General features: G+C 67.2%; 55 protein-coding genes, 1 tRNA gene and 1 riboswitch (2 of these 57 cut by a window edge). Of the genes, 32 read left to right on the top strand and 24 right to left on the bottom strand.

All coding sequences use genetic code 11. From position 1 onward, the window contains the following. The 5 genes from ACRDNQ_RS10910 to ACRDNQ_RS10930 form a co-directional block, all read left to right on the top strand. A protein-coding gene (locus tag ACRDNQ_RS10910) for an FAD-dependent oxidoreductase (protein WP_431828673.1) crosses the window boundary here: on the top strand, positions 1-126 show its final stretch. 1,344 nt of this gene lie to the left of the window's left edge; only the last 126 of its 1,470 coding nucleotides appear in the window; the start codon falls outside the window, past its left edge; the stop codon is at positions 124-126. 70 nt (positions 127-196) lie between these two features. Next, the gene (hflK, locus tag ACRDNQ_RS10915; protein WP_431828674.1) at positions 197-1,336 is read left to right on the top strand and encodes an FtsH protease activity modulator HflK; all 1,140 of its coding nucleotides are present in this window, start codon (positions 197-199) and stop codon (positions 1,334-1,336) included. Between the two features lies 1 nt (position 1,337). Further along, positions 1,338-2,369 carry a protease modulator HflC gene (gene hflC / locus ACRDNQ_RS10920; RefSeq protein ID WP_431828675.1) on the top strand — a complete coding sequence of 344 codons (1,032 nt, stop codon included), beginning with the start codon at positions 1,338-1,340 and terminating at the stop codon, positions 2,367-2,369. Further along, complete coding sequence (locus tag ACRDNQ_RS10925; RefSeq protein WP_431829114.1) at positions 2,369-2,563, top strand: DUF2065 domain-containing protein; 195 nt, start codon at positions 2,369-2,371, stop codon at positions 2,561-2,563. The genes hflC and ACRDNQ_RS10925 overlap by 1 nt, the downstream gene beginning before the upstream one ends. Before the next feature lie 227 nt (positions 2,564-2,790). Next, a complete protein-coding gene (locus tag ACRDNQ_RS10930; RefSeq protein ID WP_431829115.1) occupies positions 2,791-4,173 on the top strand; it encodes a Do family serine endopeptidase in 1,383 nt (460 codons plus the stop codon). Positions 4,174-4,331: 158 nt separating this feature from the next. On the opposite strand, the gene ACRDNQ_RS10935 is transcribed toward ACRDNQ_RS10930, so the two are convergent. Next, positions 4,332-4,718 carry an OB-fold nucleic acid binding domain-containing protein gene (locus ACRDNQ_RS10935; RefSeq protein ID WP_431828676.1) on the bottom strand — a complete coding sequence of 129 codons (387 nt, stop codon included), beginning with the start codon at positions 4,716-4,718 and terminating at the stop codon, positions 4,332-4,334. A gap of 120 nt (positions 4,719-4,838) precedes the next feature. Here ACRDNQ_RS10935 and ACRDNQ_RS10940 point away from each other — a divergent pair, with 120 nt between their 5' ends. After that, positions 4,839-5,162, top strand: coding sequence for a 2Fe-2S iron-sulfur cluster-binding protein (locus ACRDNQ_RS10940; protein ID WP_431828677.1), 324 nt, complete (start codon positions 4,839-4,841; stop codon positions 5,160-5,162). Beyond that, a complete protein-coding gene (locus ACRDNQ_RS10945) occupies positions 5,162-5,890 on the top strand; it encodes an FG-GAP repeat domain-containing protein (protein ID WP_431828678.1) in 729 nt (242 codons plus the stop codon). The genes ACRDNQ_RS10940 and ACRDNQ_RS10945 overlap by 1 nt, the downstream gene beginning before the upstream one ends. A 64-nt stretch (positions 5,891-5,954) precedes the next feature. Here the strand turns inward: ACRDNQ_RS10945 and purD are convergent, their stop codons facing one another. Beyond that, a complete protein-coding gene (gene purD / locus ACRDNQ_RS10950; protein ID WP_431828679.1) occupies positions 5,955-7,226 on the bottom strand; it encodes a phosphoribosylamine--glycine ligase in 1,272 nt (423 codons plus the stop codon). Between the two features lie 89 nt (positions 7,227-7,315). Here purD and xseA point away from each other — a divergent pair, with 89 nt between their 5' ends. Further along, entirely contained in the window at positions 7,316-8,863 is a 1,548-nt protein-coding gene (gene xseA / locus ACRDNQ_RS10955; protein WP_431828680.1) for an exodeoxyribonuclease VII large subunit, read from the top strand. A gap of 6 nt (positions 8,864-8,869) precedes the next feature. Here the strand turns inward: xseA and ACRDNQ_RS10960 are convergent, their stop codons facing one another. Continuing rightward, on the bottom strand, positions 8,870-9,241 hold the full coding sequence (locus ACRDNQ_RS10960; protein WP_431828681.1) for a hypothetical protein: 372 nt from the start codon (positions 9,239-9,241) through the stop codon (positions 8,870-8,872). A 156-nt stretch (positions 9,242-9,397) separates the two neighbouring features. Here ACRDNQ_RS10960 and ftsY point away from each other — a divergent pair, with 156 nt between their 5' ends. The 5 genes from ftsY (at position 9,398) to ACRDNQ_RS10985 (ending at position 14,481) form a co-directional block, all read left to right on the top strand. Next, positions 9,398-10,741 carry a signal recognition particle-docking protein FtsY gene (gene ftsY / locus ACRDNQ_RS10965; RefSeq protein ID WP_431828682.1) on the top strand — a complete coding sequence of 448 codons (1,344 nt, stop codon included), beginning with the start codon at positions 9,398-9,400 and terminating at the stop codon, positions 10,739-10,741. Between the two features lie 112 nt (positions 10,742-10,853). Then, positions 10,854-11,762 carry a DMT family transporter gene (locus ACRDNQ_RS10970; RefSeq protein ID WP_431828683.1) on the top strand — a complete coding sequence of 303 codons (909 nt, stop codon included), beginning with the start codon at positions 10,854-10,856 and terminating at the stop codon, positions 11,760-11,762. Positions 11,763-11,773: 11 nt separating this feature from the next. After that, positions 11,774-12,382 carry an inner membrane-spanning protein YciB gene (locus tag ACRDNQ_RS10975; RefSeq protein ID WP_431828684.1) on the top strand — a complete coding sequence of 203 codons (609 nt, stop codon included), beginning with the start codon at positions 11,774-11,776 and terminating at the stop codon, positions 12,380-12,382. A 42-nt stretch (positions 12,383-12,424) separates the two neighbouring features. After that, positions 12,425-12,503, top strand: a riboswitch (SAM riboswitch). A gap of 54 nt (positions 12,504-12,557) precedes the next feature. Beyond that, positions 12,558-13,739, top strand: a complete 1,182-nt coding sequence (gene metZ / locus ACRDNQ_RS10980; RefSeq protein WP_431828685.1) for an O-succinylhomoserine sulfhydrylase — start codon at positions 12,558-12,560, stop codon at positions 13,737-13,739. A gap of 4 nt (positions 13,740-13,743) precedes the next feature. After that, entirely contained in the window at positions 13,744-14,481 is a 738-nt protein-coding gene (locus ACRDNQ_RS10985; protein WP_431828686.1) for a glutamine amidotransferase, read from the top strand. A gap of 6 nt (positions 14,482-14,487) precedes the next feature. On the opposite strand, the gene ACRDNQ_RS10990 is transcribed toward ACRDNQ_RS10985, so the two are convergent. After that, positions 14,488-14,664, bottom strand: coding sequence for a hypothetical protein (locus ACRDNQ_RS10990; protein ID WP_431828687.1), 177 nt, complete (start codon positions 14,662-14,664; stop codon positions 14,488-14,490). A 630-nt stretch (positions 14,665-15,294) separates the two neighbouring features. Between ACRDNQ_RS10990 and folE2 the strand changes: the two genes are divergently transcribed. Both folE2 and ACRDNQ_RS11000 read left to right on the top strand, forming a co-directional pair. After that, complete coding sequence (gene folE2 / locus ACRDNQ_RS10995) at positions 15,295-16,395, top strand: GTP cyclohydrolase FolE2 (RefSeq protein ID WP_431828688.1); 1,101 nt, start codon at positions 15,295-15,297, stop codon at positions 16,393-16,395. A gap of 123 nt (positions 16,396-16,518) precedes the next feature. Further along, on the top strand, positions 16,519-17,964 hold the full coding sequence (locus tag ACRDNQ_RS11000; RefSeq protein WP_431828689.1) for a TrkH family potassium uptake protein: 1,446 nt from the start codon (positions 16,519-16,521) through the stop codon (positions 17,962-17,964). 12 nt (positions 17,965-17,976) lie between these two features. On the opposite strand, the gene ACRDNQ_RS11005 is transcribed toward ACRDNQ_RS11000, so the two are convergent. Next, positions 17,977-19,749, bottom strand: coding sequence for a serine protease (locus ACRDNQ_RS11005; protein WP_431828690.1), 1,773 nt, complete (start codon positions 19,747-19,749; stop codon positions 17,977-17,979). A gap of 157 nt (positions 19,750-19,906) precedes the next feature. Here ACRDNQ_RS11005 and ACRDNQ_RS11010 point away from each other — a divergent pair, with 157 nt between their 5' ends. The 6 genes from ACRDNQ_RS11010 (at position 19,907) to glmM (ending at position 28,670) form a co-directional block, all read left to right on the top strand. After that, a complete protein-coding gene (locus ACRDNQ_RS11010) occupies positions 19,907-20,830 on the top strand; it encodes a glycine--tRNA ligase subunit alpha (RefSeq protein ID WP_431828691.1) in 924 nt (307 codons plus the stop codon). A gap of 36 nt (positions 20,831-20,866) precedes the next feature. After that, positions 20,867-21,394, top strand: coding sequence for a DUF6446 family protein (locus ACRDNQ_RS11015; RefSeq protein ID WP_431828692.1), 528 nt, complete (start codon positions 20,867-20,869; stop codon positions 21,392-21,394). Continuing rightward, positions 21,394-23,649 carry a glycine--tRNA ligase subunit beta gene (gene glyS / locus ACRDNQ_RS11020; RefSeq protein WP_431828693.1) on the top strand — a complete coding sequence of 752 codons (2,256 nt, stop codon included), beginning with the start codon at positions 21,394-21,396 and terminating at the stop codon, positions 23,647-23,649. The genes ACRDNQ_RS11015 and glyS overlap by 1 nt, the downstream gene beginning before the upstream one ends. Before the next feature lie 49 nt (positions 23,650-23,698). Continuing rightward, the gene (locus ACRDNQ_RS11025; protein WP_431829116.1) at positions 23,699-26,293 is read left to right on the top strand and encodes a putative PEP-binding protein; all 2,595 of its coding nucleotides are present in this window, start codon (positions 23,699-23,701) and stop codon (positions 26,291-26,293) included. Positions 26,294-26,474: 181 nt separating this feature from the next. After that, complete coding sequence (locus ACRDNQ_RS11030) at positions 26,475-27,167, top strand: cell wall hydrolase (protein WP_431828694.1); 693 nt, start codon at positions 26,475-26,477, stop codon at positions 27,165-27,167. A gap of 156 nt (positions 27,168-27,323) precedes the next feature. Continuing rightward, positions 27,324-28,670, top strand: coding sequence for a phosphoglucosamine mutase (gene glmM, locus ACRDNQ_RS11035; RefSeq protein ID WP_431828695.1), 1,347 nt, complete (start codon positions 27,324-27,326; stop codon positions 28,668-28,670). A gap of 131 nt (positions 28,671-28,801) precedes the next feature. Here the strand turns inward: glmM and ilvC are convergent, their stop codons facing one another. Continuing rightward, entirely contained in the window at positions 28,802-29,824 is a 1,023-nt protein-coding gene (ilvC, locus tag ACRDNQ_RS11040; RefSeq protein WP_431828696.1) for a ketol-acid reductoisomerase, read from the bottom strand. A 127-nt stretch (positions 29,825-29,951) separates the two neighbouring features. Here ilvC and ACRDNQ_RS11045 point away from each other — a divergent pair, with 127 nt between their 5' ends. From ACRDNQ_RS11045 to ACRDNQ_RS11055, 3 genes are all read left to right on the top strand, one after another. Further along, on the top strand, positions 29,952-30,410 hold the full coding sequence (locus ACRDNQ_RS11045) for an Lrp/AsnC family transcriptional regulator (protein WP_431828697.1): 459 nt from the start codon (positions 29,952-29,954) through the stop codon (positions 30,408-30,410). Beyond that, on the top strand, positions 30,407-30,865 hold the full coding sequence (locus ACRDNQ_RS11050) for an Lrp/AsnC family transcriptional regulator (RefSeq protein WP_431828698.1): 459 nt from the start codon (positions 30,407-30,409) through the stop codon (positions 30,863-30,865). Before ACRDNQ_RS11045 ends, ACRDNQ_RS11050 begins: the two co-directional genes overlap by 4 nt. A gap of 651 nt (positions 30,866-31,516) precedes the next feature. Beyond that, the gene (locus ACRDNQ_RS11055) at positions 31,517-32,758 is read left to right on the top strand and encodes a glycosyltransferase family 39 protein (protein WP_431828699.1); all 1,242 of its coding nucleotides are present in this window, start codon (positions 31,517-31,519) and stop codon (positions 32,756-32,758) included. Here ACRDNQ_RS11055 and ACRDNQ_RS11060 read toward each other — a convergent pair. The 3 genes from ACRDNQ_RS11060 to ACRDNQ_RS11070 form a co-directional block, all read right to left on the bottom strand. Further along, positions 32,729-33,097: a DMT family transporter gene (locus tag ACRDNQ_RS11060; RefSeq protein ID WP_431828700.1), complete on the bottom strand. Its 369-nt coding sequence runs from the start codon at positions 33,095-33,097 to the stop codon at positions 32,729-32,731. The genes ACRDNQ_RS11055 and ACRDNQ_RS11060 overlap by 30 nt on opposite strands. Further along, complete coding sequence (locus ACRDNQ_RS11065) at positions 33,094-33,717, bottom strand: class I SAM-dependent methyltransferase (protein ID WP_431828701.1); 624 nt, start codon at positions 33,715-33,717, stop codon at positions 33,094-33,096. The genes ACRDNQ_RS11060 and ACRDNQ_RS11065 overlap by 4 nt, the downstream gene beginning before the upstream one ends. Before the next feature lie 93 nt (positions 33,718-33,810). After that, on the bottom strand, positions 33,811-35,244 hold the full coding sequence (locus ACRDNQ_RS11070) for a UbiA family prenyltransferase (RefSeq protein ID WP_431828702.1): 1,434 nt from the start codon (positions 35,242-35,244) through the stop codon (positions 33,811-33,813). Between the two features lie 294 nt (positions 35,245-35,538). Here ACRDNQ_RS11070 and ACRDNQ_RS11075 point away from each other — a divergent pair, with 294 nt between their 5' ends. After that, on the top strand, positions 35,539-36,666 hold the full coding sequence (locus tag ACRDNQ_RS11075; RefSeq protein WP_431828703.1) for an aminotransferase class V-fold PLP-dependent enzyme: 1,128 nt from the start codon (positions 35,539-35,541) through the stop codon (positions 36,664-36,666). Here ACRDNQ_RS11075 and ACRDNQ_RS11080 read toward each other — a convergent pair. From ACRDNQ_RS11080 to ACRDNQ_RS11090, 3 genes are all read right to left on the bottom strand, one after another. Continuing rightward, positions 36,654-37,874 (bottom strand): FAD-dependent monooxygenase, encoded by a 1,221-nt coding sequence (locus tag ACRDNQ_RS11080; protein WP_431828704.1) that lies wholly within the window; start codon positions 37,872-37,874, stop codon positions 36,654-36,656. The genes ACRDNQ_RS11075 and ACRDNQ_RS11080 overlap by 13 nt on opposite strands. Before the next feature lie 48 nt (positions 37,875-37,922). After that, complete coding sequence (locus ACRDNQ_RS11085; RefSeq protein WP_431828705.1) at positions 37,923-38,174, bottom strand: hypothetical protein; 252 nt, start codon at positions 38,172-38,174, stop codon at positions 37,923-37,925. 72 nt (positions 38,175-38,246) lie between these two features. Beyond that, entirely contained in the window at positions 38,247-38,894 is a 648-nt protein-coding gene (locus ACRDNQ_RS11090; protein ID WP_431828706.1) for a pyrimidine 5'-nucleotidase, read from the bottom strand. 99 nt (positions 38,895-38,993) lie between these two features. On the opposite strand from ACRDNQ_RS11090, the gene ACRDNQ_RS11095 reads away from it, so the two are divergent. Then, positions 38,994-39,647: a GntR family transcriptional regulator gene (locus ACRDNQ_RS11095; protein ID WP_431828707.1), complete on the top strand. Its 654-nt coding sequence runs from the start codon at positions 38,994-38,996 to the stop codon at positions 39,645-39,647. Here the strand turns inward: ACRDNQ_RS11095 and ACRDNQ_RS11100 are convergent. The 3 genes from ACRDNQ_RS11100 to ACRDNQ_RS11110 form a co-directional block, all read right to left on the bottom strand. After that, positions 39,644-41,503: a glycosyltransferase family 2 protein gene (locus ACRDNQ_RS11100; protein WP_431828708.1), complete on the bottom strand. Its 1,860-nt coding sequence runs from the start codon at positions 41,501-41,503 to the stop codon at positions 39,644-39,646. The two genes, ACRDNQ_RS11095 and ACRDNQ_RS11100, sit on opposite strands and share 4 nt — an antisense overlap. A gap of 103 nt (positions 41,504-41,606) precedes the next feature. Beyond that, the gene (gene carA / locus ACRDNQ_RS11105; RefSeq protein WP_431828709.1) at positions 41,607-42,761 is read right to left on the bottom strand and encodes a glutamine-hydrolyzing carbamoyl-phosphate synthase small subunit; all 1,155 of its coding nucleotides are present in this window, start codon (positions 42,759-42,761) and stop codon (positions 41,607-41,609) included. A 148-nt stretch (positions 42,762-42,909) separates the two neighbouring features. Next, positions 42,910-43,488 carry a hypothetical protein gene (locus tag ACRDNQ_RS11110; protein ID WP_431828710.1) on the bottom strand — a complete coding sequence of 193 codons (579 nt, stop codon included), beginning with the start codon at positions 43,486-43,488 and terminating at the stop codon, positions 42,910-42,912. A 15-nt stretch (positions 43,489-43,503) separates the two neighbouring features. Here ACRDNQ_RS11110 and ACRDNQ_RS11115 point away from each other — a divergent pair, with 15 nt between their 5' ends. After that, positions 43,504-43,965, top strand: a complete 462-nt coding sequence (locus ACRDNQ_RS11115) for a GatB/YqeY domain-containing protein (RefSeq protein WP_431828711.1) — start codon at positions 43,504-43,506, stop codon at positions 43,963-43,965. Between the two features lie 9 nt (positions 43,966-43,974). On the opposite strand, the gene ACRDNQ_RS11120 is transcribed toward ACRDNQ_RS11115, so the two are convergent. Both ACRDNQ_RS11120 and ctaD read right to left on the bottom strand, forming a co-directional pair. Continuing rightward, complete coding sequence (locus tag ACRDNQ_RS11120) at positions 43,975-44,514, bottom strand: DUF2244 domain-containing protein (RefSeq protein ID WP_431828712.1); 540 nt, start codon at positions 44,512-44,514, stop codon at positions 43,975-43,977. A 6-nt stretch (positions 44,515-44,520) separates the two neighbouring features. Further along, on the bottom strand, positions 44,521-46,191 hold the full coding sequence (gene ctaD / locus ACRDNQ_RS11125; RefSeq protein WP_431828713.1) for a cytochrome c oxidase subunit I: 1,671 nt from the start codon (positions 46,189-46,191) through the stop codon (positions 44,521-44,523). A 248-nt stretch (positions 46,192-46,439) separates the two neighbouring features. Here ctaD and ACRDNQ_RS11130 point away from each other — a divergent pair, with 248 nt between their 5' ends. After that, a complete protein-coding gene (locus ACRDNQ_RS11130; RefSeq protein ID WP_431828714.1) occupies positions 46,440-47,420 on the top strand; it encodes a zinc transporter ZntB in 981 nt (326 codons plus the stop codon). On the opposite strand, the gene lipB is transcribed toward ACRDNQ_RS11130, so the two are convergent. Next, on the bottom strand, positions 47,417-48,118 hold the full coding sequence (gene lipB, locus ACRDNQ_RS11135; RefSeq protein WP_431828715.1) for a lipoyl(octanoyl) transferase LipB: 702 nt from the start codon (positions 48,116-48,118) through the stop codon (positions 47,417-47,419). The genes ACRDNQ_RS11130 and lipB overlap by 4 nt on opposite strands. A 97-nt stretch (positions 48,119-48,215) precedes the next feature. On the opposite strand from lipB, the gene ACRDNQ_RS11140 reads away from it, so the two are divergent. Next, a tRNA-Leu gene (locus ACRDNQ_RS11140) sits at positions 48,216-48,302 on the top strand. A 482-nt stretch (positions 48,303-48,784) separates the two neighbouring features. On the opposite strand, the gene ACRDNQ_RS11145 is transcribed toward ACRDNQ_RS11140, so the two are convergent. The 5 genes from ACRDNQ_RS11145 to ACRDNQ_RS11165 form a co-directional block, all read right to left on the bottom strand. Next, positions 48,785-49,213 (bottom strand): hypothetical protein, encoded by a 429-nt coding sequence (locus ACRDNQ_RS11145; RefSeq protein ID WP_431828716.1) that lies wholly within the window; start codon positions 49,211-49,213, stop codon positions 48,785-48,787. Positions 49,214-49,540: 327 nt separating this feature from the next. Beyond that, positions 49,541-50,278 (bottom strand): type 1 glutamine amidotransferase domain-containing protein, encoded by a 738-nt coding sequence (locus tag ACRDNQ_RS11150; RefSeq protein ID WP_431828717.1) that lies wholly within the window; start codon positions 50,276-50,278, stop codon positions 49,541-49,543. A gap of 26 nt (positions 50,279-50,304) precedes the next feature. Then, positions 50,305-50,868, bottom strand: a complete 564-nt coding sequence (locus tag ACRDNQ_RS11155) for an antibiotic biosynthesis monooxygenase (RefSeq protein ID WP_431828718.1) — start codon at positions 50,866-50,868, stop codon at positions 50,305-50,307. Further along, positions 50,865-51,242, bottom strand: coding sequence for a GFA family protein (locus ACRDNQ_RS11160; protein ID WP_431828719.1), 378 nt, complete (start codon positions 51,240-51,242; stop codon positions 50,865-50,867). The genes ACRDNQ_RS11155 and ACRDNQ_RS11160 overlap by 4 nt, the downstream gene beginning before the upstream one ends. Positions 51,243-51,254: 12 nt before the next feature. Beyond that, positions 51,255-51,911: an NADPH-dependent F420 reductase gene (locus ACRDNQ_RS11165; RefSeq protein ID WP_431829117.1), complete on the bottom strand. Its 657-nt coding sequence runs from the start codon at positions 51,909-51,911 to the stop codon at positions 51,255-51,257. 45 nt (positions 51,912-51,956) lie between these two features. Between ACRDNQ_RS11165 and ACRDNQ_RS11170 the strand changes: the two genes are divergently transcribed. The 3 genes from ACRDNQ_RS11170 to ACRDNQ_RS11180 all read left to right on the top strand — a co-directional run bounded on the left by ACRDNQ_RS11170 (position 51,957) and on the right by ACRDNQ_RS11180 (position 54,362). After that, complete coding sequence (locus ACRDNQ_RS11170; protein WP_431828720.1) at positions 51,957-52,877, top strand: LysR family transcriptional regulator; 921 nt, start codon at positions 51,957-51,959, stop codon at positions 52,875-52,877. A gap of 133 nt (positions 52,878-53,010) precedes the next feature. Beyond that, positions 53,011-53,862, top strand: coding sequence for a zinc metalloprotease HtpX (gene htpX / locus ACRDNQ_RS11175; protein WP_431828721.1), 852 nt, complete (start codon positions 53,011-53,013; stop codon positions 53,860-53,862). Next, on the top strand, positions 53,859-54,362 hold the full coding sequence (locus ACRDNQ_RS11180; protein ID WP_431828722.1) for a hypothetical protein: 504 nt from the start codon (positions 53,859-53,861) through the stop codon (positions 54,360-54,362). Before htpX ends, ACRDNQ_RS11180 begins: the two co-directional genes overlap by 4 nt. A gap of 25 nt (positions 54,363-54,387) precedes the next feature. On the opposite strand, the gene ACRDNQ_RS11185 is transcribed toward ACRDNQ_RS11180, so the two are convergent. Next, positions 54,388-54,492, bottom strand: partial view of an iron chelate uptake ABC transporter family permease subunit gene (locus ACRDNQ_RS11185; RefSeq protein WP_431828723.1) — the 3' end only. It continues 699 nt past the right edge of the window; 105 of the gene's 804 nt are visible here — the last part of the coding sequence; its start codon lies off the right edge, out of view; it ends in the stop codon at positions 54,388-54,390.

A 54,492-nucleotide genomic window follows, 5' to 3' on the forward strand; every position in this document is an offset into this window, starting at 1 on the left:
ATCCAGATGATCGGCGTCGCGGTCAAGATGGGCGCGACGAAAGAGGACCTCGACCGGACGGTGGCGGTGCACCCGACCATTTCCGAGGAGCTCGTGACGATGCGAACCCCGGTTCGCACGGCTTGAAATACGCGTCCGAAACCACAGTTAGCTAAACAACATGGCACGGACCCAAGAAAAAGGGAAAGACACCTAGATGGCCAGCAACAACGGCGGACCCTGGGGAGGCGGCTCGCGCGGCGGCGGACCGCGCGGCGGCGGCGACGACGATCGCGGCGGCGACAGGAGACCGGGCGGCGAGGGGCCGCAGATCCCCGAAATCGAAGAGATCATGAAGAAGGGCCAGGAACAGCTGCGCGTCCTGATGGGCGGGCGTGGTTCCGGCGGGTCCGGAGCCGGCGGCGACGGCGGCCCGCGCATCACGCGGGGGATGGTGGGCCTTGGGGCACTGGGCCTTGCGGCGCTCTGGCTCTGGTCGTCGCTCTACACGGTGCGGCCGGAAGAACAGTCGGTCGAGCTGTTCCTGGGCGAGTTCTCGGCGCTGGGGAACCCGGGCCTGAACTTCGCGCCCTGGCCCTTCATGACCTACGAGGTCGTGAACGTCACGTCCGAGCGGACCGAAAACATCGGGACCGGCCGTGACGGTGTCGACGGCCTTATGCTGACCACCGACGCAAACGTCGTCGACATCGAATTCCAGGTCGTGTGGAACATCAACGACCCCTCGAAGCTTCTGTTCAACATCCGCGATCCGCAACTGACCGTGCAGGCCGTCTCTGAATCCGTCATGCGCGAGATCATCGCGGCCACGAACCTGGCTCCGATCCTGAACCGCGACCGTGGCATCATCGCCGACACGGCGCTTCAGAATATCCAGGCCACGCTGGACGAGTACGACTCGGGCATCAACGTCGTGCGGGTGAACCTTGACCGCGCAGACCCGCCCGCGGAAGTGATCGACGCCTTCCGGGAGGTGCAGGCCGCCGAGCAGGAGCGCGACCGCCTGCAGCGCCAGGCGGACGCCTATGCAAACCGCGTTCTGGCCGAAGCGCGCGGGGAAGCCGCGCAGATCCTCGAGCAGGCCGAAGGCTATCGCGCCCAGGTCGTGAACGAGGCGATCGGTGAGGCCAGCCGCTTCGTCGCCGTTGCGCAGGAGTTCAACAACGCCCCCGAGGTGACGCAGCGGCGGCTCTATCTCGAGACGATCGAACGGACCCTTGGCAGCCTTGACAAGGTCATCATCGACGAGGGCGGAAACGCCAGTGGGCAGGGGGTCGTACCCTATCTCCCTCTGAACGAACTGCGCCGCAACCAACCAGAGGCAGAGGGCAACTGAGATGCGAAAGTCTGCCTATATCATTCCTGCGGTCGTGGTGCTTGGCGCCGTCGGCCTGAGTTCGATGTTCATCGTGGACGAGCGCGAAAAGGCGCTGGTCCTGCAGTTCGGCCAGATCCGGCAAGTCGTCGAGGAACCCGGACTGGGGTTCAAGATCCCGTTCATCCAGGAGGTCGTCAAATATGACGGCCGCATCCTGTCGCTTGACACCGAGACGATCGAGGTCACGCCGTCGGACGACCGCCGGCTTGTTGTCGACGCCTTCGCGCGCTACCGGATCGCCGATGTCGTGCAGTTCCGCCAGGCCGTGGGCGTGGGTGGCATCCGCGTGGCCGAGGACCGGCTTTCGGCAATTCTCAACGCGCAGATCCGCGAGGTTCTCGGCGCCGATCAGGTAACATCCGACACCATCCTGTCGGATCAGCGTCGCGACCTTGCCCTGCGCATTCTCGCGCAGGCCCGGACCAGCGCGAACAGCCTTGGGATCGAGATCATCGACGTCCGGCTGAAGCAGACGAACCTGCCACAGCAGAACCTTGATGCGACTTTCGCCCGGATGCGAGCCGAACGCGAGCGCGAGGCCGCCGACGAGATCGCGCGCGGCAACGAGGCGGCGCAGCGTGTGCGCGCCGCGGCCGACCGGACCGTGGTCGAGACCCGATCGACCGCCAACCGCGAAGCCGAGATCACCCGAGGCGAAGCCGATGCCGAACGCAACCGCGTCTATGCCGAAGCCTTCGGCGACAACCCCGAGTTCTTCTCGTTCTACCGGTCGCTGTCATCGTTCGAGCGCACGCTGCAACAGTCCAATTCGACCATCGTGATCTCGCCCGACAGTGACTTCGTGTCCCCGCTTTTCGAGGCGATCCGGGCCGAGGGGCTGGGCGAGGTCAGCATCGAAGGGCTTGACCTCGAGGGGCTGCGGCGTCTTGTGCCGGAAACCGAGATCTCGCCCGATCTTCCCGCCGAAGCGCGCGAGCAGCTTGAAGGGACGGATGCGGCCGACGATCCCGCGGAAGTCGGAACTAATTGATCGGAACGCTCTTTCTGGGCATCGGTCTTGTGCTGATCATCGAGGGGCTGGTGTTCGCACTGGCCCCTTCGCGTCTGGAAGAGGTGCTCGAGATGCTGCGCCAGCTTCCGGTCGAGGCGCGGCGCCTTATCGGGCTGGGCGCGGTCACGCTGGGCCTCATCTTCCTGTGGGTCGCCGCGAACGCGGGCCTCTGACAGGGGCGGCACCCCTCGCGGCGCTGTCACGAGGTAGTGACGGCGCGCGAGCAGACTTTGCGTTGCGGCCCGCGGCCCTTATCTTGATCAGTAGTGACGCACCCGGGCAGTCGCATCCGGGAAAGACTCTGTTCTTCTGAAAGGAGGTCGGCGTGCAACCGACAGCATCGCTCGCCACACCGAGCACCCCATCGGCCCCGAGGGCCCTCTGGCTTCTGATCCTCGGCATGGCCTTCGCCATCGCCCAGGTGATCGCGACGCCCGTCCGCGCCGCGCCCGAAAGCTTTGCCGATCTGGCCGACAAGGTCAGCCCGGCGGTCGTGAACATCACCACCTCGACCACGGTCGCGGCCTCGACCGGGCCGCAGCCCATCGTCCCAGAAGGATCGCCCTTCGAGGATTTCTTCCGGGACTTCCTTGATCGTAACGAGGACGGCCAGCGCCCGCGTCGCAGCCAGGCGCTTGGGTCGGGCTTCGTCATTTCGGAAGATGGCTTCATCGTGACGAACAACCACGTCATCGCCGGGGCTGACGAGATCCTTGTCGAGTTCTACTCGGGCGAGGAGCTTCCGGCTGAGGTGATCGGCACCGACCCGAACACCGACCTTGCACTTCTGAAGGTCGAAAGCGACGTGCCGCTGTCCTTCGTGCCCTGGGGCGACAGCGAGAACGCCCGCGTTGGCGACTGGGTCATGGCCATGGGCAACCCGCTTGGCCAGGGCTTCTCGGTGTCTTCGGGCATCATCTCGGCCCGAGGCCGGGCACTGTCGGGCAGCTACGACGACTACATCCAGACCGATGCCGCCATCAACCGCGGCAACTCGGGCGGACCGCTCTTCAACATGGACGGCGAAGTGATCGGCGTGAACACCGCGATCCTGTCGCCCAACGGTGGGTCGATCGGGATCGGCTTCGCCATGTCGAGCCGCGTGGCCGAGGGCGTCATCCAGCAGCTGAGCGAGTATGGCGAAACGCGCCGGGGCTGGCTGGGCGTCCGTATCCAGGACGTCACGGACGACCTGGCCGAGGGCCTTGGCCTTGACGAAGCGCGCGGCGCGCTTGTGACCGACGTGCCCGAAGGTCCGGCCGCCGATGCCGGCATGCAGTCCGGCGACGTGATCATCGCCTTTGAAGGCGCGGATATCGACGATACCCGCGATCTGGTCCGCCGGGTCGGCAACACCGAGGTCGGCGCCGTGGTGCGGATCGTGGTCTTCCGCAACGGCGAGACCGAAACGCTGGACGTCACCCTTGGCCGGCGCGAGGATGCCGAGCGGGCGGTGCCTGCCTCGGTCAACGCCGAAGAGCCGATCGAGGGCGAGGCGCTGGGTCTGTCGCTGTCGGAAATGACCGACGAACTGCGCACGCAGCTTGGCCTGCCCGCCGATGCGGGAGGGCTTGTGGTCACCGATGTTGCCGGTGATTCCGAGGCGTACGAAAAGGGCGTGCGCGCCGGCGACGTGATCACCGAGGCCGGCCAGCAGCCGGTGTCCGCGGTGTCGGACATCGAGGACCGGATCGCCGAGGCGAAGGACGCGGGCCGCAAGTCGCTTCTGCTGCTTGTCCGGCGCGAGGGAGATCCGCGCTTCGTCGCGCTGTCGCTGGAATAGGCCAGGCTCGGCAAGAGTCGATTGCGGGGTGCCCATCGGGCGCCCCGTGTCCGTTGGGGGCGCTCCGCCGCCGTGCCGGCCGCGGAGCGGTGCCTCCGGCGGGGATATTTGACCCAAGAAGAATCCGCCGGCGGGTCCGCGGCCGGCACGGCCGGGCCTCAGGGCTGATCACCCGCCTTGCAGGGCGTGTGCACGGCCCGCGCGACGGAGTGGTCGCGCAGCAATTCGTCCAGCATCCAGCTGATGTCCTCGACCTCTTCGGCGATCAGGTGCGTGACCGCGCCCTCGCGCTGGAGCCGCCCGGTCACCCGAAGGCAGCGTCCGGCGATCACCGCGCGGCGGAAGCGTTCGTAGATCTTTCGCCAGACGATCACGTTGACGATGCCGGTCTCGTCCTCGAGCGTGACGAAGATCACGCCCTTCGCGGTGCCGGGCCTCTGGCGCACCAGGACGAGGCCGGCCATCGCGATGCGCCTGCCCGCCGGCACCTCGTCGAGGCGGGCGTTCGGAACGCAGTGGGGCGGGCGGGGAACCGTGTCGGCCATGAGAACATAAATAGAACATCCGCGCGCACGCGCAACCGTGAGCCTTTCGGAGCGATCGGGTCTGGCCCCCCGCCGCCCGCTTCGCTAGGAAAGGGCGATTCGAGTTCCGGAGCAGCGCAAATGGCGAAAATCACCTATATCGAGCACAACGGCACCGAGCATGTCGTGGAAGTCGCCAACGGCATGACCGTGATGGAAGGTGCGCGCGACAACAACATTCCCGGCATCGAGGCCGACTGCGGCGGCGCCTGTGCCTGCTCGACCTGCCATGTCTATGTCCACCCCGACTGGGTCGCGCGCCTGCCCGAGAAGGACCCGATGGAAGAAGACATGCTCGACTTCGCGTTCCAGCCCGACCCGGTGCGTTCGCGTCTGACCTGCCAGCTCAAGGTCAGCGACGCCCTCGAGGGTCTGGTCGTTCAGATGCCCGAAAAGCAGATCTGATGCGCCAGGCGGCGCTTTTCGCCAGCCTCCTGGCGGCGGGCTGCGCCATGGCGGACGGCTCCGATCCGGAGATCGTCGACGCCCGCTACGAGACCCCGCTCGACACCTACCCGCACCGTATAATGGGCGGAATCCGCGAACAGGCCGTGCTCGTGGCGGTCGACGGGTCCGGGCGGGACTACCGCGTCGATCTGCGCGACACCGGCTCCAACGTCTTCGAGGATATCGCGCCCCGCGTGGTCGACGCCGACGGCGACGGGCAGAGAGACGTCGTGGTGGTCGAGACCTCGATGACCGAAGGCGCGCAGCTTGCCGTCTACGGCCTGCGGCATGGCCGACTCGTGAAGACCGCCGCCACCCCGCACATCGGCGAGCGTTTCCGTTGGCTTGCACCCGTGGCGGTCGCCGACCTTGACGGCAACGGGATCACCGACATTGCCTATGTCGATCGCCCGCATCTTGCAAAGACCCTTCTGGTCTGGAGCTACGCGCCCGGCGGCCTGACGCGGATCGCCTCGCTTGGAGACGTGACCAACCACCGCATCGGCGACGAGGTCATCTGGGGCGGCCTGCGCGACTGCGGTGCCGGGCCCGAGATGGTCTTGGCCGATGCCGCCTTCAGCCGCGTGGTTCTTGTTCGCCTGACCGGCGATGGCCTCGAACGTCGCGACACCGGCCTTCCGGCGACGCCACAGGGCTTCGACCGTACCCTGGATTGCCAGGACTAGTCATTCTTCTGGCGGAAAATACCTCGGGGGTCAGGGGGCAGCGCCCCCTGTCCTGGTCTTGCTGTCATCGGCCGCCCAGCGCCCGCCAGCCGATGTCCCGGCGGCAGAATCCCCCGGGCCAGTCGACCGCATCGACCATCGCGTAGGCCCGGTCCCGCGCCTCGTCCAGCGTGTCGCCGCGCGCGGTGATGTTGAGAACGCGCCCCCCGGTCGCGATGACTGCACCATTCCGCCGCGCGGTTCCCGCATGAAAGACCATGTGCCGGCTGTCCTCGGGCAGGGCGTCGAGCCCGCGGATCTCGGATCCCTTTGCGTAGGCTCCCGGATAGCCCCTCGCGGCCATGACCACCGTCATCGCGTGATCCTCGGCCCAGTTCACCTGCGCCCCGCGAAGCCGGCCCTCCGCGCAGGCCAGCATCAGGTCAAGCGCTTGGCCCCCAAGCCGCATCATCAGCACCTGGCATTCGGGATCGCCGAAACGCACGTTGTACTCGACAAGTCGCGGCGCGCCGTCCCGGATCATCAGGCCGACGTAAAGAACGCCCTGGTAGGGCGTGCCGCGCCGGGCCATCTCGGCGATGGTAGGCCTCACGATGCGCTCAAGAGCAAGGTCCGTGACCTCGGGGGTCATGACCGGCGCGGGGGAATAGGCGCCCATACCACCGGTGTTCGGCCCTGTGTCGCCCTCGCCCACGCGCTTGTGGTCCTGAGCCGTTCCGATCGGCAGGACGTCGGTGCCATCCGAGAGGACGAAGAACGACGCTTCCTCGCCCTCCATGAACTCCTCGATCACGACCTCGGCGCCGGCCGCGCCGAAGGCGCCGCCGAACATCTCGTCGATCGCGGCCATCGCCTCGTCCTCGGACATCGCGACGACGACGCCCTTTCCGGCCGCGAGGCCGTCAGCCTTGACGACGATCGGCGCGCCCTGCGCCCGGACATGGGCCTTGGCCGCCCGGGCGTCCGTGAACCGTGCCCAGGCTGCGGTCGGCGCGCCGGCGGCGTCGCAGATTTCCTTGGTGAAGGCCTTCGACGCCTCAAGCCGCGCGGCGGCCTGAGAGGGGCCAAAGACCAGAAGACCGGCGTCGCGAAGCCGGTCGGCCAGGCCTGCCGCCAGCGGCGCCTCGGGTCCGACGATCACGAAGCTGACCGAGTTCTCTTCGGCGAAGGCGGCGACAAGGCCGCCGTCAAGAATGTCGATCTCGGCGCATTCGGCGATCTCGGCGATGCCGGCGTTGCCGGGCGCCACGATCAGGCGGTCGCACTTGGGGTTCTGAAGAACGGCCCAGGCCAGCGCATGTTCGCGCCCCCCGCCGCCGAGGATCAGGATGTTCATGCCGCCGTCCCTTGCTTCTTTCCCTTGGCCTCGCCGCGTTCTAGGGTCCGGGGCGACACAGCACAAGAAGGCAGCACGGGGCGCGGCCCATGGACCTTATCGACGATCCCCAGCCAGGCGAAAACGCGCACGACTATACCGTGTCGGAAATCTCGGGTGCGCTCAAACGCGTGATCGAGGGCGAGTTCGGCCGCGTCCGCGTCCGAGGCGAGGTCGGGCGGGTCTTCTCGGCGCGCTCGGGCCATCTTTACTTCGATCTCAAGGACGACCGCTCGGTCCTGGCGGCGGTCACCTGGAAGGGGCAATTGTCCGAACTGCGCGTCCTGCCCGAGGAAGGGATGGAAGTTGTGGCGACCGGCCGCCTGACGACTTTCCCCAGCCAGTCGAAGTATCAGCTCAACGTCGACGACATCCGTCCTGCCGGCGTGGGCGCGCTGATGGCGATGCTGGAAAAGCGCAAGGCCCAGCTTCAGGCCGAAGGCCTGTTCGCCGCCGAACGGAAGAAGCCCATCCCCTTTCTTCCCCAGGTCATCGGCGTCGTCACATCGCCGGGCGGGGCCGTGATCCGCGACATCCTTCATCGCCTGCGCGACCGCTTCCCCAGGCACGTGCTTGTCTGGCCCGTCGCCGTCCAGGGCGAGAAATGCGCCCCCGAGGTCGCCGCCGCGATCGAAGGCTTCAACCGCCTGGCCCCCGGCGGGGCGATCCCGCGCCCCGACCTGATCATCGTGGCGCGCGGCGGCGGGTCGATCGAGGATCTGTGGGGCTTCAACGAGGAAATCGTCGCCCGGGCGGCCGCCGCCAGCGTGATCCCGCTGATTTCCGCGGTCGGGCACGAAACCGACACGACGCTGATCGACTATGTCTCGGATTACCGCGCGCCGACGCCCACGGCGGCGGCCGAACGCGCCGTGCCTGTGCGCCGCGATCTTCTGGCTTGGGTGGCCGAGCAGGACGCCCGGCTTCTGCGGGCCGTAGGCCAGGGCGTCGCGCGGCGCCGCCAGCGCGTCGGCGACGTGGCGCGCGCCCTGCCGCGCCCCGAAGCGCTGGTCGCAAGCGCGCGCCAGCGCCTTGATGCGGCCGACCGCGCCCTGCCCCTCCTGCTGCGACAGGTGACGCGCGCCAGGGCGCACAGGCTGACCGAGCTTTCGGGCGCGCTGCGCCCCGCGGTGTTACGCGCGCGGATCGGGCGCGAGCGCACCTCGCTCGTCCAGTGGGCCGACCGGCACGCGCCCGCTCTTGGACGTCTTCTTGCCCGCAAGCGGCAGGATCTGGGCACCACCGCGGGACGCCTCGACCCCGCCCGGCTGCGCCGCCGGGCGGTGAAGGAACGCGCCGACCTCGACCGGATCGCCGCGCGGCTTGCCGCGGATGGCCGGGGGCGGCTCGACGCCCTGTCCGCGCGGCTCGAGGCGCTTGACCGCACGCGCCGGACGCTGGGCTACGAGGCGACCCTGGCCCGTGGCTATGCCCTTGTCTGGGAGGATGGCCGCCTTGTTCCGGGCAAGGCCGAAATCGGCGCAGCGACCGCGCTGGAGGTCCAGTTCCGTGATGGGCGCGTGACAGTCACCCTTGGCGAGGCGCGGCCCGCACCAATGCCGAAACCGCGCACCCCGGATCAGGGGTCGCTTTTCTAGGCAGGGTCAGACCCCGACCTTCGGCCCCAGGCACTGAAGCGGCTCGCGGCTTTCGCGGGTCTCGTAGAGCGGGCGGCTCTCGGGGTCGTTCTCGAACCGGGCGACCAGGCCGCCCGGCCCTTCGAAGAAACTCCAGCACTGCACGGCCTCGAAATCCTCGTATTCGAAGCAGATCATCGGGCCGGCTTCGTACCAGGTGCCCTCGACGCAGTCGCCATCAAGGAAGGTCCAGCGCACGCGGCGGTCGGGCAGGTATTCCTCGGCCCCGAAGGCCACGCCCCCGTCGCTGTAGAACAGCGTCTTGCCGCGGGTATAGGCGTCAAAGTCGGCAGCCGACATCGGTGCTTCTGCGGCCGCGGGCGCGGCAAGAAGGATCATCAGGGCGCAAAGCCGGCGCATGTCGGCAAGACTGCCACGGTCCTGCAACCGCTGCCAGCGCCGCTTTGCCGCAGCGCGGCCCGTCAGGCGATCATCCGCCGCTTCCCATTCCCCGGCCAAGCGCTTAAGTCAGGGCCTGAAAGGGGGCCGGGCGCCATGTCATTCCTCAAGAAACTCCGCGAGCGCATGTTCAAGACCTCGTCGAAGCTGGACGAAGGGCTCGAGGCGATCGTGGCCGAGGGCGGCACCGAAGGCACCGCGGCCGATCCCGAGGTGCCGCAAACGCCCGCCCCCCGGCCCGAGCCCGAACCTTCCCCCGTGCCGCAGCCTGCGCCGGACCCCGTGCCGGCACCCCTGCCGAACCCCGAAACGGAACCCGAGCAGGTCCCCCCACCGCCGCCGGAAACGCCCGAACCCGCGCCCGAACCGGAACCCGAGATCCCGGTCGCCCCGGAACCCGAGCCCGCGCATGAACCCTTCGGCATTCCCGACGCGCCGTCGGAAGTGCCCGAAGCGCCGCCTGCCGAGATCCCGTCCTACGACGAGCCCATCCCCGACAATGGCCCGGACGAGATCCCGGGCGTAATCGTCGACGAGGCGCCCGCCGCACAGAAGCCGGGCTTCCTCGGCCGGCTTCTCGGGCGCGGCGCCGCCGCCCCGGTCCTGCGGCGCGAGCTTGACGACCAGATGCTCGAACAACTCGAAGAGCTTCTGATCACCGCCGACATGGGGGTGGACACCGCGATGCGCGTGACCGCCAACCTTGCCGAAGGACGCCTTGGCAAACGCCTGTCGGTGGCCGAAATCAAGGAGATCCTCGCGGCCGAGATCGCGCGGATCATGGAACCCGTCGCCCGTCCGCTTCCGATTTATCCCAAGAAGCCGCAGGTCATCCTTGTCGTGGGTGTCAACGGATCGGGCAAGACGACGACCATCGGCAAGCTTGCCAGCCAATTCCGCGCCGCCGGCAAGAAAGTGGTGATCGCCGCCGGCGATACCTTCCGCGCCGCGGCCGTCGAGCAGCTTCAGATCTGGGGCGATCGCGCCGGCGTGCCGGTCCTGACCGCGCCCGAGGGCTCGGACCCCGCCAGCCTGGCCTTCGACGCCATGACCCGGGCCGAGGCCGAGGGGGCCGATCTTCTGCTGATCGACACCGCGGGCCGGCTCCAGAACCGCCAGGACCTGATGGAAGAACTTGCCAAGATCGTCCGCGTGATCCGCAAGAAAGACCCCGAGGCCCCGCACAACACGCTTCTCGTCCTCGACGCGACCACGGGACAGAACGCGCTGAGCCAGGTCGAGATCTTCCGCAAGCTGGCCGATGTCTCGGGCCTCGTGATGACCAAGCTCGACGGCACGGCGAAGGGCGGCGTCCTCGTGGCGCTCGCCGACCGCTTCGGCCTGCCGATCCACGCGATCGGCGTGGGCGAGCAGATCGACGACCTTGCCCCCTTCGACCCCGAGGACTTCGCCCGCGCCCTGACCGGGGCGGCTGCGTGACGACCCCGATCGGGGGGCCGGCCAGGGCTTCTTCTGGCCGAAACTACCTTCGGGGGGCGCGCCCAGGGCGCGCGGGGGCAGACAGCCCCCTCGGCGTGCGCAGCAGGCGCTGATGTCCAGTCTCAGCGCCTGGATCGTCGGGCAGGAAGGGACCGAGGCCGGGCGAGAGCTTGCCCTGGCGCTCGCCCTCTTCGCGGCCTTCACCCACGCGCTGTTCGGCGCGCTGCAAAAGGGCCGCCACGACCCCTGGATGTCGCGCGCGGCGATCGATCTCAGCTACGGCATCATGGCCGCGCCGGTGGCGCTGTTCCTCGTGCCCTGGCCCGAGCCGCACATGTGGCTGATCTTCGCGATCGTCTGGGTGATCCACGTGGGCTACAAGCTGTCCCAGGCCGCCGCCTATACCGCCGGGGCCTATACCGTGGTCTACCCCGTGGTGCGCGGCAGTGGGCCGATCTTCACCGTGATCGGGGCCTATCTCCTCTTCGGCGAGATCTTCACGCCCCTGCAATGGCTGGGCATCGCCGTGCTCACCTCGGGCATCTTCGGGTTGGCGGCCTACAATCTGCGGCACGTCACACTGGATCGCCATCGCCTGCCGATGGCGCTTGGCCTTGCGGTGCTGACCGGTGGCTTCGTCGCGCTCTACACCACCTACGACGCCTACGGCATCCGCGCGACCGCCGATCCCTTCACCTTTCTGGCGTGGTTCTTCTTCATCGACGGCTTCTTCATGCCCATCTACGTGTGGCTGACGCGTCGCAGCCGGCCGCTTCCGCCCCTCGGCCCGCTTGCGGCGCGGGGCATCGCCGGCGCGGTCGTCGCCTTCGCCTCGTTCGGGGCGATCCTGCTGGCCACGCGGCTTGACAAGGTGGGCGAGGCGGCGGTCCTGCGCGAGACCTCGACCGTCTTCGCCGCGCTGATCGGCTGGCTGTTGCTGGGCGAACGGGTCGGGCCGCGCCGGCTTGCGCTTATGGCGTTGATCGCGGCGGGGGCCGTGATAGTAGAACTCGGCGGATGAAGGAGGGGCCGATGGCCGAAAGACCGATCAATCCGGTGCTGAAGCAGGTGCTCGAGCTTGGGCCGCCGCTTCTGTTCTTCGCGGCCTACCTCTGGGTGCGGGACGAAACCTTCACCATCGGCGGCACCGAGTATGACGGCTTCATCGTCGCGGCAGCCGCCTTCGTGCCGGTCCTTCTGGCCTCGATCGCGGCGCTCTGGTGGCTGACCGGCAGGATCAGCCGGATGCAGGTCTTCACTGCCGTGCTCGTGATCGTCTTCGGCGGCCTGACGGTCTGGTTCAACGACGAGCGCTTCTTCAAGATGAAGACAACGCTGGTCTACGGCATCTTCGCCCTGATCCTCGGCGCGGGCCTTCTTCAGGGGCGGTCCTACCTTGCCTGGGTGATGAGCGAGTTCCTTCCCATGCAGTCCGAGGGCTGGATGATCCTGACGCGCCGCCTGACCGCCTGTTTCGCGGCGCTGGCCATCGGAAACGAGGTCGTCTGGCGCACCATGTCGACCGATGCCTGGGTCAAGATCGAGACCTTCGGCTTTCCGCTTGCGCTTTTCGCCTTTCTCTGGTGGCAGATCATGGCGCTGCAGAAATACGTGATCGAGGACGATCCGAAGACCGACTGAGACCCCGCGCGGCGCTTGACCGCTTCGGGCATGCGCTGTAACTGCGGCCCACGTGGCGATTTGTTCACCCGATTGCGGGCCACGCTAAACAAACCGCTAAAGAGGTCTCGGGTCGCGACAGCCCCCGGCGCTTCTGCGGTGGGGGCTTTTTGTTGCGATAAGGAGGCCGCGCCCCATGTCGAAGGATTGGAAACCCCGGACGAAGCTGGTGCACACGGGCATCCGGCGCAGCCAGTACGGCGAAGTCTCGGAAGCGATCTTCCTGACGCAGGGCTTCGTCTACGACAGCGCCGAGGCAGCCGAGGCACGCTTTCTCAAGGCGGGCGAGGACGAATTCATCTATGCGCGCTACGGCAACCCCACCGTGCGCATGTTCGAAGACCGCATTGCCGCGCTGGAAGGGACCGAGGACGCCTTCGCCACCGCCAGCGGCATGGCGGCGGTCAACGGCGCGCTGACCTCGATGCTTCGGGCGGGCGATCACGTCGTGTCATCGCGCGCCCTGTTCGGGTCCTGCCTCTACATCCTCGAAGAGGTGCTTACCCGCTACGGGGTCGATGTCACCTTCGTCGACGGCCCCGACCTTGATCAATGGCGCGCGGCCGTGCGGCCGGGCACGAAGGCGGTGTTCTTCGAGTCGCTGTCGAACCCGACGCTCGAGGTGATCGACATAAGGGCCGTCTCGGACATCGCGCATGCCGTGGGCGCGACCGTGATCGTCGACAACGTCTTCTCGACGCCCACGTTTTCGCGCGCGGTGGAACTTGGCGCCGACGTGGTGGTCTATTCGACCACGAAGCACATCGACGGGCAGGGCAGGGCGCTGGGCGGCGTGATCCTTGGCACCCGCGAGTTCATCCGCAAGACGGTCGAGCCCTACCTCAAGCACACCGGCGCCGCGATGAGCCCCTTCACCGCCTGGATCATGCTCAAGGGCCTCGAGACGCTGGACCTGCGGGTCCGGGCCCAGGCCGACAGCGCGACCCGGATCGCCCAGGCTTTGTCCGGCGATCCACGCCTGTCCCGCGTGATCTTCCCGCACCTGCGCGACCATCCCCAGCACGATCTGGCGACCGCGCAGATGGAGAAGGGCGGCACGGTCCTGTCGCTGGACCTGCGGGGCGGGCAGGCGGCGGCCTTCCGGTTCCTGAACGCGCTTCGGATCGTCACGATCTCGAACAACCTCGGCGACGCCAAGTCGATCATCACCCATCCCGCGACCACCACGCATCAGCGCCTGTCCGAGGACCAGCGCGCCGCGCTGGGCATCACGCCGGGCCTAGTGCGGTTGTCCGTGGGCCTTGAGGACGCCGAGGACCTGCTTGCCGACCTCACGCAGGCGCTCGACGCGGTCTGAGGCGATGAAGCCCTTCCTCGTCCTTCAGCTTCGCCCCGAGGATGCCGCCGCCGACGACGAATACGCGGCCTTCCTTTCCAAGGGTGGTCTGCCCGAGGAACGGGCGCGGCGCATCCGGCTTGACCAGCAGCCGCTGCCCGCCGATCTCGATCTTGCGGAGTACGCGGGGGTGATCGTGGGTGGCGGTCCGGGGTGCCTGTCGGACGACCCGGCGACGAAGGACCCGGTCGAGGCACGGATCGAGGCCGAGATCCTGTCGCTGATGCCGGCGATCACCACGCACGACATTCCCTTTCTCGGCTGCTGCTACGGCATCGGCATCCTGGCCCATCACCTTGGCGCCGAGGTGTCGAAGCGCCGGTTTGGCGAACCCGTGGGCGCGGTCACGGTCGCGCGCACGCCCCAAGGCGCAGATGACCCGCTTCTGGCGGGCCTGCCCGACACCTTCGATGCGCTTGTCGGCCACAAGGAGGCGGTTCAGGAGCTTCCCGCCGGTTGCGTTCCCCTACTGGGCTCGGCGCACTGTCCGTTCCAGATGATCCGACACGGAAAAAACGTCTACGCCACCCAGTTCCATCCGGAATCCGGCCCCGAGAACTTCGCCCTCCGGATCGAGGTGTACCGCCACAAGGGTTACTTCCCCCCCGAAGAGGCCGAGGCCCTGACCGCTGCCGTCGCCACGGCCCGGATTACCGTGCCGCAGGAAATCCTGCGACGGTTCGTCGCCCGCTATCGGGCCTGAGCGGGCTCAGAAACGCCACGCGAGGTAAGGTCCTCCGTCCACCGCATCCACGCCGTGCTGGAACACGCCCAGACAGCCAAGCGCGGCTTCGGCATACAGCACCTTGGACAGGCGGCCGTGCACGTCCACACGGACATGTCCGCTGATGTCGGAACGGTTCGCGACCGACGGTCCGGTCTTCACTCAGCGTCGTGGCGAAGGAGGGACCCACCGCGACGGTCGATGCATCCTGCGCAATCAGACCGCCTAAGCCGCAGCCGCTGGTCCGCTCGATCTCGATCCGGGTTCCGACCACCGTTCCCGCCGCAACCATCCGATCAAGGCCGGCAGCGAAAAGGACGTCGTCGTTCTTGGCGGCGCAAGGTCGCAGTCCGGCGTGGGCGTTCCCCGCGGGTCACGACGACCGGATCGTACAGGCCCCGCCCGCGCTTGCCTGTCGACTGGTCTCCGCATGCCTCGGGAAGTGCCGGTCTGGCACCCGCGATCCCGGACACGGTGCCGGGATGCGGGGTGGCGAGCGGACGCCCGGGCTGTTCCGGACGGCCAGGCGTCAACCCCCTGGCGGCAGAACGTCGACCGGCGGGACAGCCGGCGGCCGAATGACCCCCTGGGGAAGCGGCGGAAGCCCCTACCATTCGTCCGGTTCTTTGTCTGCAAAGGGCAGTCGCCGCCGTTCGCCACACGGAGCCGGAGATGGGCGTGGGCGAACAAGTCCAATCGCGCCCTGGCCGCGTATAATGGGAGAAGCAGACAAGATACCCCCGGGGCGCGCCACACATGAACGCTTCGTGGCAGGCGGGGAGGGAGACGGACATGAACATCCATTCGACCGAGATTGAACGCGAACCCACCCGGGACGAGGCGAAGGCCGCACTGCGCCTTCTGCGCAACTGGGCCTCTGGCGCAGGCCGGGACGAGATCGCGACGCTCGATCCGTCGATCGCCCGGCTTCTGCCCGGGCAGCCTGCGGCCTATCCGGCGCTGGCGCGCGACTATCCCGCGTCCTTTGATGTCGACGACGCCTATCGCGCCACGCTGCCCGATCTGCAGAACGGCCCCGAAAGCCTGATCAAGGGCGCCCACCGCCGTATCCAGCATGTCGGCATCTCGAACTTCCGCCTTCCGATCCGTTACAGCACCCGCGACGGCGGCGAGATCCTTCTTGAAACTTCGGTCACGGGCACGGTCAGCCTCGAGGCCGACAAGAAGGGCATCAACATGAGCCGCATCATGCGGTCGTTCTATGCCCATTCCGAGAAGGTCTTCGGTTTCGACGTGATCGAGGCGGCGCTTGACGACTACCTTGGCGACCTCGACAGCTTCGATGCCCGCATTCTGATGCGGATGAGCTATCCGCTTCAGGTGAAAAGCCTGCGTTCCGGGCTGTCGGGCTGGCAGTACTACGACCTGGCGCTGGAACTGGTGCACCGGGGGGGGCAGCGCACGCGCATCGTCCACCACGACTACGTCTATTCCTCGACCTGTCCCTGTTCGCTGGAGCTGTCCGAGCATGCCCGGCGCGAGCGTGGCCAGCTTGCGACGCCGCATTCGCAGCGCTCGGTGGCGCGCGTATCGGTCGCCCTTGACCCGTCCGTCGACACGGTCTGGTTCGAGGATCTGATCGAGATGTGCCGGGCGGCCGTTCCGACGGAAACGCAGGTCATGGTCAAGCGCGAGGACGAACAGGCCTTCGCCGAACTGAATGCCGCGAACCCGATATTCGTCGAGGACGCCGCCCGGCTGTTCGCCGAACGGCTGCAGGCCGACCCGCGCATCGGCGATTTCCGCGTCGCCGCCAGCCATCAGGAAAGCCTGCACAGCCACGACGCGATCAGCGTGCTGACCGAAGGCGATACCTTCGTCGCGGCCTCGATCGACCCGCGCTTCTTCGCAAGCCTGATCCACGTTCGCTAAGGCGCGTGGCGAAGCCGGCGATCCCGGGGATCGCCGGCCACCCGGCCACAGTCGGCGGTGGCGCCCTTCGGCCGGTCCACCGCTTCTTGACACCCGTCCGGACCGCGGCCAAGCCTTGCTTCCATGATCGACCTGCGCCCCGTCGGATACGTGATCGGCCTGCTCGTCGCGGCGCTTGGGGTGACGATGCTGGTGCCGATGACGGTCGATTTTGCCGCGGGCGACGACAACGGCTGGGCGTTCCTCGAATCCGCGATCGTCACCATCTTTTTCGGCGGTCTTCTTGCGCTGGCCTGCGCGAACGGGGTCGGCAAGAGCCTGACGATCCAGCAGGCGTTTCTGCTGACGACAGGGGTCTGGGCCGTGGCGCCAGCGTTCGGGGCGCTTCCGTTCATCCTTGGCGCGCCGCAGGTCCGTCTGGTGGACGCCTATTTCGAGGCGATGTCCGGCGTTACCACCACGGGCTCGACGGTCCTCGTCGGGCTCGACGATTTACCGATGGGCACGAACCTCTGGCGCGGCGTCCTGCAGTGGCTGGGCGGCCTCGGGATCATCATCGTCGCCATGCTGTTCCTTCCGGTGATGAAGGTCGGCGGGATGCAGTTCTTCCGGTCCGAAGGCTTCGACACGCTGGGTAAGGTGCTGCCGCGCGCGCTTGATATCTCGGCGGCGCTGCTTCGCATCTACATCGCGATGACGCTGATCTTCGCCATCGTCTATTACGCCCTCGGGATGAGCGGGTTCGACGCCATCGTGCACAGTCTGACCACCATCTCGACCGGGGGGTTCTCGACGCGCGACTTCTCGTTCGCCGAGTTCCAGGGCGCCCCCGAATATGCGGCCACCCTGTTCATGGTGCTTGCAAGCGTTCCCTTCATCCGCTTCGTCCAGCTCATGCAGGGCCATGGCCGGCCGCTGTTCGTGGACGTCCAGGTCAGGGCCTATGTCCGCTGGATCCTCTATGCTTCGGGTGCCATCGCCGTGTTCCTCGTCGCCGGCGGCGCCGCGATCGAGCCAACGCTGCGCGAGTCCCTGTTCAACGTCGTCTCCACCTTCTCGGGGACGGGCTATACCAGCACCGACGTCACCCTCTGGGGAAGCTTCCCCTTCGTGATCCTTCTTCTGGTGGGGGCGATCGGGGGCTGCACAGCATCGACAGGCTGTTCGATCAAGGTGTTCCGCTATCTGGTCCTGTTCGAAGCGATCAAGTCGCAGATCCGGCAGATGTACAGCCCGAACATGGTGACGATTCCGACGCTCGAGGGACGCAGGATCGAACCTGACGTCATCAACTCGGTGATCCTGCTGTTTTCGCTGTTCATCCTAAGCTTCGGCACGCTCTCGGTCCTGCTGGCGATGACCGGGCTCGAGATGCGAACAGCGATCACCGCGTCCTGGACCTCGGTCTTCAACATCGGTCCCGCCTTCGGCCCCGAGGTCGGCCCGACCGGCGCGATGAACGCGTTTCCGGATTCGGCCAAATGGCTGATGAGCTTCGGAATGCTGATTGGCCGGCTCGAGATGGTGTCAGTTCTGGTGATCTTCACCGCCCGGTTCTGGCGCGCCTGACCGCGCCAGCCGTCAGTTCCAGCACTCGACCAGAACGGTCATGTCGGCGGCGAGGACGGCAAGGTCCTCGGGCGCGATGGGTGCGGCCCCGGTCGATTGCGCGGGTCGGGGCGTGATGCCGTTCGCGTCAAGGAACAAGGCGATCGCTTCGGCATCGGCGGCATAGCGCACGTCATCGGGAAGGCGCTGCGCCGTGTCCCGGGCGCGCGGCAGAAGCATCCCAAGCACCGATCCCTGCGTGTCGAAGACCGGGCCGCCCGAGTCTCCGTCCTCGGCGATCAGGGCAAGGCGTGTCAGGTCCTCGCGCCCGTCCAGCGCGCGCGTATCCTCGAGCGTGCCGAAGGTCATCGTGGGCGCGCCCAGCACCCCGCCGAAGCTGAAGCCGGAGACCGCGATCTCGGTTCCCGGGCGCGGCAATCCCGCATCGAAACCAGCATAGCGCAAGGGCGACAGCGCTTGCTGGGGGCGCAGAAGGGCAAGGCCAAGGACCGGATCGACGGCCACGACCTCGGCGGTGATCTCTTCGCCCAGGGTCAGCCGGCCGCATTGTGCCACGCTCTCGGCCGCGGTCAGGACTCGGCCGGCGGCGTCGACGTAGAACCCGGTCGTCGCGCTTTCGGGGCTGCGGATCTCGAGCCCGGACAGAAGGTCGCGGCGCCGCGCGTCGTCAAGCGGTGCGATGTCGTCGGGCAGGACCTGTCCGGCCAGCGGGGCGAAGCTTGCCTGCATGGCCGCAAGCGTGCGCAGGCGGCGTTTTTCGTCGCCCTGCGGCCAGATCAGGGTAAAGCCCTTCACCGCGCCGTCCCGCACCTCGGCATAGGTCTGGGAAATCACCGTCGCATCTTCGCCGACAAGGGTGAAACTGCGTCCCTCGATGCCGCGCGGCCCCGCAAGGGGCACGATTTCGAGCGTCTGCATGATGTCGTAAAGCGCCGTCAACGCGGTGGCTTCGCCGGGCAGGCTGATCAGAAGAACCTTCACCCCGTCGTCCGTCGCGGGATCGTAATGGACAAAGGGCGCCTCGGCCCGGGCGCGGGCGACCAGCGCGGTGGGAAGCGTGATCTCGATGCCGGCGTCGGGATCGCGCACCGTCTGAAGGCCAAGCGACGCCACATCGTCGCGGAAGCCCTGCACAAGCTGGTTGCGCTGGGCGGTCTGCAGCACGCCGGTCACCGGATAGGACTGCGCCGCCTGCCAGGCCTCGATCGCGCGCCGGGTGCCCTGGCCGAAGGCGCCGTCGATCGCCGCGCCATAGAAGCCGTCCCAGGCGAGGGCGCGCTGGATCTCTTCACGGTCTTCGCGCGTCAGCGCACGTTCGGCCGCGCGCGCCTCGGCAAGGGTTTCCGTCTGCGGCTGAAGCACGGACGGCAAGGGCGTGGGCGCCGCGTCCGGCGCCGGATCGGGGGTCGGCAGGGCCGAGATCACCGGTGTCGCCGCCGCGAAACCCGCGCCCTCGGGCCAGTATTGCTGGCGGAACTGGCCCGGGTCGGCAACGAAACTGTCGGCCGGAATGGCCCGCCGGGCCCGAAGGTCGGCGCGCACGGCCTGAGCGACCTCGGGCGTGAAGGGGCCAAGTGCGATGGCGTACCAGCCCGACGGAAGCCGGAAGCCACTGACGTTCTCAAGCTGCGCGTCCCACGCGCGCACACGCTCAAGCGCCTGTTCAAGGTTGGGCCGCGCTTCGATCTGGACCCAGCGCACCTCCTGCGCGTCGGCGCGCAGGGGAAGGGTGACCGAAACGAAGGTCGCGACGAGGAAAATCGCCGAAAGGAATGCCTGCTTCATCTTGTTGCTCGAGCCTTGTCGTCACGGTGAAATGCACCGCCGTACGAGAATATCAAAGGTGTCACGTGATGCGAGGCAATAATCGCCGCGCTGGCGATTGACGCCCCCGGGGTGCCTGCCTATTGAGAACGCGCTTTTCCCCGGGGACGCCGCCACCATGGCCACTGACCGACCGACAAGCTTCCAGGACGTCATCCTGCGCCTTCAGGCCTACTGGGCCGCGAAGGGCTGCGCGATCCTGCAGCCCTACGACATGGAGGTCGGCGCTGGCACCTTCCACCCGGCCACGACCCTGCGCGCCCTGGGATCGAAACCCTGGGCTGCGGCCTATGTTCAGCCCTCGCGCCGGCCGACCGACGGGCGCTATGGCGAGAACCCCAATCGGCTGCAGCATTACTACCAGTTCCAGGTCCTCATCAAACCCTCGCCGCCCGACTTCCAGGAGCTTTACCTGGGCAGCCTCGAGGCCATCGGCATCGACCTTGGATCGCACGACATCCGCTTTGTCGAGGACGACTGGGAAAGCCCCACGCTGGGCGCCTGGGGTCTGGGCTGGGAGGTCTGGTGCGACGGCATGGAAGTCAGCCAGTTCACGTATTTCCAGCAGGTCGGCGGGCATGACTGCCGCCCGGTTTCGGGCGAGCTGACCTATGGCCTCGAACGGCTGGCGATGTATGTCCTTGGCATCGACCATGTGATGGAGATGCCATTCAACGACCCGCAGACGGCAATTCCGCTGAGCTACGGCGACATCTTCCGCCAGACGGAAGAGGAATACAGCCGCTGGAATTTCGATGTGGCCAACACCGACCTGCTTCTTCGCCATTTCGAAGAGGCCGAGGCCGAATGCGCCGCCATCCTTGCCCAGTCGGCGGTCGATCCGAAAACCGGCAAGCGCATTGTCATGGCCCATCCGGCCTATGACCAGTGCATCAAGGCCAGCCACCTCTTCAACCTGCTCGACGCGCGCGGCGTGATCTCGGTCACCGAGCGACAGGCCTACATCGGCCGCGTCCGCACGCTGGCGAAGGCCTGCGCCGACGCCTTCCTTGAAACCGAAGCGGGGGGATGGGCGGCGTGACGGCATTTCTGCGTCGTCCGACCGGTCTGCAGTGACGTGAACGGAAAGGTCATCGGCATCGTTCTTGTGGGGCTTGGCCTTCTGGCCGGGGTCGCCATGTACTGGCTGCAGGTCTATGCCTTCTATGAAGAGGCGCGGCTTGTGGCGGACGGAGGCGAGGTCGAGATGAAGATCACCGCGACCTCGGGCGAGGTGGCCGACCTGCCCGTCGCAGACTTCACGGCCATCGACGCCGACAGCTCGCCCATCCGCTTTCGCGCCTGCTTCACGACCGAGGTCCCCGCGGGCCTGAGCCCCGCGCCCTACGCCACCGCCCTGCCGCTCAACGCGCCGCGCTGGTTCGACTGCTTCGACGCCGCGGCGATCGGCGGCGACCTCGACACCGGGGCGGCGGTGGCCGTCCTCGGGCAGGAGAACGTGCTTTACGGCATCGACCGGGTGATCGCGCTTTACCCGGACGGCCGCGCCTTCGCCTGGCACCAGATCAACCGATGCGGGGAAGAGGTCTTCGACGGGCAGCCCGCCCCCGAAGGCTGTCCCACCCCGCCTGAAAGGGACGAGTGATGCCCGATCTTCTGATCGAACTTCTGTCCGAGGAAATCCCCGCCCGGATGCAGGCCCGCGCGGCCGAGGATCTCAGGCGCCTCGTCACCGACGGTCTTGTCGAGGCCGGGCTGACCTATGCCCATGCCGCCGCCTTCGCCACGCCGCGCCGACTGACGCTGGCCGTCGAGGGGCTGCTGGCCGAAAGCCCCGCGCTGAAGGAGGAACGCAAGGGCCCCCGCACCGACGCACCCACGCAGGCGGTCGAGGGGTTCCTGCGCGCGACGGGCGTGTCGCGCGAGGCGCTCGAGGTGCGCGACGACAAGAAGGGGCAGGTCTATTTCGCGGTGATCGACAGGCCCGGCCGCCCCGCGGCCGAGATCGTGGCCGAGGTTCTGGGCCGCGCGATCCGCGACTTTCCCTGGCCGAAATCCATGCGCTGGGGCGGCGGAACCCTGCGCTGGGTGCGCCCGCTGCGCTCGATCCTGTGCCTTCTGACCGACCAGGCCGGCGCCACGGTCGTTCCGATGGAGATCGAGGGGCTGGTGGCCGGCGACACCACCGCGGGTCATCCCTTCCTGTCGGCGGGCCGGTTCGCGGTCACGTCGTTCGACGACTACGTGCGCAAGCTCAAGCGCGCCCATGTGATCCTGTCGCCCGAGGAACGGGCCGCGCAGATCCTGCACGACGCGCGTCACCTTGCCTTCGCGCAGGGACTTGAACTGGTCGAGGACACGGGCCTTCTGGCCGAGGTCGCGGGGCTTGTGGAATGGCCCGTCGTTCTGATGGGCGACATCGACGCCGCCTTCCTTGGCCTGCCGCCCGAGGTGCTGCGCATCTCGATGAAGGAGCATCAGAAGTTCTTTTCGGTGAAGGACCCCAGGACCGGGCGCATCGAGAAATTCGTGACCGTCGCCAACATCGCGACCGACGACGAGGGCGCGCTGATCCTTGCGGGCAACCGCAAGGTGCTGGGCGCGCGGCTGTCGGACGCGCGCTTCTTCTGGGAAAACGACCTGCGCACGGTGAAGGCCAAGGGTCTCGAAGGGATGGCCGCGCCGCTGGCGAACGTGACCTTCCACAACCTGCTCGGCAGTCAGGCCGACCGCATCGCGCGGATCGAGGCGCTGGCACGCGACATCGCGCCACTTGTAGGCGCGCGGCCCGACCTTGCCGCGGAAGCCGCGCGGGTCTGCAAGGCCGACCTCGCGTCCGAGATGGTCTATGAGTTCCCCGAGCTTCAGGGGATCATGGGAAAATACTACGCCGAGGCCGCCGGTCTGCCGGCCGAGGTGGCGGCAGCCTGCCCCGAGCACTACTCGCCCCTTGGCCCCTCGGACGCCGTGCCGACGGCGCCGGTCAGCGTGGCTGTGGCGCTTGCCGACAAGCTGGACATGTTGTGCGGATTCTGGGCGATCGACGAAAAGCCCACCGGATCGAAGGACCCCTTCGCGCTGCGCCGGGCGGCGCTTGGCGTGATCCGGATCGCGCTTGCCAACGGGCTGCGCCTGTCGCTTGATCGCTACATCGATGCGCAGCTTCTGCGTCTCAAGATCGCGCTGCACCGCGACCTTGCCAGCGAGGCCGAGCTTCAGGCGATGCACGAAACACTCGACGCGATTGCGGACCACGGCGTTTTCGGCGCCGCCTTCCGAACGGTGATTTCGGCGCGCGACGCGGACGGCGGTGGCCCGCGTACCGGCGATGGGACGCTTCTTGGCCGGGTGTCGGCGGTCATACCCGACCTGTCGGACGACCTTGCATCCTTTATCCACGACCGGCTGAAGGTGCACCTGCGCGACGAAGGCCTGCGACACGACGTGATCGACGCCTGTATCGCGATGCCCGGCAACGACGACCTTGTGCTTGTCGAGCGGCGGGCGAAGGCCTTGGCCGAGATTCTGGCGACCGACGACGGCGAGAACCTGATCCAGGCTTTCCGCCGCGCCTACAACATCCTGACGCAGGCCGAGGCGCAGGACGGTGTCGAATACTCGTTCGGTCCCGACCCGAAGTTCGCGGAGGCGGCCGAAGAGCGCGCGCTTTTCGCCGCCCTCGACGCCGCAGAAGACCGAATTGCCGTCGCGATTCCCCTGGAGGATTTCACCGCAGCGATGCAGGCCATGGCCGCGCTGCGCGCCCCGGTCGACGCCTTCTTCGAGGCGGTGCAGGTCAACACCGACAACGCTGCGGTCCGGCGCAACCGTCTGAACCTCTTGCACCGGATCTGCCAAACCTGCCTGTCGGTTGCCGATCTGCGACGTCTGGAAGGCTGACCTGTCATGCGCGACACTGTCACGCTTGCCTGACAAACGCGCTTGGGCCATGGTGCAGGAGCAGACGGGTGCCGCAGTGCAGAAACATATTGGAATCGCCGATTTTACCGAGATCACGCCGACGGCGCCGATCGCGGTCGGCCTGCACGGTGGCCGCGCGAAATGCCTGCAGCGGCTGATCCGCCTTGACCTGCCGGTGCCGCGCACGGTCGCGCTGTCGTTTCCCGCCGTTCGCCGGATCGCCGCAGGCGAAACCGTCGACGTCGACGCCATCCTTGCAGGGTTCGGCGCCATGCCTCTGGTGTCGGTCCGGCCCTCGTCGCAGGACCCCGACTGGGGCGGTCCGGGGGCGATCCTGAACATCGGCATGACCGATGCCCGCCATGCCGAACTTTCGGCCACGCTGGGCCGGGCGGCGGCCGACCTGCTCTATCTCAAGTTCATCCAGGCCTATGCCGTGCACGTGGCGCGGCTTGACCCCGAGATGTTCGACATTCCGGCCGAGGTCGTCGAGACGACGCTCCACGACATGCTCTTCGCCTACGAGGAAGAAACGGACGAGCCGTTCCCGCAGGACCCCGCGCGGCAACTGGCCGAGGTTCTGCGGTCGATGGCGCGGGCCTGGGAAGGCACATCGGCGCGGCTTCTGCGGCAGGCCAAGGGCGCGCCCGCCGACGCCGGTCTTGGGCTTGTGGTGCAGGCGATGGCCCTGGGGATCGGTCCCGTCGAAAGCGGATCGGGCGTGATCCAGTTCGTCGACGGGGCGACCGGCCGACCGCAGATAACCGGCCGCTACCTGTCGCAAAGCCAGGGCCGTGACGCGCTGACAGCGGATGCGGGCGCGCTGTTCCTGACCCGCGATCCGCGCGGTCAGTCGCTGGAAGAACACTGCCCGGACTGCTTCGCCGAACTTCTGCGCTATGGCGCGTTGTGCCGGGAACGTCTGCGCGAAGAGATGCAGATCGAGTTCGCCCTCGAGGCTGGCCGGCTCAGCGTGCTGGACGCGGTGCGCGTCGGGCGCACGGCGCGAGGCGAAGTGCGCATCTCGGTCGCGCTGGCCGAAGACGGCATCATCTCGCACGAGGAAGCGGTGCTGCGCGTGCCGCCGCGTGCCTTGCCCGAGCTTCTGCACCACCAGGTCGATCCGCGCGGTCATCGCGATGTGCTGGCGCGCGGGATCGGCGCCAGTCCCGGCGCGGCAACGGGGCGCATCGCGCTGAGTTCGCGCACCGCGCAGCAGATGAAGTCGCGCGAAGAACCCTGCATCCTTGTGCGGCGCGAAACCAAGCCCGAGGATATCCGTGGCATGCACGCCTCGGTCGGCGTGCTGACCGAACGCGGCGGCATGTCCAGCCATGCCGCGGTGATCGCGCGTGGGCTGGGCCTGCCCTGCGTCGTCGGCGTCTCGTCGATGAAGATCAACCGGCGCGACCGATCCGTCACCTTCGGCGACGGGCGGGTCTTCTTCGAGGGCGACGTCGTCACGCTCGACGGCACGGCGGGCCAGGCCATGGCCGGCGAGGTGGCGCTTCTTGCCCCTGCGCTGGACGACGCGTTCCAGACGCTGCTCGACTGGGCCGACGACGCGCGCGACATCGGCGTGCGCGCCAATGCCGACACCCCGGAAGAGGCGCAGATGGCCCGACGTTTCGCCGCCGAGGGCATAGGTCTGTGCCGGACCGAGCACATGTTCTTCGCCGAATCCCGCCTGATCGTGATGCGCGAGATGATCTTCGCGGACCGTGCCGAAGATCGCGCCGCCGTGCTCGAGCGCCTGCTGCCGATGCAGCGCGCCGACTTCGAGGAACTGTTCGAGATCATGCAGGGCCATCCGGTGTGCATCCGTCTCTTCGATCCCCCACTGCACGAGTTCCTGCCCACGGGACGCGAGGGCATTCGCGAACTGGCCGACGCGCTGGATCTTCCCGTGTCGACCGTCAGCCGCCGCGTCGAGGCCCTGAGCGAGTTCAACCCGATGCTGGGTATGCGCGGCGTGCGCCTTGGGATCACGGTGCCCGAGATCTATGACATGCAGGCCCGCGCGATCTTCGAGGCGACCGTGGCCGTCAGCCGGCGGGGCGACGCGGTCGTGCCCGAGGTGATGATCCCGCTGGTTTCGGCCAAGCGCGAGGTCGAGCTTGTCAAGGCAAGGGTCGACGCGGTCGCGGCGGCCGTCCGCGCCGAGACCGGCGTCGATTTCGACTACCGGCTGGGCGTCATGGTCGAAACCCCGCGCGCCAGCCTTCGCGCGGGCGAGATCGCGCAACATGCGGCCTTCCTGAGTTTCGGCACCAACGATTTGACCCAGATGACCTATGGGCTTTCGCGCGACGACGCCGGGCGCTTCATGGGATCCTACGTCAGCCAGGGCGTCTTTCCCGAGGACCCCTTCCACCGGCTTGACATCGACGGGGTCGGCGAGTTGCTGAAGATCGGGGCGGAACGCGGGCGCGCGGGGCGGCCGGACGTGACGCTTTCGGTCTGCGGCGAACATGGCGGCGACCCGGATTCGATCGCGTTCTGCCGCAACGCAGGCTTCGATTACGTGTCCTGTTCGCCCTTCCGCGTGCCTGTCGCGCGACTCGCTGCGGCCCATGCGGCGATCGATGCCCGACGGGCGGCCCTGGCAGAACAGGCCATCTGACCCGTCAAGTTATCCACATTTTGCCCCGCGGATCGGCGGATTTCCGCCCTCCTGCGCCCCTGTCGTAGGGTAAACACTCCGTTTCCGTTCTGGCACTGGACCCTTGCGGCGGAATGGGTCTAGGCCCACCGGGTTGAAGCCGGATCGCAAGGTTCGGCGCTGTCGAAGTGGAGGGGGCTCCATGTTCTTGCAACCCATTCGTTGGGCGGCGATCTGTTTTCTCGCCGCGCTGACGGCTTTGCCGGCATCGGCTGATGTCGTGATGAGCCAGTCCAACAATCCGCGGATCGCCATCGATGCCCAGGTCTCGGGTCTTCTCGGGGCCGAGCGCGAGGCGCTGGCGAACGTGCGCGCGCAGCGCGTGCATCGACTGGTCGAGCCTCTTGCGCCGCATGGCGGGCGGGGACTGCCCAAGGTGCGTTATTCACGGGAGTTCCTGCGCGGTCTGCCGAAAGCCTCAGGCGGCAAGGAATGGGCCTGCCTGGCCGAGGCCCTGTATTTCGAGGCGCGCGGCGAGGCGGTCGAGGGCATCTTCGCGGTCGCCGAGGTCATCCTCAACCGTGTCGACAGCGATCGCTATCCCGACACGATCTGCGGAGTGGTGCACGAGGGTACGGGCAAACGCTACCAGTGCCAGTTCACCTACACCTGCGACGGCCGCAAGGAAGTGATCACCGAACCCGGCGCTTTCGAGATGGTGGGCAAGGTCGCCCGCATGATGCTTGACGGCAAGCCGCGCACCCTGACGGGCGGGGCGACCCATTACCACACCAAGTCGGTGACCCCGCGCTGGTCGCGCGCTTTTCCGCGCACCACGACCATCGGCTATCATCACTTCTACCGGATGCCCGAGGCCACGCTTGTGCGCGGCTGAAATGCCGCGGCGCGGGCCGGTAACATCGTGAAACCTTCCGCGAGGCATGCGCGGGATGCAGGCCCTGCCGCCCTGTGCTAAAAGGCCCGAACAGCCCGCGCAGGCAACAGGCGCGGGTGGGCAGAAGCAGTCGGGCAGGACCAGGGGCGGAAATTCATGACGCGCAAGCTTTTCGGCACCGATGGGGTGCGGGGAAAGGCCAACACCTATCCCATGACGGCCGAGATGGCGCTGCGCCTTGGCGCGGCCTCGGGCCGGTACTTCCGGCGCGACGGGTCGGGCGGACACCGCGTGGTGATCGGCAAGGACACGCGCTTGTCGGGATACATGCTCGAGAACGCGTTGACCGCGGGGCTGACCTCGACGGGGATGAACGTGCTGTTGCTTGGCCCGGTGCCCACGCCGGCAGTGGGCATGCTGACCATGTCGATGCGAGCCGATGTCGGCATCATGATCTCGGCCAGTCACAACCCGGCGCATGACAACGGGATCAAGTTCTTCGGACCCGATGGCTTCAAGCTGTCCGACGACGCCGAGACCGAGATCGAGCAGCTTGTCGAGGAAGGGGTCGAACCCGCGCAGGCCCGAAACATCGGCCGCGCCAAGCGCATCGACGATGGCCGCTTTCGCTATGTCGAGCGGGTGAAGACCACCTTCCCGCAGGGTCTGCGTCTTGACGGGCTCAAGGTCGTGGTCGACTGCGCGAACGGCGCGGCCTACCGGGTGGCGCCGGACGTCTTCTGGGAACTCGGGGCCGAGGTGATCCCGGTGGGCGTCTCGCCCAACGGGTTCAACATAAACGAGCGCTGCGGCTCGACCCAGCCGGCCACCGCGGCCGAAGCCGTGGTCGCGCACGGCGCAGACGTGGGCATCTGCCTAGACGGTGACGCGGACCGCGTCGTGATCATCGACGAAACCGGCGCGGTGGCCGATGGCGACCAGATCATGGCGCTTTTCGCCGCGCGCATGGCCGAGCGTGACCTTCTTGCCGGCGGCACGCTTGTCGCCACGGTCATGTCGAACCTTGGCCTGGAACGCTTTCTTTCGGCGCGGGGCCTGAGGCTGCACCGGACTGCAGTGGGCGACCGCTACGTGGTCGAGGCGATGCGCGCGCACGGCTTCAACCTGGGCGGCGAACAGTCCGGCCACATCGTGATGACCGACTACGCCACCACCGGTGACGGGCTGATCGCCGGGCTGCATTTCGTGGGCGAGATGGCCCGCACGGGCCGCCGCGCCAGCGACCTTGCGCGGAACTTCGACCCCGTCCCGCAACTTCTGCGCAATGTCCGCTACGGCGCCGGCGCCGACCCGCTGTCGGCCGACCGCGTCAAGGCGATCATCGAAGCGGCCGAGGCCGAACTTTCCGGAAGCGGGCGACTTCTGATCCGCAAGTCGGGCACAGAGCCGCTGATCCGCATCATGGCCGAATGCGAGGACGAGGGCCTTCTGACCCGCGTCGTCGACGGCATCGCCGCCGAGGTCGAGGCCAGCGCAGCCTGACCCCGGTGCAGGGCGCGTCGAATGACGCGGCCTCGGCCTGTCCGGCCCGATCCGGCACCAGCCGACAAGGATGCGCGCATGCAAAGGGGCGCCCCCTGAGGGACGCCCCCGCCAATCGGGCTGTCCGACCCTCAGTTCTTGGACTTGTCGACCATCTTGCCCTTCGAGATCCAGGGCATCATGGCGCGCAGCTTTTCGCCGACCTTCTCGATCTCGTGTTCGTCGTTGATCCGGCGGGTGGCCTTGAACATCGGCTGGCCCACGGCGTTCTCTTGCATGAAGTCGCGCACGAAGCGGCCGGTCTGGATGTCCGTCAGGACGTCCTTCATGCGCTTCTTGGTCTCGTCGTAGGGCAGGATTCGCGGACCCGAGACATACTCGCCATACTCGGCGGTGTTCGAGATCGAGTAGTTCATGTTGGCGATGCCGCCTTCGTAGATCAGATCGACGATCAGCTTCACCTCGTGCAGGCACTCGAAATAGGCCATCTCGGGCTCGTAGCCGGCCTCGACCAGGGTTTCGAAGCCCATGCGGATCAGTTCGACCAGACCGCCGCAAAGCACGGCCTGTTCGCCGAAGAGGTCCGTCTCGCATTCCTGGCGGAAGTTGGTCTCGATGATGCCGGAGCGCCCGCCGCCGATGGCCGAGCAGTAGGACAGACCGATCTCGAGCGCCTTACCGGTGGCGTCGTTGTGCACGGCGACCAGGCAGGGCACGCCGCCCCCCTTGACGAATTCGCCCCGCACGGTGTGGCCGGGGCCCTTCGGCGCCATCATGATGACGTCGACGCCGGGCTTCGGCTCGATCAGTCCGAAGTGCACGTTCAGGCCATGGGCGAAGGCGATCGCCGCGCCTTCGCGCAGGTTGTCATGGACATGCTGCTTGTAGGTCGCGGCCTGAAGTTCGTCGGGCATGGTGAACATGATCAGGTCGCACCAGGCCGCGGCCTCGGCGATGCCCATGACGGTCAGCCCCTCGGCCTCGGCCTTCTTCGCGCTGGGCGAACCCGGGCGCAGCGCAACGGCAAGGTTCTTCGCGCCCGAATCCCGCAGGTTCAGCGCGTGGGCGTGGCCCTGGCTGCCGTAGCCAAGGATGGCGACCTTCTTGTCCTTGATGAGATTGATGTCGCAGTCGCGGTCGTAATAGACGCGCATGTCGGTTCTCCCTTCTTGTCCGCGACAGGGTGTATCGCCCTTTTCCCGACCGTGACGTTCTAAGTTTGACAAACATCGCCAATCCGTGAAAAGACTGCGCCGCAAAATGCAATAACGTGAAAAAAATATGCAGATCGATGATCTCGACCGTCGGATTCTTCGCCAGTACCAGGCCGACCCCGGTCTTTCCAGTGCCGACCTGGCGGCGCGGGCGGGCGTCACGCCAGCGACCTGCTGGCGGCGGCTCGAGCGGATGCGGGCCGGCGGCATCATCCGCGGCGTCGAGGCCGCGATCGACTGGCGCAGCCTGGGATGGGAGGTCGAGGTCTCGCTTCGCTTCACGCTCGACAAGACCGCGCCGCGCGCCTTCGACGAGTTCATCGCGGCCGCCCGCGAGGTGCCCGAGGTGATCGAGATCCAGACCTTCCTCGGACAGGTCGACGTGCGTCTGAACGTCATCGCCCGCGACATGCCCCATTACCAGGAGATCTATCGCAGCCGCATCCTGACGCTGCCCCATATCGCCGATCTCGAGGCGCTGATGCATGTCGCCGTCATCAAGGACGAAGAGACCCTGCCGCTGTGATCCCGCTTGATCCCCTTGACCGGACGATCCTGCGCGCGCTTGTCGCCGACGCCACGCGCAGCGCCGCGTCGATCGCGCGCGAGCGGCGCGTGGGCCAGTCGCTTGTGGCGCGGCGCATGCGCCGGCTGGAAGAGGCCGGAGCGATCCGTGGCCGGCGGGTGGTGCTCGACCGCGAGGCGCTGGGCTTCGGGGTCACGGTCTTCCTGGGCGTCAAGCTTGCCGCCAAGGGCCGCGTGAGCCTTGAGGATTTCGAGCGCGCGGTAACGGCGATCCCCGAGGTGCAGACGGTTCAGCATGTGCTGGGGCTATACGATTACCGCCTGCGGGTGGTGGCACGCGACATCAGCGATTTCGAACGGGTGCTGAGGCGTCGGATCATGACGCTGCCGGGGGTCGGGCAGGTCGACGCAAACGTCCTTCTGAGCGAAGAGCGCCGCCCCGGGCCGATCGGTTGAGAGCGCGCCTCGGCAAGGACACTTGCCTCCGGCCCCGTCGACACGGCGGGTGGGTCCGGTGGGCACACTGCCTCCCAACGTATTTCGGTAACCGGGACGTCGCGCGCATGGCGCGCCTCTGAGGCCGCTCGACGACCGGTCCCGATGCGTCCATGCTTTTCGAAAGGCCCCGTCCCGGCGTGTGAGTGCGGCCTCCCGGTGGTGTCGAAAGACGGGCGAAGCGTGCACGTCCGTGGCTGCCGGAAGACCGGAGAGGGTGACGACGTGCGTGACCATCCTCGGCCCCTGGCCCTCTTTCATGTCATGGGGCCAGACGGGCAGACGCCGGCCATTCGGCATCGCGGGATCGGAGCGCGCGTCCGGGCGAGAAGGATTGTCTCTGCGCATGATTGCCGGCGTGTCTGGCCACCCCGGGGTTTCAACGCTAGGTAAAACCAAGCTCTTTAGATGCAGCGAGGTGCGCATGACAACTCCCCAGTCATCCTGTCCGGTCGATCGCCGGGCGCACAGCCGCCCGAGTCGGACGGGGGGCGCGACGCTTGCCTCCGCGCGCGTTCGGATCATCCTCCTTCGCTTCGCGGCCGGGATCGGCATTCTTGTCTATTCCGGCACTGGAGTGCGCGCCTTGGCCCATGACGGGGGGCACATGGCATGACCCTTCTGTCCCCGCCCACGCTTACAGTGTCGCTTGTGCTGGCCTTCGTGCTCCGTGTCGTCTGGGCACTTGTCATCCCGGTCGAACCTGTCTCGGATGCGGCCGCCTACGCGGCCTTCGCGACGAACATCGCCGAGCACGGGGTCTATGGCTTCACGCCCCAGACCCCCGGCGCCTTCTGGGCTGTCGGCACAGCGGGGATCTATGCAGGCGTCTACTTGCTCTTCGGCGTGGGCTCGGCGCTTGGCGTCGTCGTTATCAACCTGATTTCCGCGCTGGTCGTGGTCTGGCTTCTTCACGACCTCGGGCGGCGCTGGTTCGGAGAGACGGAAGGCCGGATCGCGGCGCTTCTCTTCGCGCTGTGGCCGATGGCGATTCAATTCACCACCGTCCTTGCGAGCGAGATCCATTTCATGGCCCTCACGCTTGCCGCGCTGGCCTGCTGGGACCGGGCGGGACGGGGCGCGGGTGGGATCGCGTTCCTTCTGTTTTCGGGCGTGTTCTTCGCGGGCGCCACCTATGTGCGGCCGATCGCCCTTCTGATTCCGGCGGCGCTCGCGTTCGCCGCGCTCCTGCGGGCCCCGCGTGCCGCGCCGGGCGCAATCCTGAAGGCGGCGGTGGCGACGGCATTGATCTTCGCCCTCGTCGCGCCGTGGTCGGCCCGTAACGAACGTCTTCTTGGCGAGCCGGTGTTCATGTCGACGAACTTCTGGCCGGTCTTCTGGATGGGAAACCACGCCGAGACAAATGGCGAGTTTTCGCGACTACCCCCCGAGACAGACGGCATGACCGAAGTCGAGCAATCCGACTACATGAAGGACCTGTCGATTGCCGCGCTTCGGGCTGATCCTGCGGGCTTCGTGTGGCGCACAACCTGGAAGGCGGTGCGACTTCATGAACGCGAAACCATCGGGGTCGCGTGGAACCTTGCAGCGATCGAACGTCTTGCCGGATCGACCGGCGCGTTCCTGCTGAAGGGCCTGTCGACGCTTTACTGGTACGCCGTCCTGGCGTTCGCCGTGGCTGGGATCTTCCTGCACGCACGCCGAGAAGGGGCGTGGACCACGCTCCTCTCGGTGCCGGTCTGGCTTTGGCTCTATTTCACGGCGGTGCACGCAATCATCATCATCGGCGACCGCTATCACATGCCTGCCATTCCGATGATCGCGCTTCTGGCGGCCTATGCGATTTCGCGGTTGGCCGGTCTTTCAACTGCGCAGGATCAACGCCGTGCATAGGATGATGCCGGCAATTCCCACCATCTTTCCAAGGCTCAACGGCTCTGAGAACAGGATGGACGACAAGACCGCGATGCCAATCATCGCGGCGCCCGTGACCACGGGGTAGGCGATGCTGACGGGCAAGTGCCGGAGAGCCAGAAGGTAGAAGCCTAGAAGAACACCGGCCAGCAGGACCCCGGCGATAAGCACAGGAGGGTTCTGCGTGAAAAGCGATCCGCCGCCCGACGCCGGTTTCTGTCCCAGGCCGACGGCATGTTTCAGCAGGATGTTGGCGCCGACGTTCGCGGCCACCGCGACGGTAAGCGCCGCCCATCCGATCCAGGGGGTCCCAGTCATGCAGGCGCCTCCATCACGAGCATCTCGTGCATGTACCACAGGCGACGCGCGGATCGTTCTTCGATCACGGTGAAGCCCATTTCGGCCAACGTTCCACGCACCGTTTCGAGGGGAAGATATTCGATCCAGTCCCGCGCGATGACCAGGTCGTGCAGACGATTGGCGGCGGCCATCAGGAACGGGCGGTCCGCCATATCCTTGTAGATGAGCCGGCCACCGGGACGAAGCTTCCCCACCGCCATTTCGAGGACGCCGATTTGCGCCTTGCGCGGGATGTGATGCATCACATCGATCAGGGATACAGCGTCGAACGTTCCCTCGGGCCAAGGATCGTCGACGGACAGTCGCTCGAAGCGGATGCGGTGTCCGGTCGGCAGGCGGGTCTGCATGGATTGGGCAAGGGCGATCGCGTCCTTGCTCGTGTCAAAGCCGACACCGTCCTGCGTGCGCCCGGCGGCGGCGAGCAGACCCAGAAACAGCCCGGCCCCGCAGCCGATGTCGAGAACGCGCGCTCCTGCGGGCACCGCAGCGATCAGGTCTTCTATCGGCATGATCCGGGGGCGAAGCCGGTTCAGGCTTTCGATCAGGCTCGTCTTCCCGGGAAAAAGCGCGGCGGCCATCGCGTTGATGTCGGGCGGTGTCGTCGCAGCGTGCATTGATGAAACATCCTTCAAGAAGACAGTCCGGGGTCGAATTTCTCTGCGATCCACGAGTCAGGACGCGACCACGACGACCGCAGCCACCATGATCAGCCAAATCCAGCTCACCCGGTCCTTCGCGGCGAAGACGATCGGATCGTCGGTCATGTAGCCCCGGTGGGTCATCATCACCATCCTCAGCAGCCAGTAGAGCAGAAGCGGACAGATCAGCCAAAGGATCTGGGGGTGGGTATAGAGCGCTTGCACGTCGTTGGAACTGACGTAGAGCGCCATGACAAGCACCGCCGCGTGCGCCGCGCCAAGGGCGATGCCGCGCAGGATCGGCAAATCCTCTACTTCGTAGGCGCGTCCAGCGCTTTCCCGTCCGGTTGCCAACTGATCGGTCAGTTCCGCCTGTCGCTTCACAGCGGCCAGCGCGAGGAAGAGAAACATCGAAAAGCCAAGCATCCAGGGCGAAAGCACGATCCCGGTCGCCGCGCCGCCGGCGATGATCCGGATCGTGTAAAGCCCGGCGAGGGTCAGCACGTCGACGATGAGCTTGCGCTTGAGCCAAAGCGAATAGGCGAAGGTCGTCGCGAGATAGAGGGAAAGGACCCCAAGAAAGAGCGGATTCCCGGTAAGCGCCCCAAGAACGCCGGCGCCAACAAGAAGCCCGCCCGCCATGGCGACGCCCGTTGCCGCCGAAAGCTCTCCCGAGGCGAAGGGGCGCAGGCGCTTGCGAGGATGGGCGCGGTCGGCGGGCAGATCGACAAGATCGTTCATGACATAGACCGCCGAGGCGGTAAGGCAGAAGGCGAGGAAGCCGAGGACCACCGCGCCCAGGGCACTCGGATCGTGGGCGGCGAGCACCGGAAGGAAAAGCAGCAGGTTCTTCGACCACTGGTGCGGGCGCATGGCGCGCAACATGGCCCGCCCCCGGCTTTTCGGCGGGTCGAGATGGATGACCGCGGGGTTTGCCGATTCCGCCGCCCGGGCAAGCGCAGGAGATGCCCCTACGGTGATGCCCTTTCGCGCCGCCGCCCAGACAGGAAGGTCGGCGCGGGAATCGCCCACATAATCGAAGCCCTTCGCGCCGTAGCGTTCGGTCAGGAAGCGCGCTTTGGCCTCGCCCTTGAGGTTGCCGTTGGCGTCCGTGCCGAAGACCTCGTCGAAAAGCCCGGTGGCCTTGGCCACGGACTCGGCCTGACGCTGGTGCGTGGCGGTCACAAGCGCCGTGCGCCGGCCCTCGTCGCGGGCGCGGCGCACGAGATCGAGGACGGACTCATTCAGAGGCAGCGCATCGCCATCCACCATGTGATTGTCGACAAGGTGCGTCTTGAACGCCGCTCTGCCGTCCCGGAGCCGACCGAGAAGCGCCACGACACCGGCCGGTCGCGTCGCGGCAAGCCCGAGGAACGCCTCGTGGAGTGTATCCGTGCGGCAGAGCGTCCCGTCCAGATCAACGACAAGGACGGTCGGGTCAGGGGTACACGCCTCCTCATCCTTCACTTGTAAAGCTCCACCTGGTCATCGATCTGACGAGCAAACCCGAGGGGTTTGTGCAGCAGATCTGGCTGCAAGGCCAGCAAGAGGACGGAATGCCGCGAGATTCCCTCTCAAAGCGAGTGCGTTCAAGCAACAAACCCGTCGTCAGGCCACAATTGAAAACCCTGCCGCGGCGCGCGGGAATCGCGTCGGCGCCGATCTGCGGCTCGTCCGCGAAGAACCTCGGGGGCGCGACGATCAGGCCTTTGCAAATACCGCCCGCTCGGGGTAGCGGGGGACAAACCGAAGGAGACACCCATGACCGCGCTTCTGCCCGACATCGATCCCGACGGCCTTCTGGAATTCTCGGTCGTGTTCACCGACCGGTCGCTCAATCATATGAGCGCGGCCTTCCAGAAGGTGATGCGCGACATCTCGGGCATGCTGAAAGACGTCTACAAGGCCGATGCCGTGGCCGTGGTGCCTGGCGGCGGCACCTACGCGATGGAGGCAGTGGCACGACAGCTTGCGACCGACGCCGACGTCATGGTGATCCGCAACGGCTGGTTCTCGTATCGCTGGACCCAGATCTTCGAAGCCGGCCGCATTCCCGCGACCGAGACGGTGATGATGGCACGGCGGGCCGGCAACGACCCGCAATCGCCCTTTGCGCCCGCGCCGCTGGACGAGGTCGTGGCGAAGATCCGCGAGACCGGGCCCGCCGTCGTCTTCGCCCCGCATGTGGAGACTTCGGCTGGGGTGATCCTGCCCGACGCCTATATCGCCGCGGTTGCCGCGGCTGTGCACGAGGGCGGCGGGCTGTTCGTGCTGGATTGCATCGCATCGGGCTGCGCCTGGGTCGACATGAAGGCGCTGGGCGTCGATGTCCTGATCTCCGCGCCTCAGAAGGGCTGGTCGTCGGCGCCGGCCGCGGGTCTTGTGATGCTGTCCGAAGCGGCGGCGGCGCGCGTTAAGGCCACGAAATCGACGTCCTTCGCCATCGACCTGGGCAAGTGGCTTGCGATCATGGAGGCCTACGAAGGTGGCGGGCACGCCTATCACGCCACCATGCCGACCGACGCGCTGCGCCAGTTCCGTGATGCGATGATCGAGGCGAGGGCCCATGGCTTCCAGCGGCTGAAGGCCGCGCAATGGGAACAGGGCGAGCGCGTGCGCGCCCTTCTGGCCGCGCGTGGCATCCGGTCGGTCGCGGCCGAGGGATATGGCGCCCCCGGCGTCGTGGTCAGCTATACCGACGACCCCGAGATCCAGAGCGGCCGGGCCTTCGCGGCGCAGGGGGTTCAGATCGCCGCGGGCGTTCCGCTGATGGTGGGCGAGGGCAGCGACTTCCGCACCTTCCGGCTTGGGCTTTTCGGGATCGACAAGCTGAAGGACGTCTCGGCCAGTGTGGGGCGGCTTGAAGAGGTGCTTGATCAGGTGCTCTGAACCGGCCCCTGATCCGCCCGTCCGAGCCCGGCCTGCATCACCGCCCGGCGCAGCGGCGCCACGTCATGGACCACGCGCAGGCCGCCGAGGCGGAGTGCCTGAAGCGGCGCCGTCCCCGACCGGCAGACCCGGTTGAACAGGTCGATCACGCGGGCGCGCATGTGGACATCGGCGGCGCGGGCCTTTTCGTAGGCCCGAAGCGCCGAAGGGCTGCCGGGATCGTCAGAACTTGCGGCAATCCGCGCAAGCGCTGCGACATCGTGCAGCGAGGTGTTCAGCCCCTGCGCCCCGATCGGGGGCAGGACATGCGCGGCCTCGGCCACAAGGGCCGTCCGCTCGGCGGTAAGGTGTCGGGCGACCTGCGTGATCACCGGCCAGACGCGCACCGGGCTGGCAAGTTCGAGCGGGCCAAGAATCCCGCACGAGCGTTCGGTGGCCAGCGCGCCAAGGGCGCGCGGTGCCAGCGCGGCAAGCTCAAGCGCGCGCGGTCCCCGCTCCATCCAGACCACGGCCGAGGCCGGGCCGCCCTTGTGATCGGGCAGGGGAACAAGGACGAAGGCGCCGCCTTCGTTGTAAAGCTCGGTCGAGGTGCCGCCGTGCGGATGAAGATGCGTCACCTCGAAGGCCAGCGCCTTCTGGCCGTATCGGGTCACGTCGACGCTGATCCCGGCGGCTTCGCGCACGGGCGAAGTGCGGCCATCCGCGCCCACCACCAGCCGGGCCTCGACGCGCGTGCCGTCCGTCAGGCGCACGATCGCGCCACGTTCGCGCGTCAGCATGCCCGCAAAGCCCGTGCCCAGCCGCAGGTCGACGTTCGGAAAATCGGCAAGCCGGTCGACCAGAAGGTTCCGGGTCAGCCAGTTCGGGAGGTTCCAGCCGAAGGGGCCGTCGGTGACGTCCTCTGCCCGGAACGCGCGTTCGTCGCGGACGGTGGGCGGCCAGCCCGAGGTGTCGATCACGCGCAGCGTATCGAGGGGCGCGGCGTGGGGGGACAGCGCCTCCCACAGACCGGCCTCGCGGAACAGCGCAATGGCGGGGGCAAGAAAGGCCGTCGACCGCAGGTCTGACCCGTCGGCGCCGACCGATTTCGGGGGCGGGGCGGGATCGACAAGAACGACCGAAAGGCCCGCGCGCGCAAAGGCCGCGGCGGCGGTCAGTCCGGCGATCCCACCCCCCGAGATCAGGATATCGGTGCGTTCCAGCGGCATGGCGGAAGTCTATGCCGGCGCCGGGCCGTGCTCCAGCGCCAAAGTCCCTCAGCCCCAGCTGATCGCAAGCAGCAGCGCGAAGACCAGCGGCACCATGATCAGTGCCGGGATGTAAAGGCCCGGCACCCCGAACAGCATCGCCGAGATGCCCCAGAGGCTGACGATCAGGCCTGCGCCGTAATACAGGTTCTCTTCGCCCTTCTCGGCGGTGTCGCGGGCGATCCAGCCGAAAACCGGGACAAGGTAGAAAAGCCGCAGCCAAAGCGGCGGCCGCGCGGGAAGGGATGTCGCAAGTGCCATGATCTCGTCTCCTGTTCGCTGCGATGCAGATAGTCCCGAACGACAGGATGTCAGCCGCCGAAGGCCCGGAACCTAGCGTCGCAGCTGCGACAGAAAGTCCACAAGGTCGTCCGTGTGGTGATGCACATGCGGCGCGTCCTGGGCCTCGGGTGCGACAAGAACGCAGCGCATCCCCATGGCATGGGGCGCGGCGAGGTTGCGTATGTCGTCCTCGAACATCGCGGCCGTATTCGGAGCGATGCCATCCAGCGCGAAGACCGTCTCGAAGGCCGCGCGTTCGGGCTTCGGCCGGAAGCCGGCGTGTTCGACCCCGTAGACGGCATCGAAGAGGCCAGAAAGACCCCGGGCCGACAGGACCCGTTCGGCGTAGGGTGTGCTGCCGTTGGTATAGACGATGCGTCGGCCCGGCAGATCGGCGATGGCCGACGCAAGCGCGGGGTCGGTCTGCAACCCGTCGAGCGAAATCTCGTGCACATGGGTCAGGTAGGGGCCGGGATCGACGCCGTGTTCGTCCATCAGGCCCGCCAGCGTCGTGCCATAGGTGCGCCAGTAATGCTGGCGAAGGCGGTCGGCCTCGTCCCGGCCAACGCCAAGGGCTTGCATGACCCAATCGGTCATGCGCACCTCGATCTGGTCGAAGAGCCGGGCTTCGGGCGGATAAAGCGTGTTGTCGAGGTCGAAGACCCACGCCGTGACATGTGAGAATCGGTCGGCCACCATGGCTCACAGGTAGGGGTGGGGGCGGCGGGCGGCAATGGGCAGTTGCCCTTTGGCCGTCAGCGGCTAGGCTCTGGATCGACTGCCGTGCGGAGCCTGCCCATGACCGATCAGAAGCCCTCTCAGCGCGACGCCTATGCGCTGATTCTCCATGCCATCGACATCGGCACCTACCGGCCGGGCGACCGGCTTGTCGAAAGCGAGCTTGCCGACCGCTTCGGCGTGTCGCGCACGCCGATCCGCGAGGCCCTGCAGCGGCTTGAGACGCAGTCCCTTCTGGCGCGCGACGGGCGCAGCCTGATCGTGGCCTCGCTCGACCACAACCAGATGGCCGAACTCTACGTCGTGCGGCGCGAGCTTGAAGGGCTGGCCGCGCGGCTTGCGGCCAAGCACGCCACCGATGAAGAGGTGCGGGTGTTGCAGAAGATGGTCGACGAGGATGCCCGCCTCGTCAACGACCCGGCGGCCCTTGCGCGGGCCAACCGGCGGTTCCACCGGCAGATCCACCTTGCCTCGCACAACCGTTACCTCGTGCAGCAGCTCGACCTTGTCTACCGGTCGATGGCGCTTATGGCGACGACGACGCTTGCCGCCGAGGGGCGGGGGCGCGTGGCGCTGGATGAACACCAGAAGATCGTCGATGCGATCAAGGCCGGTGACGGCGACTCCGCCTATCGCGCGTTGAAGGAGCATATCTCGAACGCCTTCGAGACGCGTCTGCGCAGCGACGCCCAGACCGCCGGGCGCGACGACTAGGTGTCCTGCGTCCTGGCCGCGGAAGGCCCCTCGGCCGGAGCGCGCGACGCGGCGTCGGGCCGCGACGAGATGCCGTGGGCCGTCTTGTCCCAGTAGAACGGGCGCGAAATCAGTTCGAACATCGCCTTGTAGGACGCGATCGCGCCCAGAGGCCAGTAAAGGTGCAGCGTCGGCACCCAGGGGATCAGCCAGCGGTGCCTTGGCCCGGCCACGGCGGCGCAGCCGATCGCCACGTTCGCCACCTCGGCCAGAAGGAACAGGGCCCCCAGGGTCAGGAACAGGCCCCGGGGCAGCACGTCGGCCAGCGGATGGGGAACCCCCAGCGGCAGAAGCCAGAACGACCAGAGCACCGGGGCGAGCACGAATTGCGACAACGTGCCCAGAAGCAGCACCTGCACCCCGAAGAAGCGCCAGGGCCCCAGGTCCGACAGAAGCCGCCGGGGCGAGCGGCTGTGCACCGCCCAGGTCATCGCATAGCCCTTGAGCCACCGCGACCGCTGCCGGACCCAGGGCCAGACATGGCAGTTCGCCTCTTCCTCGGTCACCGTGGCGATCAGTTCCGTCCGATAGCCGCGCCGGGCAAGGCGGATGCCAAGGTCGGCGTCCTCGGTCACGTTGTGGGCGTCCCAGCCCCCAAGCGCCTCAAGCGCGGCGCGGCGGAAGAACAACGTCGTGCCGCCAAGCGGGATCACCAGCCCAAGGCGCAACAGCCCCGGAAGGATGATCCGGAACCAGGCGGCGTAATCGACGGTGAAGCACCGCGACAGCCAGTTCTGGTGCGGATTGTAGAAGTCGAGGATTCCCTGAAGGCAGGCGACCTCGGGGCCCGACCTGGCGAAGCGCGTCACCACCTGCCGGATCTGGTCGGGGGCGGGCGCATCTTCTGCGTCATAGACGCCGATGATCGACCCCCGCGCGAAATCAAGCGCGTAGTTCAGCGCCCGTGGCTTGGTCTGAAGCGTGCCAGGCGGCACGGTGACAAGGCGCATCCAGGGGGGCAGGCCCGCCGCTTCGACGGTGGCCTGGGTGATCGTGTCATTTTCCTCGGCGATCAGCAGGATGTCGAGCAAGTCGCGCGGGTAGGCCAGCCGGTCGAGCCGGCGCAACAGCCGCCCGGCGATCTCGCGCTCGCGGAAAAGGGGCACCAGAAGGCTGACGCGTGGCAACCGGGCCGGTTCCGGCGCGCCGCGCACGCTTTGAAAGCCGCGGCGGTCCTTTCGTCGTCCAAGAAGCTCGGCCAGGGCCGCGGCGACGCGCAGGCCCTGTGACAGGACCAGCGTCAGGCAGGCCCAGAACGCAAGCGCCGAGAAGGCCGCGACCGGGTGCCAGAGGATCAGCCCGACCACGGCGGCTAGGGCTGGCACCAGCCACCCAGGATGCCGCCCCGGCCGCAGATCGCGGCAGCTTTCCCCCGGCGCGACACGTGCCTCGGCCCGGGCCGCCAGCGCGTGACGGCGCTGCCGCAACACGGCGGCCTCGACCGCGCGTTCGTCCGCAAGGCCCATCATCACGCGACCGAACAGGTGTTCGAGCCGGGGCTTTGCCGCGGCGAAAGCCGCCGGGTCGGAGACCGCCACCACCACGCCCCCGCCCATCCGGCGCCAGGGCAGGACCCGATCGCGCAGCGCGAGGGCGGGGTCGTAGGCGTCGATCAGGCGCGCATCCGCCGGGGCGTCGGACAGATCCATGCGCCCGGCAGCATTGGCCGTCACCTGGCCTTTGGCCCAATCGTGGGGCCCGACCGGTTCCGCCACCGACAGGACGACCCCGACGCCGATCCCGGGCGCGGGACGGCTGTCGGTCTCGCCGCGCGGCGCGGCGAGGGCCGGCACAAGCCGAAGGGGAAGCGAGGACATGGAACACCCGGGACGGTAACTGCACGCGACCGCAGCATTCCCGACCAGGGTTAACAGTTGGTTTACGGGGGCGCGGTGCCGGACGGTTGCCCCAGGCTGCGGGTCAGGCGGCCGCCTTGCCCGCGGAGATGGCGGCGGCGAACCGCTCGAACAGGTAATAGCTGTCCTGCGGGCCGGGGCTTGCCTCGGGGTGGTACTGCACGCTGAAAACTGGCCGGTCGGCCAGGCGGATGCCGCAGTTCGACCCGTCGAACAGCGACACATGCGTCTCGATCACGCCGTCGGGCAGGGTCTGGGCGTCGACCGTGAAGCCGTGGTTCATCGACGTGATCTCGACCTTGCCGGTCTCGAGGTCCTTCACCGGGTGGTTGGCGCCGTGGTGGCCGTGGTTCATCTTGATCGTGCGCGCGCCCAGCGCCAGCGCCAGCATCTGGTGGCCAAGGCAGATCCCGAAAACCGGAATGTCGCTGCGTTCGAGCACGGCCCGGATCATCGGCACGGCGTAGTCGCCGGTGGCCGCCGGATCGCCCGGGCCGTTCGACAGGAACAGCCCCTCGGGGTTCAGCGCCAGCACGTCCTCGGCCGTGGCCGTGGCCGGAAGAACCGTCACCTCGCAGCCGGTCGAGGCCAGGCAGCGCAGGATGTTGCGTTTCGCGCCATAGTCGATGGCGACGACGCGGTGGCCCGGGCCTTCGCGCCGCGCATAGCCTTCGGGCCAGGCCCAGCGCATCTCGTCCCAGCGGTAGGACTGGCGGGTCGAGACGTCCTTGGCAAGATCAAGGCCCACAAGCCCGGGAAAGGCGCGCGCGGCCTTCACCAGAGCCTCGATGTCGAAGTTGCCATCGGGATCGTGCGCCAGCGCCACGTGGGGCGCGCCCTGCTGCCGGATGGCGCGGGTCAGGCGGCGGGTGTCGATCCCGCCCATGCCGATCCGACCACGCCGCACCAGCCAGTCGGTCAGCCGTTCGGTCGCGCGCCAGTTCGACGGCTCGGTCGGATCCCACTTCACCACCATGCCGGCGGCCACCGGATCGGCGGTCTCGTCGTCCTCGGGGTTGACGCCGACGTTGCCCACGTGCGGGAAGGTGAAGGTCACGACCTGCCCGGCGTAAGAGGGGTCGGTCATGATCTCCTGGTAGCCGGTCATCGCCGTGTTGAAGCAAAGCTCGGCCGTGGTCAGGCCCGTCGCGCCGAAGCCGCGCCCGAAGAACAGCGTTCCGTCCGCAAGGGCAAGGCAGGCGGTGGGGCGCTGTGGCATGGCTGGCTCCGCGGGTCAGGAAATCGTGCAGAGCCTTAAAGAAGGGCCGCGGGGATGGCAAGTATCCCCACGGCCCATGCTTTCGTACGATCACGCGGAACCAGCAGTCTTGTACCGTGTTCCGGGGCGATGAAGGGTCTCTCGTCTATCAGACCTCGCAGTCCAAGCAGGGAATTATTTCAATGTCGCCGTCGCCGCCGCCATCGCCATCGCCGCCCGTGCCGCCATCCGTCGCCGTGGTCGACGTCGCCTCGGTCGGATCGGTGGTGTCAGCCCAGCCGCCCGACAGGCCGAAGTTCGCGACGCCAGCCCCGATGTCCCAGCCGACATCGCCGCCGATGAAGGCGTCTTCGAACAGGTAGGCAATGCCGGCATTCGGCCTGACCGCAGCCGAATTGAACACGTAGTCAAGGCCCAGGTAGCCGACGACTTCTTCCTCTTCGTCGTTGGAGAAGACCTTGACGCCGACGGCGAACCCTTCGCCGAAGATGTAGCTTACACTCACCCCGCCAGCGGGATCGGCTGCTACAGGTTGACCTGCCAAAAGGGCCGCCGTGAGTGCCACGGCGACAGCGGAATGCTTCTGCATGATATACTCGCTTACGTTGGGTAAAGTGGACGAAGTGTTATCATTAGGGTGCTTTCTGTAAAGCGGAATGTGCTGCGGTCTGGACCGGGCGCTTGCACCTTTCGCCTGCTGCGGGTATGCCAGCCACTTCGGGATCATGGGGATGAGAACCGAATGACCACTCTGCGCGCGCGCCTCAGCTCCGAGCTGAAGGACGCCATGAAACAGAAGGACGCCTGTCGCCTGTCGACGCTGCGTCTGATCAATGCCGCCATCAAGGACCGCGACATCGCGCTTCGGGGCGAAGGCCAGGACGACGGCGCAGGTGACGACGAGATCCTGCAGATCCTTGGCAAGATGGTGAAGCAGCGCAACGAAAGCGTGCGCGCCTACGAAGAGGGCGGCCGCCTCGAGATGGCCGACCAGGAACGCGCCGAGATCAGGGTGATCGAGGATTTCCTGCCCCGCCAACTGGACGAAGGCGAAATCGCCGCCGCGATCGACGGGGCGATCGCCACGACCGGGGCCACGTCGATCCGCGACATGGGCAAGGTCATGGGCGAACTCAAGTCGCGCTATGCCGGCCAGATGGATTTCGCCCGGGTCGGCCCCATGGTGAAAGACCGCCTTGGCTGATCGGGCTGCCTAGCGCCCGACGCGCGCCAGCAACCGCTGAAGGTCGTGGTGCAGCGCGGTGCGTTCCTCGGGGCTGAGGAAGGCGCCCAGTTCGACCTCGCGGTCGCCGCCTTTCAGGGTCAGGTAGTTCTCGACCGGGCCGCCATCCTTGTGAAGCTCGACCCGCACCCAGTAGGGGTTCGCCTCCCAGCGCTGGACGGGGCCGCGCGGATTGGTGCGCACAAGCTCGAGCCGGTCGGGCCAGAGCGTGAGCACCTCGGTCAGCCGCGCATCCGAATAGCTGCGTTCGATCAGGATCCAGGTCAGGGCAAGGACGCCCATGACGAAGGGCAACAGGCCCCAGAGGACGGGCGTGCCCAGAACCGCCAGCAGCGGCATCAGCAGAAGCACGAAGGTCACGCCGATGAAGATGGCGAAGCCCTGCCGGGGCAGCGACCGGTGCGGCCAGACCGACAGGCGCGCAAGCGGCGCATCGGCCCCCGCGCCATGCGAACGGGCGCCGGCTTTCGCGGGCGCCCGTTCAGGGATGTCATCCCATTTCAGTGGCATGGCACCTCAGTGAGCGTGGCTCTTGTCCCAGTCCTCGCGCCGCGGCAGCGTCTCGAACGTGTGTTCCGGCGGCGGCGAAGGCAGGGTCCACTCAAGCGTGTCGGCGTGCTCGTTCCAGTAGTTCTTCTCGGTCACGCGCTGGCCGTACCTCAGGGTATAGAACACCACCCCGATGAAGAACACGAAGGACGCGAAGGCGATGAAGGCGCCGATCGACGAGATCCAGTTCCAGTAGGCAAAGGCCTCGGGGTAGTCGATGTAGCGGCGCGGCATGCCCTGACGGCCCAGGAAGTGCTGCGGGAAGAACGTCAGGTTCGAGCCAATGAACATCGTCCAGAAGTGCACCTTGCCGGCCCACTCGGGGTATTGGCGCCCGCTCATCTTGCCGATCCAGTAATAGATCGCCGCGAAGATGCAGAAGACAGCGCCAAGGCTCATCACGTAGTGGAAATGCGCCACAACGTAGTAGGTGTCGTGATAGGCGCGGTCGACGGCCGCCTGGCTGAGCACGATGCCCGTCACGCCGCCCACGGTGAAGAGGAAGAGGAAGCCGAAGGCGAAAAGCATCGGCGTCTTGAACTCGACCGAGCCGCCCCACATCGTGGCGATCCAGCTGAAGATCTTCACGCCCGTCGGCACCGCGATGACCATTGTCGCCAGCATGAAGTAGGTCTGCTGCGTGACGCTCATCCCCACGGTGTACATGTGGTGCGCCCAGACGACGAAGCCCAGGCCGCCGATCGCGATCATCGCCCAGACCATCGGCAGATAGCCGAAGACCGGCTTGCGGCTGAAGGTGGCGATCACGTGGCTGATGACGCCGAAGCCGGGCAGGATGATGATGTAGACCTCGGGGTGACCGAAGAACCACAGGATGTGCTGGTAGAGCACCGGGTCGCCACCGCCGGCGGGATCGAAGAAGGTCGTGCCGAAGTTGCGGTCGGTCAGCAGCATGGTGATCGCGCCGGCAAGCACCGGCAGCGCCAGCAGGATCAGCCAGGCCGTGACGAAGATCGACCAGGCGAAAAGCGGCACCTTGAACAGCGTCATGCCCGGCGCGCGCATGTTCAGGAAGGTCGTGATCATGTTGATCGCGCCCAGGATCGACGAGGCGCCCGACAGGTGCACCGCGAAGATCGCAAGATCCATCGAATAGCCGCCCTCGGTCGTCGACAGAGGCGGATAAAGCACCCAGCCCACGCCCGAACCAAGCTGGCCGTTGCCGCCCGGGCTCAGGATCGAGGCGACGGCAAGCGAGGTGCCGGCGACGTAAAGCCAGTAGGAGAGGTTGTTGAGCCGCGGGAAGGCCATGTCCGGCGCGCCGATCATCAGCGGCATGAAGTAGTTGCCGAAACCGCCGAACAGCGCCGGGATCACCACGAAGAACATCATCAGGATGCCGTGGCCGGTGATCAGCACGTTCCACAGGTGCCCGTTCGGCGTCTCGCAATCGCCGCTGGCGATGAACCGTGCGCCTTCGGCGCACATGTACTGCACCCCGGGCTCCATCAGTTCCATCCGCATGTACACCGTGAAGGCGACGGCGATGAAGCCGACGATCCCCGAAGTGAACAGATAGAGGATCCCGATGTCCTTGTGGTTCGTCGACATGAACCAGCGCGTGAAGAAGCCGCGCTCGTCGTGCTCTCCGTGGCCCTGGATGGCTGCGTCTGCCATGCGTGTCTCCCGCGTGTTGTGACGGCCCGGAGGCGTTCCCTTACCTCCGGCTTTGCCCGGTTCTATTCAGGTCGTGGGATATGAGCAACCGCGAAGGCTGTCGCAGGGCGCGGAAAAATGTCTCAGGGGGCGGTCGCCCCGAACCTTTCGCACCGCACTTCCGTGTGCGCCCGGTGGAAGTGGCATGACAACGTCGTGCGGAATGCGGATGCTTGCGGAACCGAGGCCAGGAAGGAAGAGGGGCAGGCATGACGCAGATCGAGGACATCATCGCCTATCGGTTCGACGGCAAGGGCAAGGCAGTCCGCATCGACCCGGACGACGCCGGTGGGCTGCATCCCGCCACCGGAACCGAGTTTCTCTGGGTTCACATCCGGCGCGATTCGGACGAGGGGACGGCCTTCCTGGGCAACCTCGGTCTGGACAATTTCATCTTCGATGCGCTGACCGCCCAGGAAACGCGTCCGCGCTGCACCGTCCACGGCGACGGCGTCCTGGTGAACCTTCGTGGCGTGAACCTGCAGCCGGGGGCCGAGCCCGAGGACATGGTCTCCGTGCGATTCTGGATCGAGGGCCACCGAATCGTCGGGGCGGGCCGCCGCACGCTGCATGCGGTCGAGGATCTGATCGACGCGATGGGGCGCGGCCAGTCGCCGTCGAGCCCGGGCGATTTCATCGCCCGTCTGGCGCTGCGCCTGTCCGACCGGGCCGAGCCCGCGGTCGCCGATCTTAACGAAGAACTCGACACCCTCGAGGAAGCCGCCCTCGAAGGCGACTATTCGGCCGAATCGCGCCGGTATCTGCCGCGCATCCGCCAGAAGGCGATCGCTCTGCGCCGCTTCATGGTGCCGCAGCGCGACGCGCTCACAACGATGGAGATCGAGGATCTCGACTGGCTGTCGGAACGCGACCGCAGCCGCCTGCGCGAGGCGGCCGAGCGTGTCACGCGCCTGGGAGAAGAACTGGACGCGATCCGCGACCGGGCGCAGGTCGTTCATGACCAGATCATGGACGAACGCGCCGAGGCTATGAACCGCAACATGCTGCTCCTGTCGGTCGTCACGGCCATCTTCCTGCCGCTCGGGCTTGTGACCGGCCTGCTTGGCATCAATGTGGGCGGCATTCCGGGCGCGCAGAACAGCCAGGCGTTCTTCGTCGTCTGCGGACTGCTTGCCGTGCTGGCGGCGCTTCAGGTCTACCTCGTGCGGCGGTTCGGGCTGATGGGCTAGGAACCGGGGCGGGTCGCGCCGTCGCCGAAGACGATGGGAAATGTGCGCTTGAGGGCCACGTCGACATCCGCCATCGTCACCGGCAAACCGAGGTCGACCAGGCTGGTCACGCCATGGTCGCGGATGCCGCAGGGCACGATGCCGTCGAAGTGGGTCAGGTCAGGCTCGACGTTGATCGACAGGCCATGAAAGCTGACCCAGCGGCGCAGGCGGATACCGATCGCCGCGATCTTGTCCTCGCGCGGCGATCCGTCGGCATTGGGCGGCTGGTCGGGACGCACGACCCAGACGCCCACGCGCCCTTCGCGGCGTTCGCCGCGCACGTTGAACTCGGCCAGCGTCGCGATCACCCAATCCTCGATCTGATGAACGAAGCGGCGCACGTCGCGCCCGCGCGCGCCCACGTCGAGCATCACATAGGCCACCCGCTGCCCCGGGCCGTGATAGGTGTACTGGCCGCCGCGCTTCGAGGCGAACACCGGGAATCGGCCGGGGTCGGTCAGGTCCTCGGGCCGGGCCGAGGTGCCGGCGGTGTAGAGCGGCGGGTGTTCGACCAGCCAGATCGCCTCGTCCGCCGTTCCCGCGCGAATGGCTTCGGCGCGGGCCTCCATCTCGGCCACGGCCTGCGGATAGGGGGTAAGCCCCCCCGAGGTCAGCCAAGTCACCACGGGATCACCACGGGCGCGTCCTTCCGGCATTTCTGGGCGGTACCTGCCATGGCAGGAGAAGGGGTGCAATTCCCTCTTCACATCCTTCTCGGCCTTCGCTAGATACCCGCCACCAAGCCTAGACAGTGCGGTCGTGGCGGAATTGGTAGACGCGCAGCGTTGAGGTCGCTGTTCCTTAACCGGAGTGGAAGTTCGAGTCTTCTCGACCGCACCAATACATCCACGAGTTTCGTATCACTTCAATCGCCTTGGGGCTGCGGTGTGGTCGATGCCACCCTGCCGGCCGCCCTTCGTTCTTTGGGCTGCAGAGGTTCCTTGGCTACAGGTCGTTGATCGTGATCGCCGGCCGTCGAATCCCCCCGAAAACTCCGAATGACCGCGAACGCGCGCCTTGAGCACGGGAAGAGTATCGCATCTTCTCGTGTCCAGACTTTGTCGTCTTGGCACGGCCCTCTCGGAGTGTCGTATCGGGGCGCCGAAATCCGGCGGCCCGAAAAGGGGGCTCACCTGCACCTGACCGGAAAACTGAACCCCGATGCGAAGGCGTCGACGTAATAGCTCGACTGCGGAAGGACAGTGGCGCGACGACCGGGCTGTCGCGATCTCGCATGGCAGGACCGGGGTGCCGGCGAAGCGCCCATGCGCGGCCCCGCATCTGAAGGGCCGCAGTGCGAGATGAAGCTGACGCTCGAAGCCCTATCTGCCGGGATTGCGAGGCGGCTGCTTGAGATCCGCCGCAAGACGCCGCTCTTGATCAATTCGGATGGACGCATCCGTTGTCCTGCTGACCGGAAGCTTCAAACCCCGTCTGATGGCATCCGACACGGCCTCCTGGTGCTTGTTGTCCACGAAGAAGAATGTCGCGTGAGGATCGCCCGCGACGGCTTCTATGTCGGCCGTCCATTGAGGTGATATCAGAACGCGATCGCTCTGACGTTCGCCCAGGAAGGCGGAATTGTGATCTTCCCGGACATACCCGAAGCCATCGTCGAGCATGTATTGCTGATAGCCGTTGCGGCGTTTGGTCAGCTGCTCCTGTCGGGTCTTCGAGAAAATGACGTAAAGGCCTGACACGTCTGTTCTCCATGCTGATGGCGACTTGGTCCCTGAAGAAAGCGCGGCCATCAGTTTCGGCAAGGTGCTGCTTCCGGTTGTCCGCTGCGCCCGAAGCCAACGACCGCCATTTGCGCCCACGACAGCAGCGCGCCTTCGCAAGGGTCGAACCGGCCCGAGATCGGGATGAATTTCGGCTCTGTTCCAGGGGTCTGGGCCACTGTCTGGATAAGATACTCTTCGGCCTCACGGCAAGGCGACGTGACGGGCAGTGTGCGGGCAGCCCGGTAGCCCGTCTCGGCGCCCAAGCACCGGCGACATCACGGCCGGGCGCGTTGCGGCAGGTTCGGGCACCCGGTCCGTCACGACCGGGCGCCCGTTCGAACCTGTCCCCGACGCTCAGCGCCCAAGCGCTGTGACCACAAGTTCGGCCGCGGCCGCGCCGGAATACTGTTGCTGGCCGGTGATCAGGTTGCCGTCCCGCACCGCGAAGGGCTTGAAAAGCCCCGCCACGACGAAGTTCGTGTCGGGCAGGTTCCGTGCCTCGTCTTCGATCCAGAACGGCTGGATCTTCATGCCGACGAAGGCGTCGGCAAAGGCTTCCTCGCTGTTGGCGAAGCCGGTCCAGGTCTTGCCTTTCACGAGAAGGTCCCCGTTCGACAGCCGTGTCTTCAGAAGCACGCAGGTTCCGTGGCAGACGACGGCAACGATCTTGCCCGCCTCATAGGCGCGGGCGACGAAGGCGTGAAGTTCGGCATCGTCGATCATCGTGACCATGGGCGACTGCCCCCCGGCCAGGAAGATCGCGTCATAGCTGTCAAGCGCGACGTCGGCGATCGCCCGCGTCCCGCGAAGCAGCGCGGCGTGGCTTTCGGACTTCTTGAAGCCCAGCGAGATGAGATCGTGCGCGGAATAACCCGACGGGTCCTCGGGGTCGGAATAGCCGTCGGTCTGAAGATCGCCGCCCTTGGGGCTGACGATATCGACGTCATAGCCGGCCTCGGTGAAGACCCAGTAGGGATGGGTAAGTTCGGCCCACCAGAAGCCCACCGGCCAGCCCGTCGTCGGAGACGTTCCGGGGTTGGCGGCGATCAGGAGAACGCGTTTTTTCGAATGGATGTCGAGGGCGGCTGTCATGGGGCACTCCGTTCCAGAGGATCGTGTCAAAGGGTTCGGGTCTTGGGGTAGATGAACCGCGCGATGCGCGGGGTGAGCCAGGGCATGACGACGTAGGTCATCAGCCCGACCTGGATCGCGACGGTGACAAGCAGGCGAAGGGGCAGGGGCCAGCCGGTCATCAGCGGGCCAAGCGCTAGGTTCAGCGCCAGCACAAGGCCGAAAACCACCGCGATCAGAACCAGCGCCATGCGGTGCGGCGACGGCTGCGGCAGCCGGGTTCCGGGCGGCGGATCGAACCAGAACTCAAGGCCGGTCATCCGGTCCCAGGCGGCGTCGGCTTCGAAAAGCTCTGCGCCTTCGCCGAGCATCCGCGCGCGGAGGTCCGATCTTTCGAAAGCCTCCAGATGCGCAAGACTGTCAAAGCGGAAGACGCTGCGGTAGGCGCCGCCGGGATCGGGGCGGTGAAACTCGGCCCCGAGATAGCCGGGAAACTCGCGCGCCACGCTGTCAACCAAGCGGCTCAGCCAAGCCTCGTAATCGGCCTCGCGCCCGGGCCGGACCTTGCGGCGCACGACGACGGTGACCGGATCGCTGACGACAGCGGTCACGGTGCCACCGACGGCAAGTCGTACCAGTCCGGGACCGACTGTTCCCAGAGGTTCTTGATGATCCGCTTTCCGGTGGGTCCATCGACCAGCCCGGCCGAGATCAGCCAGCGGCCGGCCGGTGTGACCTCTTTCAGGACGCGCGCCCCGCAGGTGCCGCAGAAGGCGCGGCGCGACGTTTCGGACGACTGGTACCAGACCAGAGCGCCGGCCCCCTCAAGGGTGATGTCGGCCAGCGGCGCGGCAAGGAAGGCGTTGAAATTGCCGTGCATCTTGCGGCAGTCCGCACAGTGGCAGGCAAGGACGCCCGCGGCCTCGGCGGGAAGCGTCAGGTGCACGGCGCCGCAGTGGCACGAGGCATGAAGGGTCTGTGACATGCGGGGGCTCCCTCAGGATATGGCCGCGAAGGCCCAGTCACGGCCCTTCCCGCGAGCGATCGCCTGATTGATCCAGACCAGCGCGAAGGGTTCGAGCAGTCGGGATTTCGTGATGTCGCCCGCATCGAGGGGGTCGAACCCAAGATCGCGAAGAAGACCGGCAACCAAGGTCTTGGCGGCCGCGTCGTTTCCGGCCATCAGCATCGCCGGCCGATGGGGCAGGCCGGCATTCTGCGCCATGATCTCGGCCCCGACCTGATTGAGCGTCTTGACCACGCGCGCCTTGGGAAGCCAGCGCTGCACCGCCTCGCCACCCGATGCCGTGTGGCCCAGCGTCAGACCGAACGCGCCGTCCACCATGCCAAGGGGATTGGTGCAGTCTATGACGATCTTGCCGGATAGCTCGCCAAGCTCCGCAACGGCTGCCTCGACCGCGTTCCAGGGCAGGGCAAGGATCACGAGATCGGCGGCAGCGGCGGCGTCGGACGGGCTGGCGACCGCGCTTGCCGTCTCGTCGGCAAGGGCACGCACCCTCGCCGAGGCCGGATCGCGCGCGCCCAGGGTCACGCCGTGGCGCTTTCCCTTCAGTCCCCGGGCCAGAGCGGCACCGACGCTTCCGGTTCCGATGATCGCGATCCGCATGAGCATCTCCTTGCATCCACGCTGGATGTCGGGATATGCCGCGACTGAAAGAAGACAAAACGAATAAGCCTAATGACTGACTTAAGCATAAATGAACTCAGGCGGCTCGACCTGACGCTTCTGCTTGTCTTTCTGGGGCTTCTTCGCCATCGCAAGGCGGCCACCGTCGCCGAGGAACTGGGGCTTACGCAGTCGGCCATCAGCCAGGCGCTGAAACGGCTGCGCGAGATCTTCGGCGACGACCTGTTCCTGCGCCGCCCGCATGGGATGGAGCCTACGGCGACCGCGCTTGCGCTCGAGGCGCCGGTGGCGCAGGCGGTCGAGGCGCTGCGGGGCGCGCTGGGTGTCGCGCGCCGCTTTGACCCGGCCAGCGCGCAGGGCATCCTCCGCATCGCAGCGCTTGACGCGGAGCAGGCGGCGCTGATCCCGGCGCTGGCGGCGCGGCTGTGCCGGACCGCGCCGGGATTGCGCCTGTCGGTCCTGCCGCTGGGCCGGGCCGAGGCCGTCGGCGCACTGTCCGAAGGTCGCGCCGACATTTCCCTTGGTTTTCTCTGGGACGCGCCCGACTGGATCCGGAGCGAACGCCTTTTCGACGAGGGCTTCCTCGTGGCGGGGCGGCCGGACGCGCTTCCACATGCGCCGGTCGTCGACCTTGATGCGTATTGCGCCGCCGACCATGTCCTGATTTCGCCAGCGGGCGACCTGCGCGGCATCGTCGACCGTCAGCTTGACGCGCTGGGGCGCGCGCGCCGCGTCGTTCTTGGCCTGCCGGCGTTTCTTCCGGCCCTTGCCGCCGTTGCCGCCTCGGGCGCGTTGGTGACGCTTCCGGCGCGGATCGCGCGGGCCTTCGGGCCGGGCTTCGGCCTTGTCACGGCCGAGCCGCCGCTCGACGTGCGGCGCTTTCCGGTGTCGGTCTTCTGGCACCGTCGCAACGACGGAGATCCGCAAACGCTTTGGCTGCGACGCCAGATCAGGGAGTGCCTTCACGACTGACGGTCGATGGCTGCGCCGATGCCGAAGCGCGCCCGGACACGCCTGGCCTTGGGCATCCCGGGGCTTTGGCCTTGGTCGTCACTTTGCTACCGTTCCCGTCGACAACGACCCCGAGTCGGCGAGAGGTCTGGTGATGGGTTATGTGCGAACGGCGGCCCTGCTTGCGCTTCTCACGGCGCTTTTCGCCGGGGCCGGCTATCTGATCGGTGGCGTGAACGGCGCCCTGATCGCGTTTCTTGTCGCGGTCGGGATGAACGTCTTCGCCTACTGGAACTCGGACAAGGTGGCGCTTGCCGCGCACCGCGCCGAACCCGTGCCGCGACAGGCCGCGCCCGAGCTTCACCGCATGGTGGAAGAGTTGTCGCGCAATGCCGGGATTCCGATGCCGGCGATCTACCTCATTCCCACGGATCAGCCCAACGCCTTCGCCACCGGACGCAATCCGCAGAACGCCGCGGTGGCGGTGACGCGCGGCCTGATGCGCACCCTCGACCGGCGCGAGCTTGCCGGCGTCGTGGCGCACGAGCTTGCGCATATCCGCAATCGCGACACGCTGGTCATGACGATCGCCGCGACGATCGGGGGCGCGATCTCGATGCTGGCGCAGTTCGGACTGCTGCTTGGATCGGGCAGCCGCGAACGTTCGGGCGCCGCAGGCGCGATCGGCGCGCTTGCCGCGGTGTTCCTGGCCCCCATCGCCGCGACCGTGATCCAGATGATGGTCTCGCGCACCCGCGAGTACGCCGCCGACCGCGCCGGGGCCGAGTTCACCCGCGATCCCCTGGGCCTTGCGTCGGCCCTGCGCAAGATCAGCGGACACGGCCACCGCGCGATGATGCAGACGGCTGAACGCAATCCGGCCAGCGCGCACATGTTCATCGTCAATCCGCTGACGGGCGGGGGCATGGACAACCTGTTTTCCACCCATCCCAATGTCGAGAACCGTATCGCGGCGCTCGAGGCCATGGCGCAGGGCAGGCGATGAGCGGGCGCGCCGCCTTTTCGGACGAAGACTGGTCCGCGGTGCTTCAGGCCCCGATCCTTGCCGGTCTCGCGATCACCGCGGCCGAGCCGGGTGGACTTCTGGGCGCGTTGAGCGAAAGCGCCGCCATGGCGCGGACATTGAAGTCGGCCGCTGCGGCCGCCGCCGAGGGCGATCTTGTGGCCGAAGTCGCGAGGTCCTTCGAGGTTCCGGCCGAGCGCGAGGCCGCAAGTGCGGCGGTGAAGGCGCTTGCCGAAGGTCTGGCGCCCGCCGATCTTGTGACCGCATCGGTCGCGCGCCTTGCCGCGATCATGCGCCGGATCGAAGCGGCCACCCCGGCGCAGGCAGATGCCTATCGCGGGTTTCTTCTTGATCTGGCGCGCGCCACGGCCGAGGCCAGCCGGGAAGGCGGGGTCCTTGGCATCGGCGGTGTCCGGGTCTCTGAGGCCGAGCAACGGACGCTCGACGATCTTGCCGCGGCTCTTGCGGCGCCGTCAGCCTGACCCGCGGCGCCTTGTTGGGCGCGGATCAGACCCGCCCGGGTCGCAGCAACCGCATGATGCTTGACGCGGCGAAGAGGCCGGCGGCAAGGCAGACGATCGTGGGCCCCGCAGGGGTATCGAGCTGAAAGGC

Origin of the sequence: Saliniferula longa (genome assembly GCF_050789285.1) — a bacterium.
GTDB lineage: Bacteria > Pseudomonadota > Alphaproteobacteria > Rhodobacterales > Rhodobacteraceae > CAVPWP01.

Coding starts and splice junctions, on each gene's coding strand:
- ftsY (WP_431828682.1), top strand. CDS start 9,398: ATGTCATTCCTCAAGAAACTCCGCGAGCGCATGTTCAAGACCTCGTCG.
- ACRDNQ_RS11100 (WP_431828708.1), bottom strand. CDS start 41,503: ATGTCCTCGCTTCCCCTTCGGCTTGTGCCGGCCCTCGCCGCGCCGCGC.
- ACRDNQ_RS11045 (WP_431828697.1), top strand. CDS start 29,952: ATGCAGATCGATGATCTCGACCGTCGGATTCTTCGCCAGTACCAGGCC.
- ACRDNQ_RS11110 (WP_431828710.1), bottom strand. CDS start 43,488: ATGATCCCGAAGTGGCTGGCATACCCGCAGCAGGCGAAAGGTGCAAGC.
- metZ (WP_431828685.1), top strand. CDS start 12,558: ATGTCGAAGGATTGGAAACCCCGGACGAAGCTGGTGCACACGGGCATC.
- xseA (WP_431828680.1), top strand. CDS start 7,316: ATGGACCTTATCGACGATCCCCAGCCAGGCGAAAACGCGCACGACTAT.
- hflC (WP_431828675.1), top strand. CDS start 1,338: ATGCGAAAGTCTGCCTATATCATTCCTGCGGTCGTGGTGCTTGGCGCC.
- ACRDNQ_RS11005 (WP_431828690.1), bottom strand. CDS start 19,749: ATGAAGCAGGCATTCCTTTCGGCGATTTTCCTCGTCGCGACCTTCGTT.
- ACRDNQ_RS10940 (WP_431828677.1), top strand. CDS start 4,839: ATGGCGAAAATCACCTATATCGAGCACAACGGCACCGAGCATGTCGTG.
- ACRDNQ_RS10935 (WP_431828676.1), bottom strand. CDS start 4,718: ATGGCCGACACGGTTCCCCGCCCGCCCCACTGCGTTCCGAACGCCCGC.
- ctaD (WP_431828713.1), bottom strand. CDS start 46,191: ATGGCAGACGCAGCCATCCAGGGCCACGGAGAGCACGACGAGCGCGGC.
- ACRDNQ_RS11160 (WP_431828719.1), bottom strand. CDS start 51,242: ATGTCACAGACCCTTCATGCCTCGTGCCACTGCGGCGCCGTGCACCTG.
- purD (WP_431828679.1), bottom strand. CDS start 7,226: ATGAACATCCTGATCCTCGGCGGCGGGGGGCGCGAACATGCGCTGGCC.
- ACRDNQ_RS11065 (WP_431828701.1), bottom strand. CDS start 33,717: ATGGCCGCCGCGCTTTTTCCCGGGAAGACGAGCCTGATCGAAAGCCTG.
- ACRDNQ_RS11085 (WP_431828705.1), bottom strand. CDS start 38,174: ATGGCACTTGCGACATCCCTTCCCGCGCGGCCGCCGCTTTGGCTGCGG.
- ACRDNQ_RS11120 (WP_431828712.1), bottom strand. CDS start 44,514: ATGCCACTGAAATGGGATGACATCCCTGAACGGGCGCCCGCGAAAGCC.
- ACRDNQ_RS10945 (WP_431828678.1), top strand. CDS start 5,162: ATGCGCCAGGCGGCGCTTTTCGCCAGCCTCCTGGCGGCGGGCTGCGCC.
- ACRDNQ_RS11030 (WP_431828694.1), top strand. CDS start 26,475: ATGTTCTTGCAACCCATTCGTTGGGCGGCGATCTGTTTTCTCGCCGCG.
- ACRDNQ_RS11075 (WP_431828703.1), top strand. CDS start 35,539: ATGACCGCGCTTCTGCCCGACATCGATCCCGACGGCCTTCTGGAATTC.
- ACRDNQ_RS11000 (WP_431828689.1), top strand. CDS start 16,519: ATGATCGACCTGCGCCCCGTCGGATACGTGATCGGCCTGCTCGTCGCG.
- ACRDNQ_RS11055 (WP_431828699.1), top strand. CDS start 31,517: ATGACCCTTCTGTCCCCGCCCACGCTTACAGTGTCGCTTGTGCTGGCC.
- ACRDNQ_RS10970 (WP_431828683.1), top strand. CDS start 10,854: ATGTCCAGTCTCAGCGCCTGGATCGTCGGGCAGGAAGGGACCGAGGCC.
- ACRDNQ_RS10985 (WP_431828686.1), top strand. CDS start 13,744: ATGAAGCCCTTCCTCGTCCTTCAGCTTCGCCCCGAGGATGCCGCCGCC.
- ACRDNQ_RS10960 (WP_431828681.1), bottom strand. CDS start 9,241: ATGATCCTTCTTGCCGCGCCCGCGGCCGCAGAAGCACCGATGTCGGCT.
- ACRDNQ_RS11080 (WP_431828704.1), bottom strand. CDS start 37,874: ATGCCGCTGGAACGCACCGATATCCTGATCTCGGGGGGTGGGATCGCC.
- htpX (WP_431828721.1), top strand. CDS start 53,011: ATGGGTTATGTGCGAACGGCGGCCCTGCTTGCGCTTCTCACGGCGCTT.
- ACRDNQ_RS11170 (WP_431828720.1), top strand. CDS start 51,957: ATGACTGACTTAAGCATAAATGAACTCAGGCGGCTCGACCTGACGCTT.
- ACRDNQ_RS11130 (WP_431828714.1), top strand. CDS start 46,440: ATGACGCAGATCGAGGACATCATCGCCTATCGGTTCGACGGCAAGGGC.
- ACRDNQ_RS11145 (WP_431828716.1), bottom strand. CDS start 49,213: ATGGCCGCGCTTTCTTCAGGGACCAAGTCGCCATCAGCATGGAGAACA.
- ACRDNQ_RS11180 (WP_431828722.1), top strand. CDS start 53,859: ATGAGCGGGCGCGCCGCCTTTTCGGACGAAGACTGGTCCGCGGTGCTT.
- ACRDNQ_RS11150 (WP_431828717.1), bottom strand. CDS start 50,278: ATGACAGCCGCCCTCGACATCCATTCGAAAAAACGCGTTCTCCTGATC.
- lipB (WP_431828715.1), bottom strand. CDS start 48,118: ATGCCGGAAGGACGCGCCCGTGGTGATCCCGTGGTGACTTGGCTGACC.
- ACRDNQ_RS11090 (WP_431828706.1), bottom strand. CDS start 38,894: ATGGTGGCCGACCGATTCTCACATGTCACGGCGTGGGTCTTCGACCTC.
- glmM (WP_431828695.1), top strand. CDS start 27,324: ATGACGCGCAAGCTTTTCGGCACCGATGGGGTGCGGGGAAAGGCCAAC.
- carA (WP_431828709.1), bottom strand. CDS start 42,761: ATGCCACAGCGCCCCACCGCCTGCCTTGCCCTTGCGGACGGAACGCTG.
- ACRDNQ_RS11115 (WP_431828711.1), top strand. CDS start 43,504: ATGACCACTCTGCGCGCGCGCCTCAGCTCCGAGCTGAAGGACGCCATG.
- ACRDNQ_RS11060 (WP_431828700.1), bottom strand. CDS start 33,097: ATGACTGGGACCCCCTGGATCGGATGGGCGGCGCTTACCGTCGCGGTG.
- ACRDNQ_RS10975 (WP_431828684.1), top strand. CDS start 11,774: ATGGCCGAAAGACCGATCAATCCGGTGCTGAAGCAGGTGCTCGAGCTT.
- hflK (WP_431828674.1), top strand. CDS start 197: ATGGCCAGCAACAACGGCGGACCCTGGGGAGGCGGCTCGCGCGGCGGC.
- ACRDNQ_RS11025 (WP_431829116.1), top strand. CDS start 23,699: ATGGTGCAGGAGCAGACGGGTGCCGCAGTGCAGAAACATATTGGAATC.
- glyS (WP_431828693.1), top strand. CDS start 21,394: ATGCCCGATCTTCTGATCGAACTTCTGTCCGAGGAAATCCCCGCCCGG.
- ACRDNQ_RS11010 (WP_431828691.1), top strand. CDS start 19,907: ATGGCCACTGACCGACCGACAAGCTTCCAGGACGTCATCCTGCGCCTT.
- ACRDNQ_RS11095 (WP_431828707.1), top strand. CDS start 38,994: ATGACCGATCAGAAGCCCTCTCAGCGCGACGCCTATGCGCTGATTCTC.
- folE2 (WP_431828688.1), top strand. CDS start 15,295: ATGAACATCCATTCGACCGAGATTGAACGCGAACCCACCCGGGACGAG.
- ilvC (WP_431828696.1), bottom strand. CDS start 29,824: ATGCGCGTCTATTACGACCGCGACTGCGACATCAATCTCATCAAGGAC.
- ACRDNQ_RS10930 (WP_431829115.1), top strand. CDS start 2,791: ATGGCCTTCGCCATCGCCCAGGTGATCGCGACGCCCGTCCGCGCCGCG.